At 56.2% G+C, this 57,671-nt stretch carries 58 protein-coding genes and 4 pseudogenes (1 of these 62 running past the window's edge); 43 read left to right on the top strand and 19 right to left on the bottom strand.

The features are described 5' to 3' along the window. Positions 1–264 carry the 3' portion of a tRNA pseudouridine(38-40) synthase TruA gene (truA, locus tag ACYVJT_RS09705; protein WP_343956093.1) on the top strand. Its footprint begins 600 nt before the window's first position, so 264 of the gene's 864 nt are visible here — the last part of the coding sequence; its start codon lies beyond the left edge, outside the window; it ends in the stop codon at positions 262–264. Here the strand turns inward: truA and ACYVJT_RS09700 are convergent. Continuing rightward, positions 242–1,144, bottom strand: coding sequence for a LysR family transcriptional regulator (locus ACYVJT_RS09700; RefSeq protein ID WP_343956092.1), 903 nt, complete (start codon positions 1,142–1,144; stop codon positions 242–244). The two genes, truA and ACYVJT_RS09700, sit on opposite strands and share 23 nt — an antisense overlap. Before the next feature lie 361 nt (positions 1,145–1,505). Between ACYVJT_RS09700 and rplM the strand changes: the two genes are divergently transcribed. From rplM to ACYVJT_RS09645, 11 genes are all read left to right on the top strand, one after another. Further along, complete coding sequence (gene rplM, locus ACYVJT_RS09695; RefSeq protein ID WP_343956091.1) at positions 1,506–1,949, top strand: 50S ribosomal protein L13; 444 nt, start codon at positions 1,506–1,508, stop codon at positions 1,947–1,949. Between the two features lie 27 nt (positions 1,950–1,976). Beyond that, entirely contained in the window at positions 1,977–2,474 is a 498-nt protein-coding gene (gene rpsI / locus ACYVJT_RS09690) for a 30S ribosomal protein S9 (RefSeq protein WP_343956090.1), read from the top strand. A gap of 155 nt (positions 2,475–2,629) precedes the next feature. Next, complete coding sequence (locus tag ACYVJT_RS09685) at positions 2,630–4,651, top strand: hydantoinase/oxoprolinase family protein (RefSeq protein ID WP_343956089.1); 2,022 nt, start codon at positions 2,630–2,632, stop codon at positions 4,649–4,651. An 11-nt stretch (positions 4,652–4,662) separates the two neighbouring features. Beyond that, complete coding sequence (locus ACYVJT_RS09680) at positions 4,663–6,255, top strand: hydantoinase B/oxoprolinase family protein (RefSeq protein WP_343956088.1); 1,593 nt, start codon at positions 4,663–4,665, stop codon at positions 6,253–6,255. 23 nt (positions 6,256–6,278) lie between these two features. Next, the gene (locus ACYVJT_RS09675; RefSeq protein WP_343956087.1) at positions 6,279–6,785 is read left to right on the top strand and encodes a hypothetical protein; all 507 of its coding nucleotides are present in this window, start codon (positions 6,279–6,281) and stop codon (positions 6,783–6,785) included. A gap of 48 nt (positions 6,786–6,833) precedes the next feature. Next, complete coding sequence (locus ACYVJT_RS09670; protein WP_343956086.1) at positions 6,834–6,998, top strand: helix-turn-helix domain-containing protein; 165 nt, start codon at positions 6,834–6,836, stop codon at positions 6,996–6,998. A 139-nt stretch (positions 6,999–7,137) separates the two neighbouring features. After that, positions 7,138–7,386, top strand: a complete 249-nt coding sequence (locus ACYVJT_RS09665) for a hypothetical protein (protein WP_343956085.1) — start codon at positions 7,138–7,140, stop codon at positions 7,384–7,386. 87 nt (positions 7,387–7,473) lie between these two features. After that, positions 7,474–7,827, top strand: a complete 354-nt coding sequence (locus ACYVJT_RS09660) for a hypothetical protein (protein ID WP_343956084.1) — start codon at positions 7,474–7,476, stop codon at positions 7,825–7,827. A 448-nt stretch (positions 7,828–8,275) separates the two neighbouring features. Further along, a complete protein-coding gene (locus ACYVJT_RS09655) occupies positions 8,276–9,718 on the top strand; it encodes an aldehyde dehydrogenase family protein (protein ID WP_343956083.1) in 1,443 nt (480 codons plus the stop codon). Between the two features lie 7 nt (positions 9,719–9,725). Continuing rightward, positions 9,726–10,946, top strand: a complete 1,221-nt coding sequence (locus ACYVJT_RS09650) for an amino acid deaminase/aldolase (RefSeq protein ID WP_343956082.1) — start codon at positions 9,726–9,728, stop codon at positions 10,944–10,946. A gap of 12 nt (positions 10,947–10,958) precedes the next feature. Next, positions 10,959–12,266: a D-arabinono-1,4-lactone oxidase gene (locus tag ACYVJT_RS09645; RefSeq protein WP_343956081.1), complete on the top strand. Its 1,308-nt coding sequence runs from the start codon at positions 10,959–10,961 to the stop codon at positions 12,264–12,266. 55 nt (positions 12,267–12,321) lie between these two features. Here ACYVJT_RS09645 and ACYVJT_RS09640 read toward each other — a convergent pair whose 3' ends face one another. Together ACYVJT_RS09640 and ACYVJT_RS09635 are read right to left on the bottom strand one after the other, a co-directional pair. Next, positions 12,322–13,098, bottom strand: coding sequence for an amino acid ABC transporter ATP-binding protein (locus ACYVJT_RS09640; protein WP_343956080.1), 777 nt, complete (start codon positions 13,096–13,098; stop codon positions 12,322–12,324). After that, on the bottom strand, positions 13,099–14,562 hold the full coding sequence (locus ACYVJT_RS09635) for an ABC transporter substrate-binding protein/permease (protein WP_343956079.1): 1,464 nt from the start codon (positions 14,560–14,562) through the stop codon (positions 13,099–13,101). Between the two features lie 270 nt (positions 14,563–14,832). Between ACYVJT_RS09635 and glmM the strand changes: the two genes are divergently transcribed. Together glmM and ACYVJT_RS09625 are read left to right on the top strand one after the other, a co-directional pair. Further along, entirely contained in the window at positions 14,833–16,176 is a 1,344-nt protein-coding gene (gene glmM, locus ACYVJT_RS09630) for a phosphoglucosamine mutase (RefSeq protein ID WP_343956078.1), read from the top strand. After that, a complete protein-coding gene (locus ACYVJT_RS09625) occupies positions 16,173–16,460 on the top strand; it encodes a hypothetical protein (RefSeq protein ID WP_343956077.1) in 288 nt (95 codons plus the stop codon). Before glmM ends, ACYVJT_RS09625 begins: the two co-directional genes overlap by 4 nt. A gap of 64 nt (positions 16,461–16,524) precedes the next feature. Here the strand turns inward: ACYVJT_RS09625 and mscL are convergent, their stop codons facing one another. From mscL to coaA, 3 genes are read right to left on the bottom strand one after another with little or no spacing between them, the layout of a single operon-like run. Continuing rightward, positions 16,525–16,914, bottom strand: a complete 390-nt coding sequence (mscL, locus tag ACYVJT_RS09620) for a large conductance mechanosensitive channel protein MscL (protein WP_343956076.1) — start codon at positions 16,912–16,914, stop codon at positions 16,525–16,527. 43 nt (positions 16,915–16,957) lie between these two features. Further along, positions 16,958–18,067, bottom strand: coding sequence for a D-alanyl-D-alanine carboxypeptidase family protein (locus ACYVJT_RS09615; protein ID WP_343956075.1), 1,110 nt, complete (start codon positions 18,065–18,067; stop codon positions 16,958–16,960). A 2-nt stretch (positions 18,068–18,069) separates the two neighbouring features. Beyond that, entirely contained in the window at positions 18,070–19,041 is a 972-nt protein-coding gene (gene coaA, locus ACYVJT_RS09610) for a type I pantothenate kinase (RefSeq protein WP_343956114.1), read from the bottom strand. A 796-nt stretch (positions 19,042–19,837) separates the two neighbouring features. Here coaA and ACYVJT_RS09605 point away from each other — a divergent pair. The 10 genes from ACYVJT_RS09605 (at position 19,838) to ACYVJT_RS09560 (ending at position 28,869) form a co-directional block, all read left to right on the top strand. Continuing rightward, complete coding sequence (locus ACYVJT_RS09605; RefSeq protein WP_343956074.1) at positions 19,838–20,614, top strand: ISAs1 family transposase; 777 nt, start codon at positions 19,838–19,840, stop codon at positions 20,612–20,614. Between the two features lie 2 nt (positions 20,615–20,616). Beyond that, a complete protein-coding gene (locus ACYVJT_RS09600; protein WP_343956073.1) occupies positions 20,617–20,916 on the top strand; it encodes a transposase in 300 nt (99 codons plus the stop codon). Positions 20,917–21,033: 117 nt separating this feature from the next. Then, complete coding sequence (locus ACYVJT_RS09595) at positions 21,034–22,098, top strand: Lrp/AsnC family transcriptional regulator (RefSeq protein WP_343956072.1); 1,065 nt, start codon at positions 21,034–21,036, stop codon at positions 22,096–22,098. A gap of 231 nt (positions 22,099–22,329) precedes the next feature. Then, positions 22,330–22,794, top strand: coding sequence for a DUF3830 family protein (locus ACYVJT_RS09590; RefSeq protein ID WP_343956071.1), 465 nt, complete (start codon positions 22,330–22,332; stop codon positions 22,792–22,794). Positions 22,795–22,951: 157 nt separating this feature from the next. After that, positions 22,952–23,902, top strand: a complete 951-nt coding sequence (locus ACYVJT_RS09585; RefSeq protein ID WP_343956070.1) for an extracellular solute-binding protein — start codon at positions 22,952–22,954, stop codon at positions 23,900–23,902. Between the two features lie 50 nt (positions 23,903–23,952). Further along, positions 23,953–24,723, top strand: a complete 771-nt coding sequence (locus tag ACYVJT_RS09580; RefSeq protein ID WP_343956069.1) for an ABC transporter permease — start codon at positions 23,953–23,955, stop codon at positions 24,721–24,723. Further along, a complete protein-coding gene (locus tag ACYVJT_RS09575; protein WP_343956113.1) occupies positions 24,723–25,523 on the top strand; it encodes an ABC transporter permease in 801 nt (266 codons plus the stop codon). The genes ACYVJT_RS09580 and ACYVJT_RS09575 overlap by 1 nt, the downstream gene beginning before the upstream one ends. Next, positions 25,523–26,587: an ABC transporter ATP-binding protein gene (locus ACYVJT_RS09570; RefSeq protein ID WP_343956068.1), complete on the top strand. Its 1,065-nt coding sequence runs from the start codon at positions 25,523–25,525 to the stop codon at positions 26,585–26,587. The genes ACYVJT_RS09575 and ACYVJT_RS09570 overlap by 1 nt, the downstream gene beginning before the upstream one ends. Positions 26,588–26,630: 43 nt before the next feature. Continuing rightward, the gene (locus ACYVJT_RS09565; RefSeq protein WP_343956067.1) at positions 26,631–27,350 is read left to right on the top strand and encodes a gamma-glutamyl-gamma-aminobutyrate hydrolase family protein; all 720 of its coding nucleotides are present in this window, start codon (positions 26,631–26,633) and stop codon (positions 27,348–27,350) included. A gap of 142 nt (positions 27,351–27,492) precedes the next feature. After that, positions 27,493–28,869, top strand: a complete 1,377-nt coding sequence (locus ACYVJT_RS09560; protein WP_343956066.1) for an NAD-dependent succinate-semialdehyde dehydrogenase — start codon at positions 27,493–27,495, stop codon at positions 28,867–28,869. 183 nt (positions 28,870–29,052) lie between these two features. Here ACYVJT_RS09560 and ACYVJT_RS09555 read toward each other — a convergent pair. Beyond that, positions 29,053–29,919, bottom strand: a pseudogene (locus ACYVJT_RS09555) (transposase family protein). Positions 29,920–30,256: 337 nt separating this feature from the next. Here ACYVJT_RS09555 and ACYVJT_RS09550 point away from each other — a divergent pair. The 8 genes from ACYVJT_RS09550 (at position 30,257) to ACYVJT_RS09515 (ending at position 37,586) form a co-directional block, all read left to right on the top strand. Next, on the top strand, positions 30,257–30,607 hold the full coding sequence (locus ACYVJT_RS09550) for a holo-ACP synthase (protein WP_343956065.1): 351 nt from the start codon (positions 30,257–30,259) through the stop codon (positions 30,605–30,607). Then, on the top strand, positions 30,607–32,094 hold the full coding sequence (locus ACYVJT_RS09545; protein WP_343956064.1) for a bifunctional ADP-dependent NAD(P)H-hydrate dehydratase/NAD(P)H-hydrate epimerase: 1,488 nt from the start codon (positions 30,607–30,609) through the stop codon (positions 32,092–32,094). The genes ACYVJT_RS09550 and ACYVJT_RS09545 overlap by 1 nt, the downstream gene beginning before the upstream one ends. 30 nt (positions 32,095–32,124) lie before the next feature. After that, positions 32,125–33,276: an alanine racemase gene (gene alr / locus ACYVJT_RS09540; RefSeq protein ID WP_343956063.1), complete on the top strand. Its 1,152-nt coding sequence runs from the start codon at positions 32,125–32,127 to the stop codon at positions 33,274–33,276. A gap of 2 nt (positions 33,277–33,278) precedes the next feature. Further along, positions 33,279–33,788, top strand: a complete 510-nt coding sequence (gene tsaE, locus ACYVJT_RS09535; RefSeq protein ID WP_343956062.1) for a tRNA (adenosine(37)-N6)-threonylcarbamoyltransferase complex ATPase subunit type 1 TsaE — start codon at positions 33,279–33,281, stop codon at positions 33,786–33,788. Continuing rightward, positions 33,785–34,459 carry a tRNA (adenosine(37)-N6)-threonylcarbamoyltransferase complex dimerization subunit type 1 TsaB gene (gene tsaB / locus ACYVJT_RS09530; RefSeq protein ID WP_343956061.1) on the top strand — a complete coding sequence of 225 codons (675 nt, stop codon included), beginning with the start codon at positions 33,785–33,787 and terminating at the stop codon, positions 34,457–34,459. The genes tsaE and tsaB overlap by 4 nt, the downstream gene beginning before the upstream one ends. After that, positions 34,456–34,986 (top strand): ribosomal protein S18-alanine N-acetyltransferase, encoded by a 531-nt coding sequence (gene rimI, locus ACYVJT_RS09525; RefSeq protein WP_343956060.1) that lies wholly within the window; start codon positions 34,456–34,458, stop codon positions 34,984–34,986. Before tsaB ends, rimI begins: the two co-directional genes overlap by 4 nt. Before the next feature lies 1 nt (position 34,987). Beyond that, complete coding sequence (gene tsaD, locus ACYVJT_RS09520; RefSeq protein WP_343956059.1) at positions 34,988–36,061, top strand: tRNA (adenosine(37)-N6)-threonylcarbamoyltransferase complex transferase subunit TsaD; 1,074 nt, start codon at positions 34,988–34,990, stop codon at positions 36,059–36,061. 100 nt (positions 36,062–36,161) lie between these two features. After that, positions 36,162–37,586 (top strand): sodium/glutamate symporter, encoded by a 1,425-nt coding sequence (locus ACYVJT_RS09515; protein ID WP_343956058.1) that lies wholly within the window; start codon positions 36,162–36,164, stop codon positions 37,584–37,586. A gap of 14 nt (positions 37,587–37,600) precedes the next feature. Here ACYVJT_RS09515 and ACYVJT_RS09510 read toward each other — a convergent pair whose 3' ends face one another. Further along, a complete protein-coding gene (locus ACYVJT_RS09510; RefSeq protein WP_499418340.1) occupies positions 37,601–38,761 on the bottom strand; it encodes a glutamate--cysteine ligase in 1,161 nt (386 codons plus the stop codon). Positions 38,762–39,232: 471 nt separating this feature from the next. On the opposite strand from ACYVJT_RS09510, the gene ACYVJT_RS09505 reads away from it, so the two are divergent. The 4 genes from ACYVJT_RS09505 (at position 39,233) to ACYVJT_RS09490 (ending at position 43,029) form a co-directional block, all read left to right on the top strand. Beyond that, the gene (locus ACYVJT_RS09505; protein WP_343956056.1) at positions 39,233–40,234 is read left to right on the top strand and encodes a siderophore ABC transporter substrate-binding protein; all 1,002 of its coding nucleotides are present in this window, start codon (positions 39,233–39,235) and stop codon (positions 40,232–40,234) included. Positions 40,235–40,338: 104 nt separating this feature from the next. After that, entirely contained in the window at positions 40,339–41,262 is a 924-nt protein-coding gene (locus tag ACYVJT_RS09500; protein WP_343956112.1) for an ABC transporter permease, read from the top strand. Beyond that, a complete protein-coding gene (locus ACYVJT_RS09495) occupies positions 41,255–42,277 on the top strand; it encodes an iron chelate uptake ABC transporter family permease subunit (protein WP_343956055.1) in 1,023 nt (340 codons plus the stop codon). The genes ACYVJT_RS09500 and ACYVJT_RS09495 overlap by 8 nt, the downstream gene beginning before the upstream one ends. Beyond that, positions 42,274–43,029: an iron ABC transporter ATP-binding protein gene (locus ACYVJT_RS09490; protein ID WP_343956054.1), complete on the top strand. Its 756-nt coding sequence runs from the start codon at positions 42,274–42,276 to the stop codon at positions 43,027–43,029. Before ACYVJT_RS09495 ends, ACYVJT_RS09490 begins: the two co-directional genes overlap by 4 nt. Here ACYVJT_RS09490 and ACYVJT_RS09485 read toward each other — a convergent pair. The 5 genes and pseudogenes from ACYVJT_RS09485 to ACYVJT_RS09465 form a co-directional block, all read right to left on the bottom strand. Continuing rightward, on the bottom strand, positions 43,026–43,643 hold the full coding sequence (locus ACYVJT_RS09485) for a hypothetical protein (protein ID WP_343956053.1): 618 nt from the start codon (positions 43,641–43,643) through the stop codon (positions 43,026–43,028). The two genes, ACYVJT_RS09490 and ACYVJT_RS09485, sit on opposite strands and share 4 nt — an antisense overlap. Before the next feature lie 13 nt (positions 43,644–43,656). Beyond that, on the bottom strand, positions 43,657–44,076 hold the full coding sequence (locus tag ACYVJT_RS09480) for a hypothetical protein (RefSeq protein WP_343956052.1): 420 nt from the start codon (positions 44,074–44,076) through the stop codon (positions 43,657–43,659). A 40-nt stretch (positions 44,077–44,116) separates the two neighbouring features. Further along, complete coding sequence (locus ACYVJT_RS09475) at positions 44,117–45,409, bottom strand: THUMP-like domain-containing protein (protein WP_343956051.1); 1,293 nt, start codon at positions 45,407–45,409, stop codon at positions 44,117–44,119. Between the two features lie 19 nt (positions 45,410–45,428). Beyond that, a pseudogene (locus ACYVJT_RS09470) lies at positions 45,429–46,679 on the bottom strand (MFS transporter). A 1-nt stretch (position 46,680) separates the two neighbouring features. Next, entirely contained in the window at positions 46,681–47,073 is a 393-nt protein-coding gene (locus ACYVJT_RS09465) for a MarR family winged helix-turn-helix transcriptional regulator (RefSeq protein WP_343956050.1), read from the bottom strand. A 344-nt stretch (positions 47,074–47,417) separates the two neighbouring features. Between ACYVJT_RS09465 and groES the strand changes: the two genes are divergently transcribed. Both groES and groL read left to right on the top strand, forming a co-directional pair. Next, on the top strand, positions 47,418–47,714 hold the full coding sequence (groES, locus tag ACYVJT_RS09460; protein ID WP_499418338.1) for a co-chaperone GroES: 297 nt from the start codon (positions 47,418–47,420) through the stop codon (positions 47,712–47,714). A 48-nt stretch (positions 47,715–47,762) separates the two neighbouring features. After that, on the top strand, positions 47,763–49,355 hold the full coding sequence (gene groL / locus ACYVJT_RS09455; protein ID WP_343956048.1) for a chaperonin GroEL: 1,593 nt from the start codon (positions 47,763–47,765) through the stop codon (positions 49,353–49,355). Positions 49,356–49,489: 134 nt separating this feature from the next. Here the strand turns inward: groL and ACYVJT_RS09450 are convergent, their stop codons facing one another. Next, positions 49,490–49,855: a VOC family protein gene (locus ACYVJT_RS09450; protein ID WP_343956047.1), complete on the bottom strand. Its 366-nt coding sequence runs from the start codon at positions 49,853–49,855 to the stop codon at positions 49,490–49,492. Positions 49,856–49,958: 103 nt separating this feature from the next. Here ACYVJT_RS09450 and ACYVJT_RS09445 point away from each other — a divergent pair, with 103 nt between their 5' ends. Then, on the top strand, positions 49,959–50,924 hold the full coding sequence (locus ACYVJT_RS09445; RefSeq protein ID WP_343956046.1) for a helix-turn-helix transcriptional regulator: 966 nt from the start codon (positions 49,959–49,961) through the stop codon (positions 50,922–50,924). Between the two features lie 253 nt (positions 50,925–51,177). On the opposite strand, the gene ACYVJT_RS09440 is transcribed toward ACYVJT_RS09445, so the two are convergent. From ACYVJT_RS09440 to arsB, 4 genes and pseudogenes are all read right to left on the bottom strand, one after another. Continuing rightward, positions 51,178–52,587: an FAD-dependent oxidoreductase gene (locus ACYVJT_RS09440; RefSeq protein ID WP_343956045.1), complete on the bottom strand. Its 1,410-nt coding sequence runs from the start codon at positions 52,585–52,587 to the stop codon at positions 51,178–51,180. A 38-nt stretch (positions 52,588–52,625) separates the two neighbouring features. Then, positions 52,626–53,051, bottom strand: coding sequence for an arsenate reductase ArsC (locus ACYVJT_RS09435; RefSeq protein ID WP_343956111.1), 426 nt, complete (start codon positions 53,049–53,051; stop codon positions 52,626–52,628). Positions 53,052–53,084: 33 nt separating this feature from the next. Beyond that, positions 53,085–53,501 (bottom strand): annotated as a pseudogene (locus ACYVJT_RS09430) (arsenate-mycothiol transferase ArsC); the annotation flags it as partial. 4 nt (positions 53,502–53,505) lie between these two features. Then, positions 53,506–54,660 (bottom strand): ACR3 family arsenite efflux transporter, encoded by a 1,155-nt coding sequence (gene arsB, locus ACYVJT_RS09425; RefSeq protein WP_343956044.1) that lies wholly within the window; start codon positions 54,658–54,660, stop codon positions 53,506–53,508. 91 nt (positions 54,661–54,751) lie between these two features. Between arsB and ACYVJT_RS09420 the strand changes: the two genes are divergently transcribed. The 3 genes from ACYVJT_RS09420 (at position 54,752) to ACYVJT_RS09410 (ending at position 56,244) form a co-directional block, all read left to right on the top strand. Continuing rightward, positions 54,752–55,108 carry an ArsR/SmtB family transcription factor gene (locus tag ACYVJT_RS09420; RefSeq protein WP_343956043.1) on the top strand — a complete coding sequence of 119 codons (357 nt, stop codon included), beginning with the start codon at positions 54,752–54,754 and terminating at the stop codon, positions 55,106–55,108. 129 nt (positions 55,109–55,237) lie between these two features. After that, a complete protein-coding gene (locus ACYVJT_RS09415; protein ID WP_343956042.1) occupies positions 55,238–55,690 on the top strand; it encodes a PaaI family thioesterase in 453 nt (150 codons plus the stop codon). A gap of 41 nt (positions 55,691–55,731) precedes the next feature. Then, a complete protein-coding gene (locus tag ACYVJT_RS09410) occupies positions 55,732–56,244 on the top strand; it encodes a PaaI family thioesterase (RefSeq protein WP_343956041.1) in 513 nt (170 codons plus the stop codon). Between the two features lie 21 nt (positions 56,245–56,265). Here the strand turns inward: ACYVJT_RS09410 and ACYVJT_RS09405 are convergent, their stop codons facing one another. Continuing rightward, on the bottom strand, positions 56,266–56,631 hold the full coding sequence (locus ACYVJT_RS09405; RefSeq protein ID WP_343956040.1) for a winged helix-turn-helix transcriptional regulator: 366 nt from the start codon (positions 56,629–56,631) through the stop codon (positions 56,266–56,268). 26 nt (positions 56,632–56,657) lie between these two features. Between ACYVJT_RS09405 and ACYVJT_RS09400 the strand changes: the two are divergent. Continuing rightward, positions 56,658–57,629, top strand: a pseudogene (locus tag ACYVJT_RS09400) (MFS transporter); the annotation flags it as partial. Positions 57,630–57,671 lie beyond the last annotated feature (42 nt).

Below are 57,671 nucleotides of genomic sequence, written 5' to 3'. Positions count from 1 at the left end.
ATCGTGCGTCTCACCGCCGATGCCTTCTGCCATCACATGGTCCGCGCGCTCGTCGGGGCACTGTTGATGGTGGGGGACGGGTCCCGAGCCCCAGGCTGGTTACAAGATCGCTTGGCGCATCCTGTCCGAGATTCACACATGGCCCTTGCCCCAGCACACGGGTTGCTACTGGAAACCGTGCACTATCCCGCTGATACCGAAGTCGGACAAAGGGCAGACGAGACCCGTGCCAGACGAACCACTACGAGCTCGTCTTGCGACTGATCCGCTGCGCAGCATCGGTGATCACCGCAACCACCGCCGCGGTATTGGCTGTCACCTCAAGTTGATCTGTCACCAATTCCAACCGGGTGGTGGGCCCCGAGGTGATGTGCTTCGTGACAACTCCCGGGAATGAGAAGGATGAAAAAGAAGCCGGCAGAATCGAGGCACCAACGCCCGCGGCGACGAGCCCCATCACGTTTTCTTGGTTGACAGCGCGCTGGACGATTCTCGGCGGGTGGCCCAAGTGGTGGAAGATCTCCATAATATTTGTGACATAGCCCGGCATCGATTGATAGGGAAAGAGCACCAGAGGCAGTTGGATAAGATCTTCCGGTGAGACTTCAGCCTTGGACGCTAGCGGATGGTTCATCGGCAACACAGCGACCATGTCTTCGGTCAACAGCGTGGTGAATTCTAGACCGGCTTGTAATGGCGCATCACGCATGATTCCTACGTCCAGGCGGTTTTCTAGTAGCGCCTCGATTTGCTCCCCGGTCGCCAAAGGTTGCAAATCCAGTTGAATCCCGGGATGTTGTGATCGGACGTCACGCACTCCAGCGGGCACAAGTTCATAGCTCGCCGACGAGACGAATCCAACGCGCACCCGGCCGCGCCGGCCAGCCTTGATCTCACGGATATCTTCGACGGCTTCATCGAGGTCTTGCAAGATGGGTCGGACCAAATCCACGAACCGGCTGCCTTCAGGAGTCAATGAAACTCTTCTGGAGGTTCGGTCGAACAGCGATACCCCCAGTTCTTCTTCCAACCGTTTAATATGTACGGTCAGTGGCGGCTGCGAAATATGAAGACGAGCAGCCGCTCGTCCGAAATGGAGTTCTTCGGCCACCGCCATGAAGTACTCGAGTTGACGTAGTTCCACAATTCATCCTTCTGACAGGCACACTGTATGCCAACCGGACCTAATTCTAGCCCAGAAGCATTCTGGCTGGTGGGCAGGCGAATTCGCGAGCACTGATCAGCGTTTTGCGATGCTGCATGTTCCGTAGTATTATGGGTAGCTGTTGTGCGTGTCCTCCCGGACCGCAAGCGCAGCAGGGCCTGACGCAGTTGCATCGTCGAAGGGTCATTGCCGCACCGGGAAGAACGGACCCGGCATCACGCCAGCCCTCACCTGGTGTACCGGATATGCACCGTCAACTTAACAGCGACACCGCGTTGTAGGATCTCACGACCACGCGCTTACTCGCTGCCGAACACCGACATACGAAGGCTAATACATAGTGCGTACGTTTACACCAACGCCAGACGACGTTGATCGTCAATGGCACGTCATTGACGCCACAGATGTGGTGCTGGGACGTCTTGCCAGCCAGGTGGCAACGCTGCTGCGCGGCAAGCACAAGCCCACATTTGCACCTCACATGGACATGGGCGATTACGTGATCATCCTCAATGCAGAAAAAGTTGCATTGACCGGCGCCAAGCTGGAAAAGAAACACGCTTACCGTCACTCAGGTTATCCAGGCGGCCTCACCTCGACCTCATACGCTGAACTGCTGGAGAAAAACCCAGTTCGCGCCGTCGAGAAGGCAATCAAGGGTATGCTGCCATCGAACCGTCTCGCAGACCAGATCTTCAAGAAGGTCAAAGTCTACGAAGGTTCCGATCACCCACATGCTGCACAGCAGCCAAAAGAATTCGTTATCGATCAGGTTGCCCAGTAGGGTCACACTGCAGTTCAAGGAGAACCCATGACTGAAAACGTCAATGAGATCACTGAGGACCAGGAGCTGACCAGCTACACCTCGGAATCTGACAATACACCTACTACTGAAGAAGTTACCGAACGCCCACCGCTGACCCAGTCGGGTCAAGCCGTTGGTCGTCGCAAGCGCGCGATCGCCCGTGTCCGCCTGATCCCAGGTACCGGATCATGGAAGATCAACGGTCGCGACCTTGATACGTATTTCCCGAACAAACTGCACCAGCAAGAAGTCAACGATCCGTTCACTATCCTCGAGCTCGGTGGCGCATACGACGTCATCGCGCTGGTCAACGGTGGTGGACCATCCGGCCAGGCCGGTGCCGTTCGCTTGGGCGTTGCTCGTGCACTGAACGAAATCGATCGCGAGAACAACCGCGGCCCGCTCAAAAAAGCAGGCTTCCTCACTCGCGACGCTCGTGCAGTTGAGCGCAAGAAGGCCGGTCTCAAGAAGGCCCGCAAGGCGCCACAATACTCGAAGCGTTAAGTCGCTTTCTGTTTTCAAAACATCCGTCAGCTTTTGCTGGCGGATGTTTTGTTTAAGGTAACAGGCTGACAACACACCGTGTTGTTGCAATGCAGGCCACGCTACGATCGTGGGTAGCAACATAACGATCCGCGCAGAGGTGTGAGGTGCTACATATGAGTCAGTCTGGCGATCCGCTCCACATGGCAGTCGACACCGGGGGTACCTTCACCGATGTCGCCGTCCGTGGCGCAGGCGGAAAAATGTTCGTCTGGAAACTGCCCTCCACACCGACGGCCCCAGACGAAGCCGTCATCGATGGCGTCAAAGGAGCACTAGCCCGCGTTGAACGATCGCCACAGGAACTGACCCGCTTTGTACACGGCAGTACTGTTGCAACCAACACCGTGATCACCCGTGATGGTGCCCGGGTAGGTATGGTCACCACCGCAGGATTCCGCGATGTGCTGGCCATCGCACATCAGGCCAGACCATCCATCTACGATCAACATAAGCGCCGACCAGAACCACTCATTGCGCGCCAAGCCATTATCGAAGCCACAGAGCGCATCGATGCCGACGGCCAGATACTGACTGCACTCGACGAAACAGCACTCGAAGTTGCTATCCAACAGCTGGCTCCGCTCGAGCTCGACGCCATTGTCGTGTCGCTAATCAACGCCTATGCGAATCCTGCACACGAACATCGAGTCACCGAAATCGTGCAACAATCTGGTGTCGCTGAGCACGTCGTGGCCGCCACCAATATCTCTGCCGAGATGCGCGAATACGAGCGGACCTCGACCGCAGCGATCAATGCCTATGTTGCGCCAAAAATCGCCGGGTACATCGCACAATTGGAACAGGGTCTAACACAAGCGGGCGTGCAGACTGGCATGCGCATTATGCAATCCTCCGGGGGACTCCTCAGCCCCGGGGATGCTGCCGAACATCCAGCGCGCACCGTATTGTCTGGCCTTGCCGGGGGAGTGGTCGGAGCCGCGAATTGGTCTACTCACCTGGACCTGGACCGGGTGGTTTCATTCGATATTGGGGGCACTTCGACAGACATCGCCTTGATCCGTGACGGCATACCGGATGAAACCCTTTCCACGGAAATCGCAGGCCTACCTCTGAAACTCCCGTCGGTGGACGTGCACACCATTGGTGCAGGCGGTGGGTCCATCGCGTGGCTCGATTCCGGCGGCGGATTACGGGTTGGCCCACACTCGGCCGGTGCAGAACCAGGACCAATCAGCTACCAACGTGGGGGCACTGAACCCACAGTCACCGATGCGCATGCGGTCCTGGGGAGACTCGGCGACGAACTGCTCGGCGGCGAATTCAGTTTAGATGTACCGGCCGCACGCGACGCCATGCATGAATGGGGTCAGGAACTTGGACTGTCCGCCGAAGATACCGCCGAAGGCATCCTACGAGTCATCACCGCCACCATGGCGCGTGGAATTCGCAAGGTGTCAGTGGAACGCGGTGTGGACCTGCGCACCTGTGACCTGATGGCCTTTGGTGGTGCAGGGCCTCTCCATGGGGCAGATTTGGCCAAAGAACTCAACATGCGTTCCGCTATTATTCCGCCCAGGCCGGGAATCGCCTCGGCGGTTGGCATGCTCGATGCGCCCATCAGGCACGACTACGCCACCAGCGTCGACGTCTCCACAACCGAAGCCCTCGTCGCACTTGGCGACACCTTCGCAACGATGCGTACACAGGCCGACTCGGATTTGGACAACCCTGAGGCTGAAACTCAGTATGAGCTGCTGGTAGATGCAAGATACATCGGGCAGTCCTACGAACTCACAGTCGCCTGGGATGAGGACTGGGGACGCCAGCGCGAGATTTTTGAAGACGCCCACGAGCAAAACTACGGTTTCGCAGACCCCGATGCCGTCATGGAAATTGTGGTGGCACGGTTGGTCGTGACCCAAGAACTTGAGCACGGGGCGCTGGAATCCGTGGAATCCATCGATGCCGATGTCAGCCCCACGAGTCATCGGGAAGTCTATATTGCAGGCGCCTGGCAAGACCTACCGATCTTTCAACGGACCGACTTCGGAGCCCAGACGAAGGTCGAAGGTCCCGCGATCATCGAGCAATTTGACTCAACGATCTACCTTGGCCCCGACCAGGTGGCACACAACGATACCTACGATTTCCTTCATATCCACCAGGCGACATAACAGGAGTGCTCATGAGCGATGAAGCCCTGAACCCGGTCGAACTAGAAATTGCCCGCAACCGGCTCGAATCGATCTCCGAAGAAGTCGGCACCGCGCTAATCCAAACAAGTTACTCACCAAATATTAAAGACCGCCGCGACTGTTCGGCGGGGATCTATGCACCCGACGGCATGCTGATCTCTCAGGCAGAGCACATTCCACTCCACCTGGGGCTCATGCCCACCATGATCAAAAATGCGCTGGCTTCGTACGGGATTGAGCACCTGGTCGACGGTGACGTCCTCATCACCAATAATCCGTACCTCGGTGGTTCACATCTACCGGACATGTGCGTCATCACCCCGGTCTTTTGGCAGGATGAGATCGTCGCGGTGGTGGCGAATATGGCCCATCACGTCGACGTCGGTGGCATCACGCCGGGATCGATGGCCACCCACGCTACTGAAATTTTTCAAGAAGGCATCCGGGTACCACCCGTGAAACTCTTTTCTGCGGGACAGCTGCGCGACGAGCTTTTGGCTGTCTTGCTGACCAACATTCGAACCGCAGATAAGACACGTGGTGACATCATGGCGCAAGTTGCTGCCAACCGGTTGGGCGAGCGCCGCATTCATGAACTGCTCGAGGAATGGGGCCCGCAGCGGTTTGACGTCTCGGCCAACGCACTGGTGGATTACGCTGGTCGACGCACCCGTGCTGCCATTCAACAGTTGCCAGACGGTTTCGGCAGTTTCACCGACTACTTGGAGCACGATGGCAACACCGAGCATCCAGTGGCCATCGCAGTCACTGTAGAAGTTACTGGTGACCAGCTGACGGTAGATTTTACCGAAACCAATGACCAGGTGGCCGGTGCAGTGAACTGTTCTTGGGCCGTCACCGAAGGCTGCGTAGCCTACGTGATCAAATTGCTTACGGACCCCTCACTACCGTCCAACGCGGGGCTGATGGAACCCATCGATGTCGCAACCCGAAAGGGCTCACTGGTGGCTGCTAGCTTTCCTGCCCCGGTATCCAACGGCAACATCCAAACGTCACAACGTATCGTCGACGCCCTGCTGGGCGCGTTCTACCAGTTCGCCCCGGAACACGTTCCTGCTGCATCATCGGGTTCGATGTCGATCATGACGATCGGTGGTTTCGACGAGGCGACCGGCCAATACTTTTCGTATGTGGAAACCTACGGTGGAGGTCAGGGCGCAATGCCAGATCAGGATGGTGCTTCGGCGATCCACACCCATATGACCAACACTCGCAACACGCCATGCGAGGTCATCGAACGCGAATACCCGCTCCGGGTCGAAGCATATCGGATTGCCGATGACACCGGCGGAGCCGGCCAATACTCTGGCGGTGACGGACTGATTCGCCAGCTGACACTGACCCGTGGCCGTGCCCAAGTGGTGGCTGGCACTGCCAGAGTGACGACTGTGCCCTGGGGGCTCGCTGGGGGATCCGACGGCACGTCGGGCGGGGTGACTCGACATGGAATCGAAGGCGATGAACCGCGAGAATCGATGACCCGTTTCGACGTCGAGGCCGGTGAAGGGATCACCATTCAAACTGCCGGTGGTGGCGGTCACGGTACGGCTTCTCTCGCGTAGGAACACTGGATTAGGCTGACAATATGCGTCAAAACGATACCCCAGCGGCTGGCAGTAACACATCAAATATTCTGACGGCTCCGTTGCCCCAGGCAGTGATCACAGGGGCGTTGACCCTTATCCCAGCCCGGAACTATCCCACCTGGCTGCGCAAAAGCCTCGTATGGGGACCAACCGTGGTTGGCGTTGCTGGTGCCGTCTGTTTCACAGCAAAACCTGATGTTCGCGCAAAACTGACAGAGCGTTTGCCCAGTGCTGAGCGATCAGCCCCAGGTGCTCAAAAGATCGAGGCAAACGCGGCGAGGTCAGTCGTGCCAACTCCGGCCCGCAAAGCCACGACGCTTATTGTGACTGGCGGCGGTGTGGGAGCGATCGTCTCGGTATTAACGGCCGGAGGCTTTTGGGCTGACGAAAAGATCGAGCATGCCCTACGCCGTATAAACGTGCCTTTTCCCCGCGTCGTCATGGGTGCGGTTGCTGGCTTGGCGGCCTGGTATCAGGCGAAACAGGACGATGCACGAAACGCATAAGCCTGCCCGTCCCTTACGGATACGATCGGAGAGACTCAGGTGCGTTAGATGCTGGAGTTGCGGGGCATCAGCCTCGCTGAGCTGTCCCGTCGGGTCGATGTGAGCGTGGTGAACCTTTCAGTGTTGAAGAACAATAGAGGACGTGCCATACGTTTTACAACGCTCACCCGACTATGCGAAGAACTTCAGTGTTCCCCCCGGGGACCTGTTTGAAATCCAGACTTAATAACGTTGTAGCGCTCTATCGCGGGTGAAAGGGATTGACAAGCATCTGTTGGCCGCTTTGCTTCGCTATCGACACATACCTATGGCGCTGTGCTATCAGCGTCTGACCGAATGAGACGGCCACGTCGTGCATGGTTTAGTCGCTATCTGGTTACGAGATGGTTGGAAGCGACAAGATCCCCGTGGCAGTACCAACGGGACGTCTGCCGAGTTTAATCTTGCACGCGAGCAATTAGCCTGGGCTGCAGACGAATCCCTCGGAGAAGTGGACTATCCGTGGCTGTTTGCAGAACCTGCACAGCAGGTGGTCGACGCTTTGCGGCAAGCCCCCGCAGTCTCTAAGGCTGTGCTGCCTCAGGCTCTTTCGGGAAAATAACGTCTCGAGGTAGTTGGATACTTCACAGCTCGGCTGTCTCATCCGGCTATTTCCCAGTCCACGCATGTGAATGGTTTCTGCCACCCCTTGAAAATTGCTCATTTCCTGGGTTTCCTTGGAAACATGGAACTTTTCTATGGAGCTCTTGCATTGGTAATAAGTGCCGTGTTTTGGGTGCTCTTGTTTTGGGAACGACGGAAAGCTGAACCTCACGAGGAAATCCCTCTGGGAGTAGGTCCGAGCCGTAAGCATCCATGGCAGGCGCATGCTTATGTTGTCGTCGCAGCAGGCCTCATGGGCCTTTCCGCCCCGTACTTGTCAGATGCGCTAGGGATTGGCGGCTTTCTTTTGTGCTTCATACCTGTGTTGATTTACGGGGTTCTGCTTGTCTTACACAACCGCAAGGTCAAGCAACATGCAACTGGCCAGGTGACGCAATAACGCGCATCAGGTGTTCGGTCTTGTGAGTGCCATTCACATGACCATCGACGGAGAAGCATTCCGATCGCATACGGCAGTAGGGGCCAACAAGCGGCTAGACGAGCTAGATCCCTTCTGCGGTCTCGTTGAGCGTGCGCAAAAGCCGTCAGGGTTCGGCCTGCTCTACCTGGTTGAGATGAGCGAGCGTCACGAAGCGTTTCGGCGCAAGTAGGTGCGGATCGAGGTCGCGAACACATCTGAACCGCTCCGAAACGTGGTTCATTGGTCCGGCGTTTACGATGAGAAAACCAATTATGCGCCACTATCAGCGTGGCATGGTCCCTTAGGATCAGACGACGTCGTGGCCTGTTTGGTATTGAACCGAGTAGTTCTTTTGCCCATTCCGAGGTCCATTGCACACTACCGGGCGGTAACAGTAGCCTGAGGGATAACCTCTGGAGGGTGATGTATGACAGCCGCAACGACACTAAACCAAGTCAAACATGTGTATTCAACGGGACGAACCCGGAGCGTAGCGTGGCGGTTGAGCCAACTGGCCGGGCTGCAACAACTGCTCGAAGATCACACAGATTACATTGAAGCTGCCCTATACCAGGACCTGGGAAAGAATGGTTTCGAGGCGTGGGTGTCCGAAATTGGTCAGGTGATGGCTGAGATCAAGTGGCTGCGAAAACACACCGCGTCCTGGGCGAAACCGCAGCGTGTGCGGACACCGTTGGCCCTGTGGCCCGCCAAATCGATGATCGAGCACGAACCCCGCGGTACGGTGCTGGTGATCTCCCCGTGGAACTACCCGGTGATGTTGGGCCTTTCCCCATTGGCCGGCGCAGTTGCCGCAGGAAACGCGGTGGTCCTGAAACCTTCTGAAATCGGCACCGCGGTAGAATCCGTCCTTGCCGAGCTCATCCCGCAGTACATGGATCCGCATGCCATCCGGGTCGTCACCGGTGGCCCAGATGTCGTCCACGAGATGATCGAAGCCAAACCCGATTACGTATTCTTCACGGGCTCATCCAAGGTCGGCTCCATCATCGCCACCGCGTGTGCTGAGCGCCTGATCGAATACACGTTGGAGCTGGGTGGGCAGTCTCCAGCGTACGTGCATGATGACGCGGATATCGACACAGCAGCAGCGCGTTTGGTGTGGGGTAAATTCCTCAATGCTGGCCAAACCTGTGTGGCACCAAACCACATCTACGTACACGAAGATATCGCTGACCGTCTCACAGGCGCCATCGTCGATGAGATCCAGAGCCAGTACGGCGCGGATCCCGCGATCAGCCGAGATTACCCGCGCATGATCACCGTTGAACATGCCACAACAGTGGCCGACCAGTTGAACGCGTCCGCAGGCACCATTACCCACGGTGGAACAGTCAACACCGCGCAACACTATATTGCCCCTACCGTAGTAACTGACGTTGCCGATGACGATGCGCTGATGTCCAGCGAAATCTTTGGGCCTATCCTGCCGATCATCCCCGTGACTGGAGCGCAGGACGCGGTGGATCGCATCAGTCGGCTCGAAGATCCCTTGGCCTTCTATCTCTTCACCGAATCTCGCAGCGTGAAGGACTATGTGCTGCCGCGCGTGGTTGCCGGTGGGGTCGGCATTAACGTTCCGCTGATGCAGTTGGCCACACCACATATGCCATTCGGTGGCGTCGGAACCTCCGGCCACGGGAGTTATCACGGCGTCTGGTCGCTGCGAACGTTCAGCCAGGAACGCGCTGTGCTGGACAAGGCGACCACCCCGGATACATTGAGACTCGTGATGCACCCGGCGCCAGCATGGGCAAACTGGGCGGTACGAAAGCTACTGACCGCAGGAAAGAATCCTGCAAAAGACGCTCGCACCGCACAACACTACCGCTCCACACCGCCGAGCTAAGACCGTCATGGACACCTCCTTCAAACTGCTGGAAGCCACCCGGACGATCCCGGAAGCTCAGCACCGCCGTTTGACCACGGCGACCACGGGGCTCGATTCCTCAGTGGCGGTCCTGGATTTGCACGCCCTCTCAGCAAATGCCCACTCGTTGGTCCATCGAGCGAACGGCAAACCAGTGCGCGTGGCCTCGAAATCGGTGCGATCTGCCGCTGTGCTCCAAGCCGTGCTCGCGACCCCGGGGTTTTACGGTGTCCTGGCCTTTTCACTGTCTGAAGCCATCATGCTGGTGGACTCCGGCATTACCGAGGACGTCGTGGTGGGGTATCCAACTACCGCGACCACCGCATTGGACAAGCTGCTTCACTCTCCGAAGTTACTGGGTGCGATCACGCTGATGATCGATCATCCCGACCAGATCCGACTCATCCGCCAGATCGCCACCCTGCGCGCACCGGTGCGCATCTGCCTGGATCTGGACATGTCATGGCACGCCGGAGGGTTCCACCTGGGAACGCATCGGTCACCCATCCATACCGTGCAACAAGCAACCGCGGCAGCACAGTACGTCACCGCAGGCAGGGACTTTCGCCTGGTCGGTGTGATGGGCTACGAAGCACAAATTGCCGGGGTCACGGATGAGCATGCTGCGGTGAAAGCAATGAAACGTGCCTCGGTCACTGAGCTGAGCGCTCGCAGACACCTCATGGTAGAGGCCATCGAACGGGTGCTGGCACAGCGAGGCATGCCGCCGTTGGCGTTCGTCAACGGGGGAGGGACAGGTTCGATGGAAACGACCAGTGCCGATGCATCGGTCACAGAAATCGCCGCGGGGTCTGGACTCTACGGGCCGCATCTGTTTGACCGGTACGACGCATTCTCCCCGCATCCGGCAGCGTTGTTCGGGCTGGATGTTGTACGGAAACCAGCACCGGGCCTAATCACCGTCCACGGTGGTGGTTGGATAGCCTCCGGGGCTCCTGGCAAGGATCGCTTGCCCCAACCGGTCTATCCAACGGGGCTGAGCTACACGACCACCGAAGGCGCAGGCGAAGTCCAGACTCCGTTGAAAACTTCTGCAGATACTCCCGCGATTGGTGAGCGCGTGTGGTTCCGCCACACCAAAGCCGGTGAACTGGCCGAACACGTCAATCACTTCCATATCGTCGCTGACGACCAGATCACCGCCACCGTCAACACCTACCGCGGTGACGGTCTGGCCCTGTTATAAGGCGGCACGAACATGTCCACTACCTGGAAAAACTGGTCGAAATCGGTCACCGCCAGACCACGTAGCGTCGTGAGACCGTGGACGCTGCCCGCGTTGGAACACACAGTCGAGGCTGCGATTGATGACGGACGTCGGATCAAAGCCATCGGTTCCGGACATTCGTTTACCGATATTGCCGTTGCCGATGATGTGCAGCTCGACCTCTCCAAATACTCGGGGATTGTGGCACTCGATCTGGCCCGCCAACAGGTGACGTTGCGTTCCGGGACGAAACTCTGGCAGATTCCCGAACTTTTGGCCGACACCGGTCTTGCCCTACAAAACCTGGGCGACATCACTCAGCAGTCCATTGCTGGGGCGATCGCTACGTCGACGCACGGCACCGGGCTGGCCTTTGGCGGTCTGGCGTCACAAGTTGTCGGTGTAGAGCTTCTGACCGGCACCGGTGAAACCCTGACCGTTTCGACATCGCGCAACCCAGAGCTGTTGGACGCCCTGCGCGTCACGCTAGGCGCCTTCGGCATCATCACTAGCATCACCCTGCAGCTCGTCTGCGAATACGATCTCCACACGGTCGTAAACCGTCAATCGCTGAGTTCGATCATCCAGAATTGGCATGGGCACAATACCCGCAATGATCACTTTGAGTTCTTTTGGTTCGGTCACGACGACCATGTCTTGGCCAAAACATCACAGCGCATCCCGGTACAGAACCAATCTGATGCAGCCCGGACTCCGTTGACCTCGAGACTACTGGATGAGGTCATTACGAACGGAGGGTTGAGCGTTGTCTGCCACCTTGGACGTATGCAGCGCTCGTGGGTCCCATGGTTGAACCGCGTGGCAACGCGAGCGTGGGGCAGTGCTGATCGTCGAGCCCACTGGTCTCATGCATTCAATTCGTCGCGACGCGTGAGGTTCAACGAAATGGAATACGCCCTGCCGTTTGATGACATCCCCGAAATCATTACCGAACTACGGACACTATTCCGTCGTGGTCAGCTTTCCAGCACCTTCCCGCTAGAGGTCAGAGCAGCCGCACCAGACACGGCATGGTTGGCCTCGAATCATGGCCGACGGACCGGCTACATTGCCGTGCATCAACATTTCGCTCAGGACCACCGCGAATATTTTGGCCGAATCGAACCCATATTCAAAGCAGCAGGGGGCCGACCTCACTGGGGCAAGCTCCACACCTTGGACGCAGCCGACTTGGCCGACGTATATCCGCACTGGTCAGGTAGCCTCGCCCTGCGCGACCAACTTGACCCACACGGGATATTTTCCAACCCCTACCTGTCCCGAGTCCTCGGGACATAGCACAACTGAGGGCCCCGAACATTGCGTTCGGGGCCCTCAGCAAAGTGATGAGTCGTTAGAGCACCTTGGAAAGGAAATCCTTGAGACGTTCGCTCTCTGGATTCCCAAAGATCTGCTCAGGTGGACCAGCTTCCTGGATGACGCCACTATCAATAAACGCCACCCGATCTGCGACTTCACGGGCGAAACCCATCTCGTGTGTCACAAGAACCATCGTCATACCGTCATCAGCTAGTGACCGGATGACGCCAAGTACTTCGCCGACCATTTCTGGGTCCAGCGCTGAGGTAGCCTCATCGAACAACATGATTTCGGGGTTCATCGCAAGGGCCCGGGCGATGGCCACGCGCTGTTTCTGACCACCAGACAGGGAGTCTGGTCGAGCATCGGCTTTGTCTTCGAGCCCGACTCGGCGTAGCAGTTCAATGCCTTCGTCACGTGCTCGTTTCTGGCTATATTTCTTCACCTGGATGGGGGCTAGCGTGATGTTCTCCAGTACGGTCATATTGGGAAACAAGTTAAAGTGTTGAAACACCATGCCAACGTGTTTGCGTACTTCATTGAGATCGATATCTTGATCGGCCAGGTTGAAACCGCCCAACCAGATCTCGCCGGAGGTAATGGATTCCAATCCGTTGAGACAACGCAGTAGCGTGGACTTGCCCGAACCGGATGGTCCGATTACACAGACAACCTGGCCGAGTTTGACTTCGGCATTTACTCCGCTGAGCACTTCGTGCTCGCCGAAGGCCTTATGCAGGTTCTCGATACGGATGACATTGGTTTCGTCGTCCGTGACCAATGGAATTGTGGAAGTTTCTGGATTCGACATTTACTTATTCACCCTTCTGTCCACCCTGTTTGCTATCAACGTCAGTACCCAGATTGCGATGAAGTAGATGGCAGCAACAATTAGGAGCACCTCGGTTGTACGGAAGTTCGCCGCGTATATTTGCTGGGCCTGATACAACAGCTCGCCGAACCCAATGGCCAACAGCAACGAGGAGTCTTTGAGCATAATGATCAGCTGGTTGATCAATGATGGTGTCATCATCTTGAATGCTTGTGGCAAGACAACCTTGCGCATCGTCTGGCCTTGGTTCAACGCCAGCGATCTGGCGGCTTCGGACTGGCCTGGATCAACTGATTGGACTGAACCACGCACAATCTCTGCAATATAGGCGCCACCGTTGAGTGAGAGGGTCAGCGCACCGGCCACCCATATCGATATCGGCGTTCCTAACAATTGAGGCAATGCAAAGTAGAAGAAAAATGCCCAGACCAGCACCGGGGTCCCGCGAAAGATCGCGATGAATGTGGTGGCGATACCGCGAGCAATGATGTTGTTGGAAATCTTCATGAACCCGAACATCAGTCCCAGCGCCATCGCGATAGCAAAGGAGATACCGGTAATGAGTAACGTGTTTTTCAGTCCCACGAGCAGCGCGGGCATGGATGTGGTCAAGAGGCCCAAAAACGAGGATGCATCGGGTCCGGAATCTTCGCCGCCAATGTATTCTTCAAGAATCTCATCATATTCGCCCGATTCTTGAAGATTCTCAAGGCCTGTATTAAACATTTCGAGCAGTTCAGCGTTTTGGCCTTGATTGACCATAAAACCGTAGTCACCGGTCGGCTCTGGTTCGGATACCAGTTCCAGCCCCGAACCCTGTTGAATGCCATAGGCAATGATCGGCAGGTCATCCACGAGTGCGAGATCGTGACCGGATTTCACTGACTCGACCATCGTGGTGGTCTGATCCAGCGCATTCAGCTCGAAATCGTATTCTTCTTGCATTTCCTGGGCCCACTCTTCAGACAGCGATCCCGTCTTGACCGCAACGGACTCGCCTTCGAGATCTGCCCAACTTTCAACACCAGAATCTTCAAGTGTGGCAATGGTCGACTCGCCTGTGAAGTAGGGATCTGAGAAGTCATACACTTCTTGCCGTTCGGGGGTAATCCCAGCACCTGCGATAACCCCGTCAACTTGGTTTGCCGTCAACGCTTGCAGGGCTGCGTTGAAACCCATCGACTGAAATTCGACACGGAACCCTTGGTCTTCGGCGATAGCTTTCATCAGATCAATATCGATGCCGACTAGCTCACCGGAGGGATCCCGGAATTCGAACGGTGCGAATGTGGTATCCGTCCCGATGGTATAGACCTCACCGTCTGGAGCACCGCCTTCGGCGTCCGGAGCGGTGTCTGCCAATGCTGCCGGCGCCATGAAGAAGCTAAAAAATGCCACCAACCCGGCGAAGAGCAGCGACAGAAAACTTCTGCCTTGTCTCATCTCATCACTCCAAATCATTCTTGAAATACATCTATAAATTCTGACCTCTCAGCGAACATTAGTACAACCTTGATGTGCGCTGAGTAACCAATGAGAACAAAAATCCCGCTTCAATGCCGTGAAAAAGCTAAAATATGAGAATCTGGCAGCTGTGGCAGGAAGGAGTGCACACATAATGCACGACGCCTGGCGCCTCGTTAGATACATGCACAACGGAACCTGCAGGTGTTTTCATCGTGCGGGTCCGGAAGTCACATAGAATTGATAACCATGTCAAAATTATTTGGTACAGACGGTGTCCGAGGCGTAGCCAACGAAAAAATCACCGTTGAACTCGCAACGAAACTTTCGCAGGCTGCAGCGGTCGTGCTGGGGCACGAGGATTCGGCTGATCGCCGGCCCAAAGCTGTCGTCGCAATGGATCCTCGAATCTCTTCGGAATTCATTAGCGCAGCTGTTGCCGCTGGCCTTGCTTCGTCTGGCGTCGACGTGTTTGATGCTGGCGTGTTGCCGACACCAGCGGCTGCTTTTCTCGTCGACGACATCAATGCCGACTTCGGCGTCATGATCTCCGCCTCTCACAACGCGGCACCGGATAACGGCATCAAATTCTTGGCACGTGGCGGAGAGAAACTTACCGACGCGCAAGAAGACCGAATTCTGGCGCAGATGGAACACGAGCCATACCGACCCATCGGTGCCCAGGTTGGTCGTGTTCGCCGGTTCTCGGATGCAGAGGACCGCTATGTCATTCACTTGTTGAAATCTATGCCAAACCGGCTCGATGGCATGAAAATTGTCATCGATGCTGCCCACGGTGCTGGTGCGGGTGTTGCCCCGCAGGTCTTCGCTGATGCTGGTGCCGAAGTTGCCGTCATTGGTGCAGATCCAGATGGCTTAAACATCAACCAAAACTATGGTTCCACCCATATGGAGAACCTGCAGTCGGCCGTGTTAGAACACGGAGCAGACCTGGGTGTGGCATTGGACGGAGATGCCGATCGGTTTATGGCCGTGGACCACAAGGGCACCATTGTTGATGGGGACCAGATCATGGCCATCATGGCCGTAGCGCTCAAGGACCAGGGCCACCTCCACGATGACACGCTCGTGGTCACGGTCATGAGTAACCTGGGCCTTAAACTCGCGATGAAGGAACACGACGTGAATGTCGTGGAAACCAAAGTCGGCGACCGATACGTCCTCGAAGCGATGCATGCCCACAACTACTCGCTCGGTGGCGAACAATCCGGTCACATTATCTTTCAAAAATGGGCCACCACCGGAGACGGCATTCTCACCGGCTTGCATCTAGCAGCGCGGATGAATGAAACGAAACGACGCCTCAACGATTTGGCAACGGTCATGACACGTCTGCCACAGGTGCTCATCAACGTCCAGAACGTCGACAAGTCCGCGGTCGATGACAATGCGGTTGTCAACGCGGAAGTTGCTGCGGTCGAACAGCGCCTGGGTGAAACCGGACGCGTCCTGTTGCGCCCGTCAGGTACCGAACCGGTAGTGCGTGTCATGGTTGAGGCAGCAGATAAAGAAACCGCACAGCAACAAGCCCAATATCTTGCTGATGTGGTGTCTGAGAACTTGGCACTGTGACACAGCACGATCCACACCGGCCTGAGGGACGTGTTGACGAAACAAGCGGTTATTATCGTCGGGACGTTGATGAGTTCTACCGGGAGCAAAACTTTTTAGATGGGGATGATCCTCACGAAGTGACCTCAGATCCGCCAGATAACCTACGCGCCAGACGGCTGATCGTCTTTCTGACGATCGTCGTCATGGGATTGGTTGCTGCAGGTGTTGCTTTTGGCCTCATGGCGTTGCCCCAGTGCGAGAATCCCCAATACAACTGGATGCCCTGCATCCCAGATTGGTGACGATCCAAAAGATCCGTCCGGCAACATGCCGGACGGATCAGGAGAAATATGGTGATGAGCGGTCCTAGGAGGGTTTGTTTCCCTTGACGAGTTCGTCGCGGATTTCTTCGAGTAGCGCGATATCCTCTGGCACTGGATCGTCTTCGGCATGCTTGCCGCGCATTTCGATGAGCTTATTCATCGGCATCACGATGGCGAAGTAGACTGCTGCGGCAACCAGCAAGAAATTCACGATTGCCGTCAGTAGGACGCCGAAGGCAATCTCATTGCCGTTCAACGTAATTTTGGCGAACTCATCGAAGTTCGGTGACCCCACCAGCGCCGAGATGAGTGGCATCAGTACCGAGTCGGTGAGTGCTGTGACGACTTGGGTAAACGCGGCACCGATAATGACAGCTACAGCAAGGTCCATGACGTTGCCTTGCACGATGAAGTCTTTAAATCCTTTAAACATGACTCATAGTATAAGGTCAAGTTTGTTCACAGGACGTGAGATTCTACTCACGTGGGGTGTCGTCATCGTAGTCAGGCGCGGGTTCGAGCCCAAACTCTTCTTCGGCAACTCCGGAATGCTCTGCGATCTGCGTCGCAAATTGTTCACCGAAATATCGCAGGTGCCATGGCTCGTAGGAGAACCCCGTGATGTCGTCTTGGTCTTGTGGGTAACGAATCACGAAACCATATTCGTGTGCATGGTCCGCCACCCATTGGCCTGCTTCGGTATCACCGAAGCTCGTCGACAACGAGTGCTCACCGCCGGGCGTATCAACGTCGAGGGCAAGCCCAGTTTGGTGTTCGGAATGGCCAGGACGAGCCGACATCTCATTGGTGTGCTCGCTGCCGTATTGGCTCACGTAGTTGTCATAGAGTTCTTGCTGGTACGCATATGACCGGTACGAAGAAATAACGGTAAGGTCAATGCCGTCTTCGGCAGCAGCCGCAAAGAGTGCTTCGGTCGCCTCAGCCGCTTCTTCTCGCAGTCGGTGCGTACCCTCTGCGGCACTGGTCTCGAGCTCGACCAGATCGTCGGGTGCGTAGTCGGAAGGTAACCCCCGAAGCTTGTTGACGATCACCGTGATCGAATCAGGTGAATCCACATCCTCGGGGATCACATCCTCATCAGAGGTATCCTCGGTGGTCTTGGAATCTGGTGTTGGGGAATCGCTCTCATCTGGTGAGGGCTCTGAGCTTGGCGGCAAGGTGACGTCGATTTGTGGCAGCTCTGAGGCGATGCGTTGTGTGGCAGCATCCGTGGGTGCCGTTGCAGGTTCATCATCACTTTCGGCATCGTCGGTGGTGGTCGCGACCTCGATATCCGAGCGCTGCGGCGACATCTCTGTATCGCTGGGACGAGACGTGCTGGTCTCGGCCTTTACCACGTTCCAAGAACCGTCGTTGGTCAGTGTGGATTCATCACGGGAGGTAGCTGCGGTGTCCCCGGCTTCGAGGTTCGATGCACGACGGTCAGTAAAGTCCATTGGAGAGAACGCCTGAACTTCGCGTCCCATGGTCTCGGCAACCACAAGTGGCGAAGCATAGAGTGCTCCGGCAAGGCACGCCAAAGTGACCGCCGAGGCGGTAAAGGTCACTTTCGAGGTGCGAGGCATGACTAGATCTTTCTCATGAGGACGCGTTTGACGTGATGATTTGCGTTCTTGCTCAATACTAGTTTAGCTCTGCCTCGAGTGGGTAGGACATTTTGCACAAGGTTGGGACCGTTGATGCGATCCCAAATACCCGTTGCTGTTTCGACCGCTTCCTCATCCGTGAGTTCAGAGTACTGGTGGAAATATGAATCAGGGTCGGCAAATGCTCCCGAACGCATCTCCATAAACCGGTTGACGTACCAGTTCCGTACTGCTTGGTGGCTGGCATCGACGTAAATTGAGTAGTCGAAGAAATCGGAAACTGACAGGCCAGAGGTGCCATCCGCACGTGCTCGGGGCGGGGCTAACACGTTGAGCCCTTCGACAATGAGTACATCGGGACGGCGCACCACAATCTGCTGATTTGGCACAATGTCGTAGGTCAGGTGTGAGTACATGGGGGCCCGAACTTCAGGCACCCCGGATTTTACGTCTGATACGAAACGCAAAAGACGCCGACGGTCGAAGGACTCTGGGAACCCTTTACGCTGCATGAGTCCACGTCGACGCAGCTCAGCATTGGGGTAGAGGAAACCGTCGGTGGTGACCAGTTCAACCCGCGGTGTATTCGGCCAGCGTCGCAACATTTCCTGCAGGACACGAGCGACGGTCGATTTGCCAACCGCCACCGATCCGGCCACCCCGATCACGAAGGGAGTACGACGTGTCGTTTCACCCAAGAACTTATTCGATGCTTCACGCAGCTTGGCGGAACCATCCACATAAATACTCAACAGCCGCGACAGTGGTACATAAACCTCGGCGACTTCGGTCAGTGACAAGCGATCACCCAGACCACGGAGCCGTTCCACATCGGACTGGTCAAAGGGCTGCTCGAGTTCGTGGGCTAGTCTGGACCACGTGGAGCGATCGAGCTCAATGAACGGTGAATACGTTTGTTGTGGTTCGACCGGCGGTGAACCGACAAAGTTGATGGGCTCAGTGACAGGACTCACCGGGGTATTCGGCGAATCTGAAGACCCTCGCGGAGGGTACGGAGCATCGTTAATGTGGAAATTCACCTATTCATTATCGCTCATGAAGCGGCCAAGCGACCAATTATTGATCGCCAGCTTAGCTACCGGCTAGCACGCTGGCAACATAAGACCGACCGGGAAGATCTTTGGCTCCTGCAGGCCAGCCATTGGAAACACCGCCACGCAACTGCCATCCGAACTAGTGAACGACGAACATACAGTATAGTGCCATCCGTCTTGTTTAGGTTGAAGGTCAACTATGGTAGGGGGACATTGCTCTATACTGGTATGTTGTCTCGTTGTGTGGACGTGTTTGGAATCCACGAGCCACTGGTTGTTGGTTTTCATTCAGTGAGCGCTAATAGCTACGCAAACGCTGTGAGACTTAAACTTCAAACGCACATTGAGGGGTATCCTCTAGGTTTTGACCTGATACCGAGAAGCGGTCAATATTTTGTGCGATGCATCGGGCGGTCGCCTCGAAGTGTGCTCTATGCTCACGTTCGAGTGCAACATACAACTCGGTTGAATTACAAAATCAGTAACGTTACTCTATATCAAAATGAACACTAGCGTTGCGATTTTTCCAGGGTCACTTCAAAATCGTGAGTGACGAATAGGTCGTGAGCTGCGGATTTTGGATGTGCTTGGCTTGCGGCGTGGCTGCTATTAATCGATGGGTGTTAATGGATGAGGACTCCTGTTAATAAGTGATGTTTACCACAACAAATACTGAGACAACAGGAGTTCTCTGGTGACATCATCGCTTAAAACCTTCCATCTTCGCCACCTGGCCGTCATTAATGACTTCCAGGATGCGGAGTTGCCGTGGTCATACCAAGCGCTAGAGGCGATCCCGGATCCGCTGGCAGCCCGTGGAGTGCGATATGGTTTTACGGAATTATTGACTACCATCATTGCAGCGGTGTTATCTGGTTCGAGCTCGTTGACGATGATTGCCGACTGGGCCGCCGATGTCCACCAACGCAACCTGCTGACCGTGTGGAAACGTGCCCCATCGGTGGCCACCTTCCACTGGGTGAAGGCCACCATGGATGCCGTCATTGTTGATGCGGTGCTGTCCGACTGGGTCAAGACTCGCATGCTCACAAAACTCGCTAACAGGCGGGTGCGGCCCAGCTGGAGGCGCTTGCTATTGATGGCAAAGAAGTTTGTGGTGCCAAACACGGTGGCGGCACCAAAAGCGTTTCTCATGGCTGCCCTGAATCATCAATATGGCACCGTGTTGGGCGAAGAATCCGTGGATGCCAAAACCAACGAGATCCCACATTTGCCGCACCTGCTGGATCAGCTCGGCGATTTGAATGGCGCGGTGATTACTATCGATGCGCTGCATACCTTAGCCCAGCAAGCCAACGCCACCGTCGACCGCGGTGGCCACTGCGTGTTCACCGTCAAAACCAACGCCAAATCTCTGCATCAAGCCATCAATGATGTTGGCTGGACTCGCCGAAAACCCCAGTATCGGCACCGTGAGAAAGCCCATGGCCGGATCTGTTCCTGGCTCTGACCGTGGCCCCGGCCTCTGAACGCATCGCCTTCCCACATGCAGCCCAAGTCATGCGCCTGCACCGCACCCGGGATCAACGCGGCTACCTGGGCGAAACCATCGGCGAACTCGTCTACGCCATTACCTCGCTACCAGCGTCACAAGCCACCCCTGGCCAGTTAGCGCACCTACTGCGAGGCCACTGGGGCATTGAAAACAAACTGCATTGGATCCGCGCGGTACCGCCTACAAAGAAGACATCAGTCAGGTCCGTGTCGGCACGGCAGCTCGCGCCAGGGCAGCCTTCAGAAACCTCGCACTAGAACTCACATGGCTTTGAAATGACCCTGCAGTTTCTTCCCAGATCTAAATTACAAATATTCGACACTCTTGGCCTACGCCGCAGCCTGCAGAGATTTTATGACATCTATTATAGGCGTATGACTAACCTTCCCTTCTCCGAGTTGCCATGGCACATTATGGTTCGTGGTGTGCGTTTAGACAGAACAGATCAAGCGATTGCGGCGGCGCTCCAAGTAAATGGTCGCGCGAGCTGGGGGCAAATCGCCAGGGTCTTGGAAGTGCCTGAGAGGACTGTGGTTCGCCGCGGCCAACGCCTCCTCGACGAACATATAGTTAGAGTCTCCGTGAGCCTAAACGCGACTCAGGTAATAGATGCGCGTCCCATGCTTGTCGACGTGACCACGAAACTGGGAAGTCTTTGGTATGTGGCTCGAGAATTAGCCAAACGGGATGATGCGTCCTCTGTATCAGTGCTCGAAGGAAGCAATTCGATAGCAGCGATGCTGGTACCCCGAGACGATAACGACTTAAAAAAGTTATTTTATCAAGAGCTTCCAGGAATAGATGGTATCGCAACGCTCAATCTCACAAGCGTCCTTCGAGTTTTCCGCTCAGGTAATGATTGGGACCCCGGGATTCTTTCGGAACCAGAGAAGCACGCCTTAGATACTAACCAGCAGGCGTTTGCGTCTGAGGGTTCCGCTGCACTTATCTCTGAAGATCACCTAATGCTCAATGAGTTAATGGTTGACGGACGAACTACGTTATCGAGGCTGGCGCGGATCGCGGATATTTCCGTGCCAACCGCCCGAAAGCGTATGGATGAACTCGTGGGTAAAGGCAGAATACAAATCAGGACGGAGGTTGTGCCCGCGGTATACGAATTGGGTGTAGAAGCTCTGGTCTGGTGTCACGCCCCCAACCGGCTTATTGAAAAAATTGGAACACAGTTGCGTTCGCGCAAGGAAGTAAGGTTTTGTGCAGTATCGACCGGGCCGTCACCAATTCTAATGGACATTCTCGTCAGAGATGAAGTGGCTCTCTACGAATTCCTTACGAATGGTCCTTTCGCTGAAATCCCTGAATTGACAGTCGATAACAGCCTGGTGGTTGTCTCCCCGGTCCGGCGTGGTTCATTGCAATTCGACGACGGCCCACCCGTCACCGCTGTGGCCGAAAGTAAAAAAATAGGCGACCAATAAGGCGGAAGGATATTGACAGCGCGAAAAAATGGCGTAAGGTGAGTGAAGTGCGCCACATGGCTGGGCTGCTTCGGGTTACGGTAGTACATGTTGGACCGATCGGTCGGCCTTTTAGTAGAAGAAGTCAGTCAAATGTGGAGAACGTTGGTAGGTCACGAGTTGCTCATTTGTAGGGTACTCAAATGAGCAAATGGTATTTCGTGATGAATAAGTAATGTCGAAAGGTATACATTGAAGCAAGTTTATTTACAGTACGAGAACGGCCCACGGGCAATCGCAACACTTGCAGAGCACGACGCGCCAAAAACGGTCGAGGCAATCTGGGCTGCTTTGGAGAAGCCAGCGACTATGGATACGCTTCACGCAATTTACGCAGGGCCAGAGGTGATGGGTGCACTCCCTGAATCGCATCAGACTTTCGACCCGCTCGCAATTCCTGACGAAAATCAACAAGTTAACTTTGCACCGGGTGATCTAATTTGGTACTACCAAAAGCCTGGTCAGATGGGTGGGCTTGCATTCGAAATGTGGGAGATAGGAATATTCTATGGCCGTGGCGGAAGGGTCTTCGGACCCCTAGGCTTTTTGCCAGTGAATATTTGGGCAACGATTACGGAAGGTTTGGAAGATTTCGCAGCAGAATCCGAGAAGATCCGGTGGGACGGAATGAAGCGACTCGAAATAGGAAGACTGTAAGTACAAGATCACGATTGGGGGCACCATGAATAGGAAGCCGATGGTACTGACGGCGGCTGCTGCGATTACAGCACTAGCTGTGACGTCATGTGGAGACGCTAATAATTCTGAAGGAGGGGGCGACGCAGCAAGACCATATGAAGGTGTTGAGTTGGTTGTGACTTCGTTCGGCGGCGACTGGGAAGACGCGTATGTTGAAGCAGTAGTAGAACCATTTGAGGATGAGACTGGCGCAAGTGTTGAATTGGTGACGCTCTATAGCGCTGATGCAATGACCCAAGTAACAGCTCAGGCTAGTGCTCCGCAATTTGATGTCGTCCATTTCTCAGGTGGGCAGGAAGCTATAGCGGCTGAGGAGGGGCTAATTTCTCCTATAAACAGTGAGGAGCTAACAAACTTCCCTGATCTTGCAGAAGGTGTCGCTGACTCACTAGAAGAGGGGCAGGGCCCGGCAATACAGGTTACGCCGATGGGAATTATTTATCATACCGAGGCGATCGACGAGGCGCCGACCACCTGGAGCGACATACTTAATGATGACTATGCAGGCCACGTAGCTTTCACTGATTTGACAAATGCTTATGGGGTGCAAACTTTGTTGGCAATTAACTCCGAGCTTGGGGGAACGGTCAACGATGTGACACCAGGAATGGAGGCTATCGGTGGAAACGTCTCTAACGGCGACGGCATCGTAGTTGCAACGTCTCCAGACCTCCAAGCGGCTTTTGCGCAACGCAACACATGGATTGCTCCGTACGCGCAGGACTATGCATTCACGCTGATAGAAGCCGGCCTACCGGTCGAATTTACCGTTCCCGAAAGCGGGACCACAGTATCATACGTGACAGCGAACGTAGTTGAAGGCCGAGAGAACGAAGACGCTGCAACAGCTCTGATCGACTACAGCCTTACCCCCGAGGCACAGGAGATTTTCGCAGAAAGCATGCGCTATACGCCTGTTAACACTGAAGTAGCTCTTTCTGATGAAGTCGAAAATAGTGTTCTTGCACCTGAGGAGCTCGATACGGTCGAAAGAGTGGACCCCCATGCCATCGATGAGAATGAGCGCGACTGGCAGGATAATTGGAATAGGCTTATTACTGAGTGATGACTAAGGTACGAGAGCCACGGGCGCTTCTGGTCCCGGCGATACTATTATTGACGATTGCATTCGTGATACCGGTCGCTTGGATGATGTTCGCGAGTATTTTGGATGCCGACGGTGGGTTTACCCTCGATAATTTCAGGCGATTGTTTGCCTCCGATTATGCGATGGCTGCCGCTTGGCGATCACTACGTTTATCCATTCTGCAGACGGTCATTACGATGCTACTCGCTATTCCGCTGGCGTACATAATGACCAGAGTAACCGCGCGGTTACGCATTCTAATGCTGGTTATTGTAATTCTGCCTCTCATGACCAGTATCGTCGTACGAACTTTTGGTTGGGTCGTTCTTATGGGCCCGAACGGCCTATTGGGGCAAATCCCTGGCTTAAAATTCTTAGCTGATTCGAGCCAGGGCATGCTCGGTACTGAGATGGGTATTGTGATTGCCATGGTACAAGTGCTGTTGCCATTTGCCGTTCTTACGACGGTAGGTGTGATTGCGGGGATCGATCCGAAGGTTGAAGAAGCTTCACGTACGTTAGGAGCAAGCTTCCTAACTACCGTGCGACGTGTGATCGTACCCCTCGCTGTGCCCGGGATAGCTGCCGGTGCGACGCTTGTTTTTGCACTCTCTGTATCATCGTTTATCACGCCGAATTTGATTGGCGGTAAGCAGTTGCCCGTGTTAGCGAACACAATCTACGTTGATGCCACTGTAAATCTTGATTGGCCCTATGCGGCAGCACAGGCAGTATTGCTATTTGTCGGGGTGTTCCTTGTGCTGGCAGCTGTTGCGAGACTGGGGAAAGGTAAAGCTTGATGGTCAAAGAATTCCCACCATTTGTCAAGTTGTTGTCAATTGGCTTTGGTGTTGTTATCGCGCTATATATGCTGGTGCCGATACTGGTCGTCGCCGGCGTTTCCATAAACACTAATCGTTTTTTATCCTTTCCACCTGAAGGGCTAACTCTTGAATGGTATTCTGAAGTATTTACTGGTGGTACGTATTTACAGCCTTTTCTAACCAGCGTTATCGTTGCAATATTCGCGACTCTGATTACTGTGACCGTTGGTACCGCAGCAGCCTTGGCAATAACCCGTTTCGACATACCCTACGCTGGAGCAATCCAGGGGTTTCTCCTCTCGCCATTGATCGTCCCAACGATCATCCTTGGGATAGGTACACTGTCTCTCATTTCGGCTCTAGGAGAGGCACCGAGCGTCTGGATTCTAGTATTAGCGCATGCGGTGATAACGATTCCTTATGTCATGCGTACGGTCATGGGCGTCATGGCAAACCACGACAGATTTACGGAAGAAGCCGCCCGAACATTGGGAGCGTCTGGTTGGCACCGTTACCGGTCTGTTGTTCTACCGATGGCCCGGCCTGGCATCGTTGCGGGAGGGTTCTTCGCCTTCAACGTATCGTTCGATGACGCTGTCGTGGCTTTATTTTTAAGAAGTCACAGTGTTGAGACATTACCCGTTGCTATATATGGGCAACTCGAGTTCGATGCAAGCCCGACTGTTGCCGCTGTCTCTACGTTAATGGTCCTCGTAACAGTGGTTGTGATGATTTTTATGGAGCGAACTATCGGATTGGGAAAGGCCTTTATATAATGTCAAATTTGGAAATTAGAGACTTACGAAAAAGCTTCAAAGATACCCATGTTTTACGCGGGATCGACGTGGATATCCATAGCGGAGCGTTTGTGTCGCTCCTCGGGCCATCGGGATGCGGTAAGACGACTCTTCTACGTTGTATTGCCGGACTGGAGTCCCCGAGTGACGGAAAGATCTTCATTGGTGGTGAAGATGTTACAAACTTGTCCCCAGAAAAGCGGAGATTGGGCGTGATGTTTCAGAGTTATGCTCTGTTTCCACACATGACCGTACTTGAAAACGTCCGCTTTGGCCTTCGAATGCTCCAGGATCGTGGTGCGGCTGAGCAGCGAGCAAGCGCTAAGGCAGCTCTGGAGACCGTACGAATGGAGGCTTTCGCGTCACGTATGCCATCTGAGCTATCTGGGGGCCAGCAACAGCGGGTCGCACTAGCGCGCTCTATTGCATTTAACCCACGCGTTTTGCTTCTTGATGAACCATTATCGAATCTGGACGCCAGGTTACGGGAGGATATGCAGATTGAACTGGTAGAGCTTCATCGTGAAATGGGGTTGACAACAGTCTTCGTTACACACGATCAGCACGAAGCTATGGCTATGTCGGACACGGTTATCTTAATGCGTGACGGCGAAATTGAACAGGAGGGTTCGCCCACAGATTTGTATCGCACGCCACAGACACAGTTCTCTGCAGAGTTTATTGGCTCAGCAAACTTGATCCCGGCTCATGCGAAAAATGGGCGGGTAACGTTTGATGGATCGGATATCACTGTACCGTTGCCTAACCCACAAGCCGAAGGTGCCGGTTTCTTAGTACTTCGGCAGGAAGTGTTGAGTTTCGGCTTAGAGAAAGGCGAATCAGCCGATGCCTCAATGCCGGGAACTCTACAAACGAGTATATTTCAAGGCGCTCATTCCGTAGCGCACGTCGAGTCTGCAGGTCACCCGCTAAAAATTATACGTTCTGGCAGCGCGGCTATTCCAGCAGGTGGCGAGGGCGTATTGTCTTGGAACAGTAAAGAATCGACGTGGATCAGTGATCGCGATGGAAGTCGAGGGTAGCTGCCTAAGGTGTAATTCGAACATCATAATAGAGGTGCGTTAAATGACTAAATTAGTGGAATCACTCCCGCGAATTGCTGTACCAGCGATGAGCGCGAACCGGATTCAGGGACTGAGATTCTCAGGGTCGGTAGTGGCGAACGCTGTGCTCGAAGCGATAAGTCGGGCCGGCGGCTTACCATTTATTATCCATCCAAGTGGCGATTTCGATTCGTGGGATCAGGTAGATGCTGTTGTAGTACCAGGTGGTTGGGATATTGCACCAGAACTTTATAATCAGGGACGTCACGAACAGTTACGAGTTTCAGATTATGAAGGACAGGATTGTGCGGATATTCGGGCAATAAATGCGGTGGAACATTATGATTTGCCGGCACTGCTTATATGCCGAGGGATGCAATTATGGAATGTCGTCAGGGGTGGAACCCTGGTTCAGCATTGGCCAACAGAGCCTCAGAACCATTCCGGGACGATACACGACGTAAATGTTGATGACAGCAGCATGCTTTCACGTGTTTTGGGACGCGTTGAGCATCTAAGCGTCTCAAGCGTCCATCACCAGGCCGTTGATCGCGTAGGTGCTGGGCTACATGTCGTGTCTCGAGCTGCGGATGGATGTATTGAGGCGCTAGAAGACTCAGATCGGAATATTGTAGCTGTGCAGTGGCATCCAGAAGATCGAGCTAGTAGTTGCGACACGGATCAAGCACTTTTTGACTGGGTGGTACGAGCAGCCCACTCCCATCGAGGCAATTTCGAATAGATTCTGTGCGAACGGTCAAATTCCTAGTTTTTATGGGTATGGAGTGTTGCTCTTCACCCTGGCTTGATAGGACATCCCGCAGAAGGCTCATAGAATTTCCATGCCAGAACCACTTTAATGTTGCAGTAAAAGGATAAAATGTATGACAAATATCTTCAAGACAGTTGATCCGTCTTCCGGTAAGGTCGTTGCGGAATTTTCGTCTGCAAGTAATAGACAGAATGTGGAGGCTATTGACGCTGCTTATCGTGCGTATCGAGACTGGCAAGAGGAGTCCTTAGGGTATCGCGCCGACCTTCTCCATGGTGTAGCTGAGATATATCGGGAACGTTCTCAGCACCTCGCAGAGCTGATTGCACTAGAAATGGGCAAGCCTGTCAAACAAGCCGCCGGAGAGATTGCCGTCTCTTCAGAGATATTTGACTATTATGCCATGCATGCTCAAGACTTCCTCAAGCCCCAGCTATTGAAGGTGGCCTCCGGTTCGGCTGAGGTGCGTACACAAGCTACTGGCGTTTTGTTGGGTATCATGCCATGGAACTATCCCCATTATCAAGTCGCACGATTTGCTGCGCCGAATCTGGTTTTGGGCAATACGATTTTATTGAAACATGCGACGAATTGCCCCCAGTCTGCATTGGCTATTCAAGAAGTGCTTGAGGACGCGGGTATTCCTCAGGGGGTTTATACAAATATCTTCGCGACCCACACGCAAGTGTCCGACATAATCGCCGATCCCAGAATTCAAGGGATTTCCTTCACTGGGAGTGAGCGCGCGGGTGCAATCGTTGCTGAGCAAGCTGGACGCAACCTGAAAAAAGTCGTGCTTGAGCTCGGGGGTAGTGATCCATTCATTGTTCTAGATTCAGTTAAGTTAAAGGAAACAGCGGAAGCCGCAGTATTCGGTCGTCTCTCCAATGCAGGCCAAGCTTGCACTTCACCTAAGCGGCTAATCGTCGTCGAAGAAGTCTACGACAGTTTTTTAGCGGAGGTGAAACGTCTAGTTGAGAATGCTGTAGTCGGTAGCCCCTTTGACGGTGCGACAGATGTAGGTCCGATTTCTTCTGACTCAGCTCGGGCCGCTCTGACCTCTCAGCTACAGGACGCTTCTGATCATGGGGCCACTGTCCACATCGGGGGGCAGGCCGCGGGGCAAGGATTTTACTTTAGTCCTGCGCTCGTGACGGGGATTACTCCGGCTTGTCGTCTTTGGCATGAGGAAGCCTTCGGGCCGATCGTCATGATCTACAAGGTAAAAGACGAAGATGAAGCAATTAAACTCGCTAACGACTCGCCCTATGGTCTTGGCGCCGCGGTCTATGGCGCGGACACGCAACAAACAGACCGAGTTGCAGACCGTTTGGAATCAGGCATGGTTTTTGTAAACAGCAATACAGATTCCCAAGCTGAATTACCTTTTGGTGGCGTGAAGCGTTCCGGCTTTGGCCGCGAGTTAGGTCCGCTTGGAATTCAGGAGTTTGCAAATAGGAAAATGGTGAAAAAGATTAGTGCCTCTTAGGCCGTCCCGTGATTTACGCACGTACTTCCGTGGGTGCTGTCGGGGAGGGCAGGTTCAGTGCGACGAAGTTAGAACGTATGTAGTGTTCGTATAGTCCAATCTTGAACAGTATGGGAAGGGAGCAGTCTTCGGTGTGTAGGGAGCTCATGTAGCGCTGGATATTTCAGGATAATACTGTGTTCTTTAAAATTCGACGAGCGTAATCGTAAGAACGCATGCCAATAGGTTAAGCTTTCGTTCGGGATGGGCGCCCGAGCGGCGAGTGATCCAGGCTTCGTGGATGAGTCGGCGGATAAAGACGATCGTATTGGCTAATGCAATGAATGCGTCGTTGACGGTAGCGCGGCGTTCTGTGTTGGTCGGCAGCTTTATGAAACCTCGGGTGTGCCAGGCGTTGGTGCGTTATACCACCCTACGGAGCCTCTGCCTGAAACGGTTCGCCATTGGTACTGATCTGACACTCGTAGCGCAAGGTCGTCAACAGAGTCCGGATTTTGCCAGAATCTTGGCCAGCTTACAAGTGCAAAGTGATCTGTTTTGGTAAGGGTCCTCGAACCGCGACAACAGTTCCAAAGTGGGCTGCACTAAGCTCGAATCGTTGCGATTGGCCGGGGCCGGGATCACAACGACTGGAATGCCTTTGCGATCGGGCATCATCGAACGTTTGGTACCCTGTTTACCGCGATTTATCGACGGTTTGTCGGCGACCTGCCCGCCGCAGGGTGCGTTGCTATCCACGCGCAGATCTCCGAGCTCGAGCTCGACGATTCGGTCGTAGTTTTTCCAAGCAAATCTGCTCTAGTGCAGTGAAAATTCCGGCGGTAATCTACGCACCTCTGCGGCGTCTCATCAGGTCATTGGGCGTGTCGTGTCGCTGATTTTCTCGTACGAGGCCCCCAGCACTAACACTTAGATGAGCTTGTCGAATACCACGCGATCTGTGATACGCGGTCGGTGACAGCCCAAAGGATGCTCATCAACCACCTGTGGGACCAGCGCTTCAAATTGGCTCCACAAGGAGTCTGTGATGATTAAAAGAACGTTAGGCATTAGGGGCTCCTGGAAAACGACGAACTCTAGACAAATCCATCTTTAGCATGCCCCTTCGCTGCCCTTCTTTACTGACCATGAATGAAGCACTGACTTGTCCCTATTTGCGCAGACTCTAAGGCTCGAATAGTTCGATTTATTCTGCAGGTTTGTTTCTTGTTTCGAGTCTTAGATGCAGGGCAGAAGCCCTGTCAACGGGCCGTTGGGTCGGGTTCATTCTCGTCTGGGGCGCCGTGCTACTACTCATTGCAGACGTGTTGCGTCAACGACGACAGAACCCGAAGTTACGAATCAAAACATCACAAACTCGCCGCAAAGAAAAGGTAGACTACACAGCATGATCATTGGCATTGGTGTGGACATGGTTGACATTGCACGCTTCGAGCGACAATTGGAACGAACTCCAAAACTGCGCGAACGTTTGTTTACCCCAGCAGAGCGAGAGCTGAGTCTGCAGTCGTTGGCCGCCCGTTTTGCCGCCAAAGAAGCCGTTGCCAAAGCACTTTCTGCACCCGCCGGTATGAACTGGCAGCACTGCCAAATTGGTCGGGAATCTTCCGGTGAACCATATGTGGTGCTGACCGGTACTGTCGCCGATATCTCCGAAGCCAAAGGCGTGCGCCGCTGGCATCTTTCCCTGTCGCATGACGGCGGATGGGCAACCGCTATGGTTGTTGCCGAAGGCTAATGTACCGCGCTTACACAGGAACCCAGGTCCGCGCAGCCGAAAAAGTCTGGCTGGATTCCGGTTGGGGCGCATCGCTGATGCGCCGCGCCGCCTGGGGACTGGCACAACATACCCTTGTGTTTCTGCACACGCGAGGTCGCGTCTACGGGTCTCGTGTGCTTGGGCTGGTAGGTAAAGGCAATAACGGCGGCGATACGTTGTGGGCCCTGAGTTTTCTCGCCAGCCGAGGAGTTGCGGTGGCTGCCGTGGCCATCAACACAGAGGCTGAACATCTCCACGCCGACGGCTTCGCGGCGTTCAAACGGGCCGGTGGACGCGTCGTGAATCGCATCAACCCCGACACCGCGGTGGTGCTCGATGGGGTCTTTGGTACGGGATTTCATGGCAGCTTTGACCTACCCGGCTATCTTGCCGACCACGAACTGCACATCCCTGTGGGGGCCGGGGTGGTTGCCTGCGACATCCCCTCTGGCATCGATGCCGATACCGGCCAGATTACTGGCACGGCTCTTGCCGCCCATCTCACCGTGACCTTCGGCGCCAACAAGGTGGGCTTACTGGCCGGAGCAGGTGGGCAACACAGCGGTGACATTCATGTTGTCGACATCGGAATCCAGACAACCTTGGATGCCGTCGAGGATCCGTGGTTCGTGCCGATGGCAGCAGATATTTTGAGTGTTTATCAGACCCCGGTATGGGACGTCCATAAATACTCGCGCGGAGCGTTGAGCGTCTGTGCCGGTTCCGAACAGTATCCTGGCGCCGCGGTACTGGTGGTGAACGCTGCAGAGGCCACCGGCGTGGGCTACGTCAGCCTCGTGGCGGATCCCCTCAATGACACCAGTGTTTCGGATAAAGTGCTGACCGCGAATCCACAGGCCGTCGTTGAAAATCAGGTCACCGATAAGGCCACTGCGCTGGTCATTGGTCCGGGACTGGGCGATACTGCCGGCGACAAGGACTCGGCCAGCAGCGCCCTCGAAACAGCCTTGCGACGCAACATCCCCCTGCTGATCGATGCCTCGGGCTTGGACATGCTCGACGAGTCCACCCTGGCACAAGACCTCTCGGCCACGGTGCTGACCCCACATGTTGGTGAGCTGAGTCGTTTGATCGACCGACTGGCACCAGATCTCACCGAGACCACCCCGGTGGAACAGGCACACAGCTTCGCACAACGGTTCGGGGTGTGGATGGTATTAAAATCCGCCGATACCTACGTGTTTTCACCCGCGGGACGCCGAGCCGTGCATCCGGCTAAAACATCCGAACTGGCCACCGCCGGAACAGGCGACACACTGGCCGGTATCTTAGGTGCCGGCATGTCGACATTGGACCCAAATCACCAGGATTTTAGCGATCAGTTGTTTGCGGTGTTGGCCGCCGGGGTGCGGTTGCACTCGCGAGCAGGCGAACTCGCCGCGGCCGACGGTGGGGTAGTGGTCAGTACGCTGGCCGACTACATTCGCACCGCAAAACAGCGTTAGTCGCCCGGGTCTGGAAGAATAGGCGCCATCATGGTTAAAAGTTGGACTGCAGCACCGGAACGCTGGGTGACGATCGATCACTCAGCACTCGCGCACAATATTGGCACGATCGCTCAATCGGTCAAACCCGCTCAAGTCATGGCAGTGGTCAAAGCAGATGGATACGGGCACGGCGCCGTCGAAGTCGCACAAACCGCCGTCGCGGCAGGAGCGACGTGGTTGGGAACCGCCCACGTTCGTGAAGCACTTGAACTGCGCGAAGCCGGCATCGCCGCCCCGCTGTTGGCATGGTTGCACACGATCAACACGCCCTTTGAAGCCGCAGTGGCACACAACATCGACCTTGGCGTCTCAGGCCCAGAAATTGAAGCAGTCGCCGACGCGGCCCGCGCGACAAACTTACCCGCACGCGTCCACCTAAAAATTGACACCGGATTATCTCGCAACGGTGCGGTCCCGGAAGCCTGGGACGCACTGTGTCGTCGTGCGGCGGAACTCCAACAGTCTGGACTGGTCCGCGTCGTCGGGGTATTCACCCACTTTGCGGTAGCCGATGACCCCGTGGGCGAACCGGCCGTCGATGAACAACTACGCGTCTATCACGAAGCCGTCGACACCGCCCGCAAACACGGGTTGACCGTCGACGTGCGACACGTGGCAAACTCACCGGCACTGCTCTCACGTCCCGATACCCATTTGGATATGGTCCGTGCCGGGGTCGCGATCTACGGCCTGAGCCCATTTGCTGACCGCACCGCAACAGACCTTGGCCTGCGCCCCGTCATGAGTTTCGGCACCACGGTAGCCCACAATAAACCCGCCGATGAGGGCACCGGAGTGTCCTACGGGTACGCATACCGCTGCGAAACACCCACCAGGCTGGCGCTGATCCCATGTGGGTACGGCGACGGGGTACCGCGCATCGCAGCCGGGGCCCCCGTATGGATCGGCGGCAAGTACTACCGGGTGGCCGGACGCATCGCTATGGACCAATTTGTGGTGGACCTCAATACGGACCGCGATGATGAGACCACCGCCCCCGTCGGTGCCGAAGTCGAACTCTTTGGTGCCCAGTCCGGTATCCCCTCGGATGCCTGGGCCCAAGCCGCCGACACCATCAACTACGAACTGGTCACGCGCATTGGCACTCGCGTACCGCGCGTGCACAAGCAGTGGGTATAACAATGCAGCAAACACTTCACCTGGCTGATTTGGCGGCAACCCAACGATTTGCCATGGCCGTGGCCCGTGCCCTGCGTGCCGGGGACGTCATCCTTCTGACCGGCGACCTCGGAGCAGGCAAAACCACCTTCACCCAGGGCCTGGCCAAGGCTATGGGGATCAGTGCGGCAATTACCTCACCGACTTTTGTCGTGGCGCGTCACCACGAGCATCCCGGCAACGGGCTGCATCTGGTTCACGTGGATGCCTACCGACTGACCGACGAGGACGAACTGGCCAGTCTTGACTTGGAAACTTCACTGGATGACTCGGTCGTCGTGGTCGAATGGGGACGCGGAACAGCCGAAGCCCTCAGCGACAATTATTTGGATATTGAGCTGCAACGCCCCGGCGCAACACCCACCGCGACCGATGAGCTCGTGACCGATTTTTCCGATGCCGACGATGAGGAACCGCGCACCGCCATCGTCACCGGTTACGGAGCCCGCTGGGAAGGAACCACGATCGCATGAGCCACACGTTTTTAGCCGTGGACACTTCCGCCACCGCATCGGCGGCCATCACCCGCGACCACGAGGTGATCGCCCACCGTGCGACTGAATCTCAACGCACCCACTCTGAAGTGCTCGCCGGATTTATTACCGAGGTCATGACCGAAGCCGCCATTGATCCGCGCACGCCCGGGGCATTGGACGGCATCTTTGTGGGCGTGGGCCCCGGCCCATTCACCGGCCTACGAGCAGGCATCATCACCGCCCAAACCCTGGCCCACACCTGGAACATCCCGGTCTATGGTGTGCTCAGCCTCGACGGGTTGGCGCATCGGGTGGCTGTCGACGCCTTCCGCATGGGTGCCGAAGAATTCGTGGTGGCAACCGATGCCCGGCGCACAGAAGTCTATTGGGCACACTATGACAATGTTGCCGGCCAACCCCAAAGGATCCACGGTCCGTTTGTCACCGCTGCGACCGAAGTCACTGAACTGCCCGTCTACGGGGCAGGCGCCGGGCTCTACCCGGATGCACTCTATGGGATGACCGGTTTCACCGATGCCGTGCCGGATGCCACCGATATCGCCGCCCACGGCAGTCTGGCGCTACGACGCGGCAGAGGACTTGAGCCCGTGGCACCGCAATACCTTCGCGGCCACGACGCCACAATCCCCAAACAGTTGCGCCGATGAACCTGCCAGAACCCATTGCCCTACCCGACGGCTACACCCAGCGTGATTGGACCGCCGACGACATCGCCGTTGTCGCCGCACTCGATGCCCTGGTGTTTGGTCCCGATGCCTGGTCGGCGCCGATCTTCGACTCCGAATACCACGCATCCACGGCAGCGCACCCGCACAGCTATTACCAGGTGATCACCCACCACGATGTGGTCGTCGGGTTTGCCGGACTCATGTATGGGCCCCCATTCGCCGATATCACCACCATCGGTGTGCACCCCGAACACAAAGGCAAGAAACTTGGCGTGGCCCTGCTCATCTGGCTCATGGATACTGCTCGCGAGCTCGGCGCCGAAGATCTCCTGCTCGAAGTCCGAGCCGATAACACCGTGGCCCAACGGCTCTACGCCAACAACGGATTCGAGCACATTCACACCCGACCCAGGTATTATCCTGGCGGTATAGACGCCTGGGTCATGCGCAAACGCCTGCGCGCCCCAGGCCCATCGAGCGCAGTAGCGCTGACCAACAAGGAGTGACGTGACAGCCCCCGTAGTTGTAGGTATCGAAACCTCGTGCGACGAAACCGGCATCGGCATCGTCTCCGGCACCACACTCCTAGCCCACCAGGTCGCATCGTCGATGGACGAACACGTCGCCTTCGGCGGTGTCATTCCTGAAATCGCCGCACGCGCCCACGTCACCGAATTCTTACCCGTCCTCGACACGGCCCTTGACGAAGCCGAGCTCACCATCGATGATGTGGACGCCATCGCCGTGACCGCCGGCCCCGGGCTGGCCGGTGCACTCATGGTCGGGGTTGCCGGGGCCAAAGCGCTCGCCGTCGCGACCGGCAAACCGCTCTATGGCATCAACCACCTCATCGCCCACATTGGTGTGGGCTATCTGGATGCGGCCGGAGCAGACTTGCACAACGTCAACCAGCTGGGCGCGCTATTGGTGTCGGGTGGGCACACCGAAATGTTGAAAATCAACTCGCTGACTTCCGATGTCGAACTGTTGGGTAGCACCATCGATGACGCCGCGGGGGAGGCCTACGACAAAGTTGCTCGGCTCATTGGGGCCGGGTACCCCGGCGGCCCGGTCATCGACAAGATGGCACGGCAGGGCGACCCGAGCGCTTTCACCTTCCCGCGCGGATTGAGTGCGCCAAAAAATATGGGCACGGAGAAGACCCCTGGAAAGGACCGATACAGCTGGTCATTTTCCGGACTGAAAACCGCTGTATCTCGAGCGGTCGAACAATTCGAGCTCCGTGATATGCCGGTCCCAGCGAACGATATCGCTGCTGCGTTTCAAGAAGCCGTTGCGGACGTCATCACGAAAAAAGCCGTACTTGCCGCGACCGAACAAGGCATCGACCACATCCTGCTGGGCGGGGGCGTGGCCGCGAACTCTCGATTGCGCGAGCTACTAACCGAACGTACCACCGCCGCTGGCATCGGGTTGACCATCCCACCGATCAACTTGTGCACCGATAACGGGGCCATGGTAGCGGCTTTGGGCGCGCAATTGGTTTCCGACGGCGTGACCCCCTCGGATCTGAACTTTTCGGCAGACCCAACCCAACACGTCAGCCTGATATCGGTCTGATCTCTGGATCTCAATAATTGCGCAGGTCACCTTTGACCTGATAGACATCTTAGAGATAGCTCATCGAAGTCTGAGATACGCCTCGACGAAAGGTGTTCGTATGTCGCCGTCAACCATCGGGCTGGCCATTCTACTGCTGGGAATTCTTGCCATCGTAGGCACCATGATCCGGGTTCGCAGTCGGACGGCTCAGAAACTGTTTCTTCCGGTATCGATTATTGCCGGTTTCATCGCCTTGATTTTGGGCCCGCAAGTCCTGGGACGCCTGGGCGAATGGCTTGGCTGGGATGCCCTCGTGGAGGGTGGTATTTTCGGCGGCGGCGTCCAAGAAGTCTGGGGAGAGCTCCCGGGATTACTCATTAGTGTGGTCTTCGCCGCACTCTTTCTGGGGACCACCTTGCCGTCACCAAAACGAGCCGTGAAATTGCTCGGACCGCAACTGTCGTTGGGCGTGACCTTTGCTTCTGGTCAATATGTCATCGGTATCCTGTTGGCCGTTGCAATCCTCGTCCCGCTGTTTAACGTCAGTCCAATGTTCGGTGCACTCATCGAAATAGGGTTCGAAGGTGGCCACGGCACTGCGGCCGGCATGGCCCCGGTGATGCAAGAACTGGGCTTTGAAGATGGCGGCGATCTCGCCTTAGCGATGGCCACCGTTGGGATTCTCTCCGGTGTCATTATCGGTGTGATTGGCGTGAACTGGGCAGCACGACGTGGCCATTCCAAAACCCTCGATGTTTCAGCCAACCGTGACCCGGAGATCGCTCGTGGCCTGTACGACTCTGAACAGCCTTCGGGTGGTTCATTGACCGTGCGGACCGAATCCGTCGACTCGCTGACGTTACACATCGGTATCATCGCGTTGGCCGTGTTGATCGGACAAGGATTGCTGTCTGGTCTCCAAGCTATTGAGCAATGGCTATGGGCTGATACCATCGAGATCTTCGAGTTCGTCCCACTGTTCCCACTGGCCATGCTGGGTGGCGTGATCATCCAGCTCATCGGAGATAAAACCGGTCTGGCACGACTCATCGACCGCGGCACGATGGAACGTATTCAGGGTCTGGCACTCGATACGCTGATCATTGCCGCATTGGCCACCCTGTCGTTGGACGCCATCGTGGACAACCTGTGGCCATTCATTATTCTGGCAGTTGCCGGGATCCTGTGGAACGTGTTCGTACTGTTCTTTTTGGCACCGCGCTTCATTCAAAACTTCTGGTTCGAACGTGCCATCGCGGACTTCGGTCAGTCACAAGGTGTGACGGCCACGGGGCTGCTACTGCTACGCATGGCAGATCCTCACCAAAAGAGTCCCGCCTATGAAGCCTTCGGCTACAAACAGTTAGTCTTCGAGCCCTTCTTTGGTGGTGGCCTGGTGACAGCCGCCTCCATCCCATTGATCGTTCAATTGGGCCCGTACCCACTCTTGATCATCATGGCGGTGCTCTTGGTCTTTGCTATCGCTAGTGGACTCTTCTACTTCGGCAAACGCGCCAGCTTCGATTTGGAACGCCAACAGTGAGCCCCAAGACAGCCTTATTTCCAGGATCGGATTGATTCCGATGTCTCGCTAGCCGAATGAAGTACCAAATCGGCTAATGTGTCATGATCTACTTTGGTTCCGAAGGTAGAACCGACCTTGTCTCGCTGCCGGGTCGCTGCGGTGCCCATCTTGATCATATCTGCCACCCAGCTCAGCTCACGAGCGCACCCGAGCTCTGCCGCAACGGGTTCAAGGCGGTTCAGCACGCGGTGCAGATGATCCGTCACCAACAGTTCTGTGCCAGCAGAATCGATGATGACAATTGCTTCGAGCCCATACCGAGCCGCGCGCCACTTGTTTTCCTGGACGTACCACGGTGGCAAATTATCGACATTAGTCACGGCATCAGCGTCAGACCCGACCGCTTCGTGTACCAAGCACTGGGTCAGTGCCGTAATAGCCCCAACCTGTTGCAGGGTCGAGACTCCGTCGCATACGCGCTGTTCAACGGTGCCGAACCGCGGGACCGGGCGAATATCCCAGCGCACTTCCGAGACATCATCGACAACACCTACGTGTAAGAGATCCGCCACGACTGCTTCATAATCCGCCCAGTTATGAAATTGAAATGGCAGCCCTGAGGTCGGCAGCTGCTGGAACACCAAGGTGCGTTGTGATACGTAGCCGGTATCGTAGCCGCCCCAAAACGGGCTGGAAGCGCTCAGCGCCAAGAGGTGTGGGTAGTACTGGATCAACTGATTTACAGCCGGCATAGCTTTTGCCACATGATCCAACCCCACATGGGTATGGAGACCATAGATGAGCATCTGTTGACCCCAATACTGGGTCCGGTCAAGCATCTTCTGATAGCGGGAGGCTGACGAAATACGTTCATCCAGTGCAATCGCAAAAGGGTGCGTGCCCTGGGAGAATATCGAGAGCTCTTTGTCCACCAACACGTCGAGGAGCTGGTTGCCTGCACCGGCCAGTTGGTCGAGCCCTTCTTCGACGGAACCACATACGCCGGTGACCAGTTCTAAGGTATTGAGCATGAATTCTCCAACGACCTGAAACGGTTCGTCGGAGGGTTCATCGAGTTTGGCGAGTATATCGTCGCCAACATTGCGCAACTGCCCGGTAGCGGCATCAACGAGTCCAAGCTCCCACTCGATGCCGACAGTGGACTGAGCAGATTCTGCAATACCTAGGCGCACGACCTTGCCTTCCTTGTAGAGTCAACGCAATATTACCGGCATGCTGTCACCAGGCATTTTGTCGACTCCCGTTTGGGGCGAGTGTGACGACGTTTTCCGGTAGTTCATCAATAACACGCTTCGTTGTCAGCGAGGATGAAGCCAGAATTTACCCGGTAGTCTCCGACGTGAGGTGATCGGATCATGGAAAATAGTGGAAAAATTCCCCTAGTTTCGGAATGTGACACACAAGTCACCCCGCAATTCATGAGGGTTCGAAGCAGAGTGTCAACTCGAAATGCTAGAAAACAAGGAACATGAGCCCCGGTTGCGCCGGAGTCTATGCACTGAGTCGAAATGTGACTTGAATAACCGCATAATATCTTGTGCTAATTGGAGCAGGCTTACTATGCTGGAGTTCATTAGCTTAGGCTCGCCTAAGTAGATAAGAATGTTATTCTATTATTTTAGTCTGTCATTTGGAGACGAAACGTGAAAAAACTCGGACTCACTCGCACCAACTTGGCTGCACTCATTGCAGTTGGCGCCCTCGGCTTGAATGCATGCGGATCAGCTGATGCTGAAAATGCTGACGCAGAAAGCGGCAATGGCGACACCGTAGAGGTGACCGATAAGGCTGGCGACACCCACGCCGTTCCGCAAGAGCCGACATCGGTTGTTGCCACCGATAACCGGATCTTCCGCACACTCGCCGAGTGGGATGTCGATCTTTCGGCCGCACCCGTGGACTTGATGGCTGACGATCTGGAGGCAACGCAGAAATACACACAGAGCGAAGACATTTTGAATATCGGCAATCACCGTGAACCGGATATGGAAATGGTGACCGCAGCTCAGCCAGACCTCGTGTTGAATGGCCAGCGATTCACTCAGCACGCTGAAGATATCGCGGGTGCTATCGATGACGGTGTGCCCATCGTCGATACAAACGTCGAGACTGAAACTGGCGAGATCGACCAGGAGTTCCGTGACCAGATCACCCTGCTCGGAGAAGTTTTCGGAAACCAAGATGAAGCAGAAGAACTCATCGGTGACTTCGATGAAGCCCTAGAGCGTGCACAAGAAGCATACGACTCTGACGTCACAGTGACCGGTCTGGTCACGTCCGGTGGCGACATCAACTATGCTGCCCCCACGACAGGTCGTGCCATTGGTCCGCTGTATGACATCATTGATATGACTCCTGCCCTCGACGATGACGGCTCGTCCGATCACACCGGTGACGACATTTCAGTGGAAGCTATTGCCTCAGCAAACCCAGATTATTTGATTGTGCTGGACCGTGACGCAGCGGCAGGCGATGGCACATCGGCCAGTGCACAAGAGCTCATTGAAGAATCTGAAGCACTCCAGGATGTACCTGCCGTCGCAAACGATAATATCTACTACATGCCGGGTGACTTCTACGTCACCGAAGATATCCAGAACTACACAACAATCCTCAACGACCTCGCTGACGAATGGTCGGAGTAATCTAAAGGCCCTGCGTGACGAAACTCCCCTTAACCCGCCCCGGTGGGCCCACGACATCCACCGGTGCATCGAATAAACCTGGGCTCTGGTCACGTACCTGGCCGCTGTTGATCGGGCTGATGGTCACCATCAGCCTGGTCACAGCGTCGCTTTTTATCGGAGTGTATGACCTAAACTCCGAAGGCGGGACCGAGATGTTTTTCGTCACTCGTGTTCCGCGAACCATCGCGCTCATCTTATCCGGCGCCTCTATGGCCGTGGTTGGGCTCATTATGCAGCTGATGACGCAAAACCGGTTCGTCGAGCCATCGACCACCGGAACCGTTGAATGGGCCGGGCTCGGGCTGATCCTGACCTACATCTTCATTCCCCAACCTTCCCTAACGTTGCGCATGGTCGTGGCGATTGCCTTCGCGCTGATCGGTACTTTCATCTTTTTTGCGTTTCTGCAACGTGTGGCCTTGAAATCCTCGCTGGTAGTGCCCATTGTTGGTCTCATGCTCGGTGCCGTTGTGGGCGCGGTGTCAACGTTCGTTGCCCTGCAGACCGACATGCTGCAAAACCTCGGCATCTGGTTTGCCGGTTCCTTCACCGGGATCACCCGTGGGCGCTACGAACTGCTGTGGATCGTGGCTGCGATGACCATCATCGTGTACTTCATTGCTGACCGATTCACGGTAGCCGGACTCGGCAAAGAGATCGCCACCTCGGTGGGACTGAATTATCGAGCCGTGCTGCTGACCGGCATCCTCATCGTCGCGGTCACCACAGGCGTCGTCTCTGTCGTCGTCGGGTCCCTGCCATTTTTGGGGCTGGTGGTGCCCAACATTGTTTCCATGTTTCGCGGCGATAACCTAAGATCGAATCTGCCCTGGGTCGTGATGGTCGGCATCATCGTCGTGACGCTGACCGATATTATCGGCCGGACGATCATCATGCCGTTCGAAATCCCGGTATCGATGATTCTCGGTGTCCTCGGGGCAACCGTATTCGTCTATCTCATTGTGAAAAGGGGCCGTCGTGGCTAACACCACCGTGGACACGGTCTCTACATCCACCTTCATTAACCAGGCCCATCGACGTCGTTGGCTCGTGGGTCTGATCAGTTTGAGCCTGGCTGGCATCGCACTGACCATTGCCACCATTACCTACGATAACCCGATGCCGTTTGGCACCGAAGGGTTCTGGAAGATCGCAGAGGGTCGCGTCACTTCCGTACTGGTCATAGCCGTCGTGTCGGCAGCGCACGCCTTTGCCACGGTCGCGTTTCATACGGTCACATCGAACCGTATTGTCACCCCGTCGATCTTGGGATTCGAGGCCCTCTACGGGCTGATCAACACTGCGGCGGTGTTCATCTTCGGTATTGCCGGAGCCGCCATGACGCGGGGTATTGTCTCGTATTTCTTCCAGGTTGTGGTGATGGTAGTTTTTGCTACGTTGCTATATTCCTGGCTACTCGGTTCAAAATTCACCAATATTCACACCATGCTACTCGTCGGTGTGGTGATGGGCGCCGGACTGGCCTCGTTGACCACCTTCATGCAACGTATGCTGGACCCCAACGAATTCGATGTGCTGACAGCTCGCCTGATGGGCAACATTTCTAACGCCAGCACCGAATATTTACCCTACGCGATCCCCATCGTGGCAGTGGTGGCGTTCTGGATATGGCACCATGCTCGGCGACTCGACACCCTGTCACTTGGATCAGCGGTTTCCACCAGCCTGGGGCTCAACCACCGCCGCGAGACCATCAAAGTCCTGATTGCGGTCTCGATCTTGATGGCGATGACCACCTCGCTGGTTGGCCCCATGACGTTTTTGGGGTTCCTGGTGGCCACCATGGCCTATTCGATCGCTGATACCTATAGCCACCGGGCGATCCTACCGATCGCCTTTCTGCTCGGCTTCGTGCTGCTGACCGGCGCATATTTTGTCTTGCGGCATATTTTTTACGCTCAGGGTGCGGTTACCATCATCGTCGAGCTCATCGGTGGGCTAGTATTTCTCATTGTCATCATGCGGAAGGGACGGTTATGATTACCCTCGAAAACGTGCAGAAAACCTATTCGGGCGAAACCACCATCGGTCCCATCGATCTTCAAATCCCATCCGGCGGTATTACGTCACTAGTGGGCCCCAACGGTGCCGGCAAGTCGACGGTCTTGACGATGATGGGACGCCTGCTCAACCCGGACACTGGCAACATCACCGTGGGCGGTCTGGACGTGGCGAAAGCCAAGTCCAACGATGTCGCCAAAACCCTGGCCATCTTGCGCCAGGAAAACCACTTCGTGACCCGGCTGACCGTCCGTCAGCTCGTCGGTTTTGGCCGCTACCCGCACTCGCATGGTCGACTGACGGCCGAAGACGAGGAACATATCAACAAGTCCTTGGAATTTTTGAACCTCACAGCACTCCAAGACCGGTACCTCGACGAGCTTTCGGGGGGTCAGCGACAGCGCGCGTACGTGGCAATGGTGCTCGCCCAAGACACCGAATACGTGTTCCTTGATGAGCCCCTAAACAACCTGGATATGAGCCACTCGGTGCAAATGATGCGTCAGTTGCGTGCCGCGGCCGATGACCTGGGCCGCACCGTCATCTTGGTGATGCACGACATTAACTTCGCGTCGCGGTACTCGGACAATATTTTGGCAATGAATGACGGTCAGGTCACCCACTTCGATGCCTGTTCTGAGACCATGAAGTCTTCGGTACTGTCCGAAATTTTCGGCACCTCGGTGCGCATTATTGATGACGTCGACGGACCACTGGCGGTCTACTTCTAAACGTCAGGGAAAGACAGTCCAGCTGCGCGCGTCATCTGCCCATAGCGTTGAGCCATGTATGCCGCGTAGCAACCCGTGGTGATCGTTCCGCCGGTGCCTGCCACCGCAAAAACTGTGCTCCATGATGCAGCTGGATCTGCTGCGAGGAACCCGCTGATGACCGCAAACGCTATCATCAGCAGTCCCAGCGGATAGTCAATCCACCGGCCCAGGATTCGTGCCATCGGCAAGAAATGTGCTCCAATCACGAATACGATGACGGGCATGATCCACTGTTCTTGTCCGATGATGAGCAGCACCATCATGCCTACCAACCAGATTGGGTGCGTCACGCTGTTGAGGATGCCCATCGCGCGAGTGATGCGCGTATTGTCGGGCGACTCCACCGCCTCAAACTGTTGTGCGTGTCGAATGTGTCGGATTCCCCGGATAATAAAGGCAGCGGCCAGCACTACCACCAGCCCGAAAGCGATGAGACCTGGCGATCCCCACGCGACGGCCCACCAGACGGAATAGACGATCATGTAGATGCCCATCAACACTGGGAAGAACGCGTTGGCACGGGCGGCCGCCCCGAACCATTCGGGCGCTTGGACTGTTTCGGAGACCTGCAAGCGAATACCTTTCTTACCGGGTGCGCCGCCGTCGGGTGTATTTGATGATGAGCACGATCAACCCCGGTCCAAAAAATGCCAGACCGAGGCCGCCGGCGATCGCCATACCGACTGGCCCTCGATGCCCGAAACTTGCCGGTGCAACGACTGACGTAATGATCATGAGCACACTGAAGACGGTAAACAACAGACACGTGAGGATCGCAACCATTGTGGAACCGTGGGAACCATCTGCCTGGCTCCACACGAGCACTCCGCCGAGTATGTTGGCGAGACCAAACATCATGCCCGTCAGTGCTATCCATACAGCACCTGTGAACAACAGGAACACACCGACCGCGGCGAATAGCGCACCTATGATGCCCATGATGATGGCGTTTCGACGCTCTTTGCGTTTGTACCTGTGTGCGTAGCGCACCCAATCCGGTGTCATAAGATGACCTGTATATCTCTCGACGGCTCTGGTTCTAAGATTAGATGGGCTCTACAACGATGGCGTAGCGAGCATCGCCGATCCTGGTCAGCACCAGGGTAAGGTGTGCCCCGGCGTTTGGTTTGTTTGTCTTGTGCCCCTGCATGAGTGTACGGCGCAATTCTTCTGGTGACACGTCGACGCCGCGTTTTTTGATATCCAAGCGCGTGACATGGTGGTTCTTGATATAGCTGCGTAACGTTTTGATCTTATAGGGCAGCACCTCAACGATGCGGTATCCCGTCGCAAATGGGGTTTCGACGTATGTATCCGAGCAGAAATAGGCGATATGCTCATCCAGTTGACGACCTGCCGCAGCGTCGGTGGCATCGCCATCCATGAAGTGTTCGACCATCAGATCAGTGATGAGCCCAGCACGAATGACCGCTCCGTCGGGCTCATAGAGGTAGCCGGTCGCACCCTCAATCCCGGTGACAGGCACTTCCGGTGAGCCACCAAAATCCGTGGAGGCTGTTAGCTCGGCGGCACCACCTGCGTTGATCACCAGGGCCGCGCGACGAACATCGGATCGCTGGGTCATGTTGAACCACAGGACGGCCTCGACCACACTGCCGTGTAGCGAGATCCACTGTGCCTCGGCGGTCTCTGGAATGACGTCGTGTGCTAGCGCTGGACCGAGCTTGACCCCGAGCGCATGACCGGCGTCAGCGAGATCTTCTACGAAGGATAGCGGTGGTGAGAATGCTTCAGGCTCAAAGATACGCACGGTGCCGTGGGAGAGTGTCTTGCGACGCGCCGGATCGAGCCAAAAGCCCCGCACGATCTCGGCGTCGGCCGGGTTATCTTCAACCCACTGTGTGGCGTCAGCGACCTGGACTCGCGCGTGTGGGAACGGCATCAAGTTGATGGTGGTGGCAGCCGCGGTGGTCTCATCAATTTCGACGGCAATGACGGGAATGTCGATCCCAGCGATGGCGAGCGCATCAGCACCAAGCCCCGAACCGAGATCGACCACCTCGTCGACGCCTGCGCGAGCAAAACGCCGAGCATGGTGGGCGGCCACTTGCAGGGAGGTGGCCTGTTGCAGACCGGCGTCAGTAAAAATCATTTGATCCACAAATGGGCCGAACTTCGCCTCGGCCTGGGTCCTGAGCTTCAATTGGGTCAACACGGCATTCACCACGGATGCCTCATAGCCGTCGGCCCGCAAGGATTCGGCGAGTTTCAGCGTCTTAACAGACTGGTATTCACCGTCCCGCCACAATGTATTGAGTAGTTTGAAGCCCTCGGGTGTGAGCACGCCGGCAAGTTCAGAAGCAGTTGTATCAGACACAAGTCCCAGCGTACCCGGTTCATGCACCAGGGGAGTGCGTATGGGCCGGCGCGCTGGAGGCCACCCGGGTAAAGATGCGCCCGCGCTGTAGCGGTGAGTTTGGCAATACTCGGAAGCCAGTGGCCACGATGACCAGTGCTGCGGTCAGGACGATGAGGCTGCCCCAAAACGGTCCGGGCGCGCCCCACAGGGTAATCAGCGGTGCTGAGACGAGCGGGAACATTGCGCCACCGAAGAATCGAAAGCCCGAAAATGCGGATGAGGCTATATTGCGCGGTACATCGGTCGCATTGAGCGCTGCTTCGGTAAACATCGTGTTGGACATGCCCTGCAAACCACCCAAGATGATGATGCCGGTCATGACCATGACCATACTGTGAGTGTTCAGCGCCAACACCGTCATCATGGCGGCCATCAGTGCCAGTGCAATAAGGATGGCCGGCACTAGACCGAAGTATCTGATCATCGGCCCCGGCAGTGCCAGCGAGCAGACGGCAAGCGCTGTACCCCAACCGAAAAAGACGAGCCCTAAGGTCAGCGAAGTGTAGTCCGCACCGGATGCGGCGGCCGCACCGGTCAGTGCGTGCGGTGCATATGCCAACATACAGATGATCGTGAAGTTATATAACAGTGAAGCCGACGACCATAACAACAGTGGACGGTGACGCAGGGCAGCGAAGCCCGCTGTGAGCGGCACGGGTTTCGGTTTTGGTAAGGGTTTGACGAACAGTGCCACCGTGGTGGCGGCTATCGCCATCATGATCGCTGTGCCGAGAAAAGGTGTCCGCCACGAGATTGTCCCGAGTGTGCCACCCACCAGTGGGCCCAGTGCCATACCCAAGCCCAGTGCAGCCTCATACAGGACGATGGCATGTGTCGAACGGCCGTGCGCGGCTCCGACAATGACGGCCAATGCCATGGTCACAAACAGTGCGTTGCCAAAACCCCAGCCTGCACGCAGGCCAATCGTGTCCTAAAGCCCGGCCAGGCTCGCGAAGAGCACGATGATCACGAGCCCGGTGACCAGTGTGGCTTTAATACCGATGCGCGTCGAAATGACCCCGGCGAAGAACATCATGCACGCTATGACGAAGAGATACGAGCTAAACAACAGCATGGATTCAAATGCTGAGGCATCTAATTCGGTGGCGATCGTCGGCAGGATGGGAGAAACCAGCCCGATGCCGACGAACGAAGCGGCGGTGGCAAAGGTAATAGCCCACACGCTGGCGGGCTGTTTGAAGAATTGTCCGGTGGCAGCACTGGACATATCAGATCAACTTCTTTCGAACGTTAGGCAATCCTGTCAGATCATTGGTTAGGGTTTCGAAAATTGCGACCGCGCGCTCCACGGTTGCATAGTCATCCGCAGCTAAAGCATCCAGTCGGGGCTGGAGTACCTCAGCCATGTGGCCACGGTACTCGGCAAGCATGTCGTGTCCGCGGTCGGTGAGATCTACCAGTTGAGCGCGTGCATCCAGCGGATCTGGCCTGCGTATCACGAGTTCATCGTCTGCCAAGCGGTTGACGGCCGATGTCATAGCGGGCTGAGAGATGGACTCAACTGATGCCATCAAGGAAATGCGTTGTGGTCCATTGCGGTCGATATAGCCCAGTACACGCATCGACAGCGGAGAAATGGGAATGCCCGACACTTGGGTCACAGCGCGGGCAAATCTGGAGGAGGAAGCAACGATTTGATTGGCTAATGGTCGTTCATCGAACGCGTGGGGATTGTTTGCGCTCGCGGTATCTGAGACGTCGTGTGGGGGGTGTTGGAGTCTCGGGAGTCATAACTAAAGTATATAAATTGTTTATGTAAATAATTAAGGCTCGAGAATTTAGCACTCTATTTGACCAAGTGCTAACGGGGTAATACAGTTGGGATTAGCACACGCACCGCGTGAGTGCTAAAGCCTTTAGGTTCCAGCCATCCGGCACCCGCGACGACGGGTGGCTTACCCGGCAAATGAAGAATATATACCTTTTACTGTAGTAGGAGAGATTCATGGCTGTCTCCATCAAGCCTCTTGAGGACCGCATCGTAGTAGAACCACTGGCCGCCGAGCAGACCACTGCTTCCGGTCTGGTCATCCCTGATACCGCTCAGGAAAAACCACAAGAAGGAAAAGTCGTAGCTGTCGGCCCGGGCCGCGTGGCAGACAACGGCGAACGCGTCGCCGTTGACGTTTCCGAAGGCGACGTCGTGCTGTTCTCCAAATACGGCGGCACCGAAGTCAAATACGCCGGTGAGGAATACCTCGTGCTGTCCGCTCGTGACGTGCTTGCCGTCATCGAAAAATAAGTCTGAGTTTTCAGAAACATTTTTCGAAACGATCACTAAGGAGCACAGTTGGCTAAACAGCTAATTTTCAACGACGAAGCCCGTCGCGCGCTACAAGCCGGTGTCGACAAGTTGGCCGATACCGTCAAGGTAACCCTTGGCCCGAAAGGCCGTAACGTCGTTCTCGATAAAGCATGGGGCGCCCCCACCATTACCAACGACGGCGTGACCATTGCTCGCGACGTCGAGCTGGAAGACCCATACGAAAACATGGGCGCACAGCTGGCAAAAGAAGTTGCCACCAAAACTCAGGATATCGCCGGTGACGGTACAACCACCGCAACCATTCTTGCCCAGGCCCTGGTCAACGAAGGTATGCGTTTGGTTGCAGCCGGTGCAGCCCCGGGCGAAGTTCGCAAGGGCGTTGAGGCTGCGGTAGAAGTACTGCAGCAGCGCCTGTTGGAAAACGCCGTTGAGGTATCTGGTGACAACGTATCCCACGTTGCTGCCATTTCCTCGGGCGAAGATGAGATCGGTGAACTGCTGGCCAAGGCATTCGACACAGTGGGCGTCAATGGCGTCATCACGGTGGAAGAATCCTCGACCACCGATACCGAACTGGAAATCACCGAAGGTATGGAATTCGACAAGGGCTACCTGTCGCCATACATGGTGACTGACGCCGAGCGTCAAGAAGCCGTATTGGACGATCCATACATTCTGCTGACCCAGTCCAAGATCTCCAATGTGCAGGACTTCTTGCCGCTGCTGGAAACCGTCTTGCAGGAAAAGAAACCACTGTTCATCATCGCTGAAGATGTTGAGGGTGAAGCCCTGTCCACCCTGGTCGTGAACAAACTGCGTGGCACGCTCAATGCTGTTGCTGTCAAAGCCCCGGGCTTCGGTGACCGCCGCAAGGCTATGTTGCAAGATATTGCGACGTTGACCGGTGCGCAGGTTGTTTCTGAAGACCTCGGTATGAAACTGGATCAGGTTGGCACCGAAGTTCTCGGTTCGGCACGTCGTGTGACGGTCACCAAGGAAGTCACAACTATCGTTGATGGTGCCGGTGAAGCCCAGGATGTTGCTGATCGCGTCTCGCAGATCAAATCCGAAATCGAATCAACCGACTCGGATTGGGATCGTGAAAAACTGCAGGAACGCCTGGCCAAACTGGCCGGTGGCGTGTCCGTTATCAAGGTTGGTGCCGCAACTGAGGTTGAGCTCAAAGAGCGCAAGGGCCGCATTGAAGATGCCGTCGCTTCTACCCGTGCAGCACTCGAAGAGGGCATCGTTGCCGGTGGCGGTACCGCGCTGATCAACGCTGCTGCTGCCCTTGAAGACGCCGCGGAACTGAAGGATCTGCCATCCGATCAGGTAGCCGGCGTCGACGTCGTGCGTCGCGCCATTGTCCAGCCAACTCGCTGGATCGCCCTGAACGCTGGCGAAGATGGCTCTGTCGTCGTCTCTCGTGTTGCCGAACTGAAACCGAATGAAGGCTACAATGCCGCAACTGGTGAATACGGCAACCTCGTTGACGCAGGCATCATCGACCCGGTAAAGGTCACCCGTTCCGCGCTGGCTAACGCTTCATCGATCGCCGGTATGGTATTGACCACCGAAACCCTGGTTGCCGAAAAAGTTGAAGAAGACGAAAGCTAAACCTTCTCGCTTCTAAAACCTCCCAACAGGACCTCCGCCCGAACTCCGGGTGGAGGTCCTGTGGGTTAAACGAAGAAGGTGTGGAAGAGACACCAAAGTTGTATCAAATACGGACGATGACGCAACACTGAAAATCAATCCACTGGAGCGACCCGAATCAGGTTGCCGTCAGGATCAGCGACCACGAACGTACGACCGAAGACGTCATCATAGGGTGCTTCGATCACTGTGACATTCTTCTTGACCCAGCGTTCATAAAGATTGTCGATAGCAGCAGCCGTCCCAGGAATCATCAAGCCAACTTCACTCACCCGCGGAGTAGTGGAGACAGCATGCTCATTACGACCAGTCCACAAGGCAAACAGCACACCCGGAGCAACCTCAAACGCGACATAGCGTGGACTCGTGAAAACGGGCTCGATGTCGAACAGATCGCTGTAGAAAGCTGTAGCAGCTTCCGCATCCTGGACGTAGATTAAAAATAGATTAGGTGCAGTCATGACGACTCCTTACTCATGGATTCGTGGCCGGACTTGATGGCCACAATCGACCTAACCAGAAAAACATGACAGAACCTGTCACCTTTTATGCGAGACTTGTGACATGAAGTCCGCCAGACTCCTGTCGATGTTGCTGCTCCTACAGGCACGCCCACAGATGACCACCCGCGATCTCGCCGAGCGCTTGGAAGTCTCGCGTCGAACTGTCCTTCGGGATGTCGAGGCCCTATCAGCGGCGGGAGTCCCGGTCTATGCGGAAAGGGGACGCAATGGAGGGATTGTCCTTCTCACGGGCGCACGTCTGAATGTTTCCCACCTCGATCCCGGTGAATTGGAAACACTCGCCATCGGAGGGTTAGATAGCACCCAGCTCGAACAGTTGAATCTGTCTGCCGCTGCCCAACAGGCCTTCAGAAAAATCGCCGCTCACCAGCATCGGTCATCCGCGCGCGCCAACCCAGTACCCCTCCGTGATCTCATCCTGATAGAAAATACGTCGTGGATGAGCCGCCCAGATCATGTGGTGGATATCGCTGACCTGGCAGTGGATCTGCAACAGGGAAAGAGACTGCGGATTACATACCGGCATAGCAATGCCGATCACCCTGTCCAGTACCTTGTCGACCCTTACGGGGTCGTTGCGAAGTCGACCCGCTGGTATTTAATCGCTGACCATGGTGGACAGCCGTGTATGTATGCCCTCGGTAGGCTTTTGAGTTATGAAGTAACGAAAGATCCTGTGGTAACGCGTCCGGGCAATACTCTGCGTACGGTGTGGTCGTCGTTAAAAGAGTCGGTCGAAGCTCCTGGCGAGATTACGATCACCGCGCGCCTACGGACCAGCCGGCTCGATCTTGCTCATCGAATTCTTGGCACCCGGCTGCAAGAGTCGATACCGGTGGACCAAGAATGGAGCCAGGTGGCTATCCAGTACAAGGAGATCGAAGCCGTTCGCCAGCTGCTGCAGTTTGCTGACCACATTGAAGTGCTTGCGCCCGCAGCTGCGCGACAACGTCTCCACGAACTGGCTGAAGATCTCGTGAAACGTCATGCGCAGAGCAGAGCTTAGATGGGCTCTGACCGGGTGCGCCGCTATCTGGGAAGTCCAATTCCTGAAAAACGTTTGCGGGCCAGGATGAAGAAAAGTCGCCAAACGAAGCTACTAAAGACCGCCATTCCTGGCTAACAGTCACATTCCTGACGATTCGAAAGGCATAGTTCAGTGACAGCTGGCCTCCCTGCCTCCCGACCTGAAGAAGCGCTGCGTAGCCAACGCTTGGGTCTGTCTATGAGCGAACTGGTCAAGAATTCAGGCCGGTGATTTAGCAGCAGGTGGAGGTGCGGGCAGGAATTAGTACCGGCTCCGCTGCGGCGGGTGTGCAGCATCCGTGGTCGTCATCGTCCATTTGGGTCAGGGGTGAGAGCGGGGTATCGCAGGTGCCGCCCAGGTCGGTGGTGCACACGCCGGTTTCTGGAAGATCGAGTTGGACGTGGTCGGCTGCTTGTTGGTCGCCGGCCAGGGCTGCGGCGATGGAGCGGACTTGTTCGTGGCCGGTGGCCATCAAGAAGGTTGGGGCTCGACCGTAGCTTTTCATTCCTACGATGTAGAAACCGGGTTCGGGGTGGGCCAGTATTCGCTCACCGTGCGGTTGAACGGAGCCACATGAGTGGAATTCGGGATCGATCAATGGCCCCAACTGCCGGGGTGCTTCCATCGCGGGATCCATTTCCAATCGGAGTTCGGAGAGGATGCCCAGTTCGGGTCGGAAACCGGTGGCTGGGATCAGTATGTCAACGGTCAGATCCCGCTTCTTGGACGAAGTGGCCGCCTGCACGGTCAATTTCTGGCCGGCGGTGTGGAATCCCGTAATGACGAAGGACGTGTGGACCTCAATGATCCCTGACTCGACCAGTTGGCGTAGGCGGGTGCCCAGGGCTCCGCGGGCGGCTAATTCATCGCTATCTTCGCCGCCATAGACCGACGAGACGTCAGCACCGCGGATCGCCCAGCTGATCCGGGTGTCCGGGGCGTGTTCGGCCAGTTCAGCCAGATCTAGTAGCGTATTGGCCGCTGAGTGCCCGGCACCGATAACCAACACGTGTCGTCCGGCGAATCGATCCCGGTCGGTTCCGTTCACGTCGGGCAGCGGGTCAGTAATGCGGCCATTGGTCTTCGCTGCGATCTCACCACGGGCGGGCAGCCCGGACTGGCCTAGCGGGTTGGGCTGGGACCACGTGCCCGAAGCATCGATGACGCTACGGGCGAGCAGGTCGCGAACCGATCCATCCGTGTGGCTGACCCGGACTAGCAGCGGGGTGTCTTCTCGGTGAGCGCTGCGAGTTTTATCGATGCCAGATCGGGAGACCGCGACCACGCGCGTCTCGGTGCGCACAATATCGCCCAGTGCTGCTGCCAGGGGCGTCAGGTAGTCCTGGATGAGTTCGTGACCGGTGGGCAAATGATCCGGACCCGGCGCATTCCAACTGGTGGTTTCTAGCAGCCGGCGGGCGGCCTCATCGATGTTGTATTGCCACGGGGAGAACAATCTGGTGTGACCCCATTGGGCGATGGCTGCTCCCGCAGAGGACCCGGCTTCAACCACCAGCGGGTTCAGCCCACGCTCGCGTAGGTGGGCGGCGGCTGCTAAGCCGATGGGGCCGGCGCCGATAACAATCACCGGCAGCTCATCGGCGTGCTGGGTGGTCTGAGTCTGAATCATATCGTGTGGCATGAGTATTCTCCTCGGGCCTGTGGGCGCGGTGGCGTAGTCTAGCGTTGCTGTTGAGCGTCAGTGGTGGGCATGAGCTCTGAGACCAGCTGCTCAATCCGAGCCTTGATGTCGTCCCGGATGTCCCGGACCGTCTCGATGCCTTGACCTGCCGGATCATCGAGTTCCCAATCTTCGTAGCGTTTGCCCGGATAGATCGGGCAGGCATCCCCGCAACCCATAGTAATGACCACATCAGATGCTTGCACTGCCTCGGGCGTGAGAATATTCGGAGCAGCTGCGGTGATATCAATGCCCTCTTCGGCCATGGCTTCTACGGCCACCGGATTGAGCTGATCAGCTGGTTCAGATCCGGCGGACCGGACCTCGATCCGATCCTGACCCAACTCCCGAAGAAAGCCTGCCGCCATCTGCGAACGTCCCGCGTTGTGCACGCACACGAACAGCACCGAGGGCCGCTCCACCATCGAAGAATCATCGGCGGTGGCGGTGAGTTCGGTCAGCAAACTGCGGACACGGGCATCAATGTCATTGCGGACTAAACGCATCCGGTCGATTCCCTCAATGCCGCGCTTGGACGGTTCATCGGTGGACCAGGTTTCAATGGTGCCGGTCATGTTTTCGATCGGTTCGACGGAGGCTTCGTCGCCCAGCACCACCACCCGATCTACGCTAGCCAGCAGATCCGGGTTTATGACCTGCGGGGTCTCGCCGGACATATCAGCACCGACCTCCGCTGTGACCTCTGCGGAGAGCTGGTTAATGGCGGTTCCAGGTTTCGTGCCGGCAGAGTGTACCTCCACCGGGGCACCGGCTTGTTTGGCGTGGTGGCGCATCAACGCTGCAGCCATTTGAGATTTGCCGCCGTTTTTGACGCAGACGAACAGCACGCTGGGAATAGTCTCTGGGGTAGGCATAATTTCAAACTTCTGTGGTGGTCGCGGCAGTGTCTACGGCGTCGGTGTCTTGTGCCTTGCGAATGGTGGGGACGGTAGGGTCCTGGGGAAAGAGACGGCGCCCCAGCCATAGGGCGACATAGACCAGTCCGACCAGAACGGGGACCTCGATGAGCGGCCCGACCACTCCGGCCAGCGCTTGGCCGGAGGTGACCCCGAAGGTCCCAATCGCCACAGCGATGGCCAATTCGAAGTTATTGCCCGAGGCCGTAAACGCCACCGACGTGGTCTTGGCATAGTTCAGCCCCACCATCTTGGAGACGAAGAAGCTGACCAAAAACATCAACACAAAGTACAGCAGCAGCGGCACGGCCATCCGGGCCACATCCAACGGCTGTGATGTGATGGCCTCACCTTGAAACGAGAACAGCAGCACGATGGTGAACAGCAGTCCGTACAGCGACCAGGGCCCGATCTTGGGCAGGAACGTCTCCTCGTACCAATGGCGTCCCTTAGCTTTCTCGCCGAGGGTCCGTGTCAGGAAGCCGGCCAGCAACGGGATGCCCAAAAACACCAGCACTGATACCACGATGGCTGTGATCGAGAACTCGGCCGAAGTGGTTTCTAACCCCAGCCAGGAGGGCAGCGCCTGAAGATAAAACCAGCCCAGCGCGCCATAGGCCACCACTTGGAACACCGAGTTGATCGCCACGAGCACCGCCGCGGCTTCGCGGTCACCGCAGGCCATGTCATTCCAGATAAACACCATGGCAATACACCGAGCGAGCCCGACAATAATCAGACCGGTGCGGAATTCGGGGAGATCCGGTAAAAACACCCAGGCCAGTACGAACATGAACAGCGGCCCGAGCACCCAGTTCAATACCAGGGACAGGATGAGCAGCTTGCGGTCACCGGTGACCCGTTGGGTCTCGTTATATCGAACCTTGGCCAGTACCGGATACATCATCACTAGCAGTCCGACGGCTATTGGGATCGAGATCCCGCCGATAGTCATGGAGTCCAAGATCGTATTCAGCCCCGGCACAAAGCGGCCCAGCAGCAGCCCTGCACCCATCGCCAACAGGATCCAGACCGCTAACCAACGGTCCAAGAAGGACATCTCCTTCATCACCGGCGACCCCGTAGCCGCAGCGGTATCGTTCACAGTAGTGCTCATGTTTTTGCGAATCCCTCATATTGACGCTCATCAATTCATCAGGCATGACGCTACCCTGACACTTAGATGAACGTCAATGTATCATGGTGTCATGAGCACCACCACTGACGAGACGAACCTAGCTACACCATCCAGTACAGAATGCTGCTCCCTAACTGAGGGGCCGATGAGTGCAACCCAGGCCGAACAGGTCGCCGGGATGCTCAAAGCCTTGGCGGACCCAACCCGCCTGCGGCTGCTCTCCCATATCACCGCGCAAGGTTGTCAAGAAGTCTGCGCTTGCAACCTCACTGACGAACTGGGCATTACCCAGCCCACCGTGAGCCATCACATGAAAAAACTCGTCGATGCCGGACTGGTGACTCGCGAACAGCGCGGCAAGTGGGCTCACTACAGCATCATCCCAGCAGCCTTCGATCAACTGCGCACGCTGCTGGACCTCAGCTAGCGTACTTTGGATCGCGCAGATGTTGATGTCGATATCGAACCAGTGCATGCACCACCGGACTCCTCGCTCCCACAGTGTGTGATTGACGACATCGGCGGTGTACTGTGGCTTCAGAATTAGCAGCGAGAAATGAGGAAGCCTGAAATGACTGCCAAACCCGCAAGCGTCCCCGATGTCTCTTTGGAAGCGGCGAGCCGCTTCGTCGCCGCATCGGGATTCGTTATTGACGAGATCTCGGATGCCCGATTGACCGGCCATGTCGACCTTGGCGAGGATCACTTCACCCCCTGGGGAGTAGTCCACGGCGGCCTCTACACCACCATTGTCGAATCGGCAGGCAGCGTCGCGGCTAGCCAGGCGGTCGCGGAGCGTGGACAGTATGCCGTCGGCGTGCATAATGCCACCGATTTCCTGCGGCCTTCTAGCGGCGGACGTGCCTCGGTCGAGGCCGAAGCTCTCCAACAGGGACGTACCCAGCAGCTGTGGCAGGTCGTCATCACCGACGACGCGACCTCCAAGGTGCTGGCGCGCGGACAGCTGCGACTGCAAAACGTGCCCCTGCCGGACTCCGACCAGAGCTGACCGGCATCCGAAGTCACTATGAACAGATTGGAACTTGCTACATGAGCGCGCACACGTCAGAAAGAGCTACTCTCGTCCGTTGGGAAGACCCGCAGGTGGGCCTGGCCCAGTTGCCGACACTGGACGGCATCGACTTCATGAAGAAAATGACCGCCGGGGAGCTCCCGAACGCACCGATCGCGAATCACATCAACATGGAGCTAACCGAAGTCGCGCACGGTTTGGTTGCCTTCCAGGGCATGCCGGACGAATCCCACTACAACCCGATCGGAATGGTGCACGGCGGCTTCGTGTGCACGCTGCTCGACTCGGCGCTCGGCTGTGCTGTCCACACGACGCTGCCGGAAGGCACCGGGTACACATCCATTGAAATCAAGACCAACTTCCTGCGACCGGTCAGTGCTGATAGCGGCCCCTTGACCTGCACAGGTCGCGTCGTCAAACCCGGGCGTCGAGTTGCGTTTGCTGAGGGGGAGATCGTCGACGTGAACGGTAAGACTGTCGCGAGCGCCACGGGCTCGCTACTGATCTTCCCATTGGAGTCCGCCGGGTGATGCGGCGGCATTTGCCCTGACTCAGGCGCCGATATGCTGCTCTCGGAGTTCCGCCATCCTCGCGTCCAGGGTGGAAGCATCTGTTGAGCGCGCCAAATCCGGCTGGTGCTCGGCTGTTGTAGAGTCGATGAGGATGCCGACTCGAGCCAGTTGCACCATCAGCGGAATCGTCTGCAGCCCCAGTTCGGTCAGCGAGTATCTGCCTTGTTTCCCAAGCAGCGCATCAGCCTTGGTCAAAAACCCGGCTTCCGTCAGATCGGTGAGCCGCCTCGATAGTACGGGGGCACTGATCCCCTCGGCGTTAGCCGTGAGTAGTTCTCGGAAACTGCGCCGGTCGTGAAGTGCGACGTCCCTGAGGATCACCAGACTCCACTGATCTCCAAGCATCTCAAAGGCCCGGTTACCAGCTATCGTTACTCGTCGTCCTCCCGCTTTTCGGCAACCTGTCCGATCAGTTCGGCCGCAGGCTCGTGATGATCTGGGGTATGGGGCTGGTGACCGTCTCGGCGCTCGTCTTCGCTGTCGCGCCGAATGTGGCGTTCCTCTTCGTGGGACGTGTGCTGCAAGGGGCTGGTTCCGGTCTGGCGATGAGTGCAGCGACGGCCTCGCTGGTCGAGAACAACACCGCGGCCAATCCAAGATTCGCTAGCTCACTAGCGACCGTGGCATCGGCCACCGGCCTCACGCTCGCTCTGGTACTCAGCGGAGTGTTCGCTCAATTCGTGCCCATGCCTCTGGTCTGGAGCTACATCATTCTGCTTGCGTTGGCTCTCGCAGCAGCGGTCGCCCTCGCCTTGGCGCCTGACGACCGGCCTGCCGACTCCCGACGGTGGCGGCCCCAGGTTTTGCGACTCCTTCCAGAACTACGGCTGACCTTCTCGGTCGCGACGTTATCCGTAGCACTTGCCTATTGCGTCGGGGCGATCTTCCTCTCACTCGGTGCACACATGCTCGATCAGTTCGTCCAGACTCCCGGCGCCGCCATGGTCGGTATGCTGTTGGCTTGCTCATCCGGAGCCATCGGTGTCACAGCACTGCTGCTGTCACGAGTACCGGCACACATCTCAGTGCGACTCGGGGCGATTCTGACCATACTCAGCCTCGCACTGATGACCGCTGCTGTAGTGTTCGGGTCCATTGTGCTGTTTCTGGTCTGGTGCATCGTCGGCGGAGTCGCCTACTCCTTCGCGTTCTCCGGCGGGCTCGGCATCATCAACCACACAGCTCCCGTCGAGCACCGTGGTGCGACGCTGTCCCTGCTCTACTTAGTTGCCTACGCACTCCAGGCAGCCACTGCAATCGGTATTGGTGCACTGGCCACGGCCACTACTACTACAGTCGCTTTTATTTTTGGTGGTGTCGGCGGTTTAATCGGACAGTGCTGAAATGTCGTGTTAATTCTGTCGTATGAGTGAGAATATTGGTGT

Source organism: Yaniella soli, assembly GCF_054782375.1.
Note: the sequence above shows the minus strand (reverse complement) of the source record. Positions and strands in the feature narration are given on the sequence as shown.

Excerpts from the sequence above, each read along its gene's own strand:
- ACYVJT_RS09450 (WP_343956047.1), bottom strand. The coding sequence starts at position 49,855 with ATGACTGCACCTAATCTATTTTTAATCTACGTCCAGGATGCGGAAGCT.
- tsaE (WP_343956062.1), top strand. The coding sequence starts at position 33,279 with ATGCAGCAAACACTTCACCTGGCTGATTTGGCGGCAACCCAACGATTT.
- ACYVJT_RS09575 (WP_343956113.1), top strand. The coding sequence starts at position 24,723 with ATGGTCAAAGAATTCCCACCATTTGTCAAGTTGTTGTCAATTGGCTTT.
- mscL (WP_343956076.1), bottom strand. The coding sequence starts at position 16,914 with ATGTTTAAAGGATTTAAAGACTTCATCGTGCAAGGCAACGTCATGGAC.
- rpsI (WP_343956090.1), top strand. The coding sequence starts at position 1,977 with ATGACTGAAAACGTCAATGAGATCACTGAGGACCAGGAGCTGACCAGC.
- ACYVJT_RS09685 (WP_343956089.1), top strand. The coding sequence starts at position 2,630 with ATGAGTCAGTCTGGCGATCCGCTCCACATGGCAGTCGACACCGGGGGT.
- ACYVJT_RS09680 (WP_343956088.1), top strand. The coding sequence starts at position 4,663 with ATGAGCGATGAAGCCCTGAACCCGGTCGAACTAGAAATTGCCCGCAAC.
- ACYVJT_RS09595 (WP_343956072.1), top strand. The coding sequence starts at position 21,034 with ATGACTAACCTTCCCTTCTCCGAGTTGCCATGGCACATTATGGTTCGT.
- ACYVJT_RS09435 (WP_343956111.1), bottom strand. The coding sequence starts at position 53,051 with ATGGTGGAGCGGCCCTCGGTGCTGTTCGTGTGCGTGCACAACGCGGGA.
- rimI (WP_343956060.1), top strand. The coding sequence starts at position 34,456 with ATGAACCTGCCAGAACCCATTGCCCTACCCGACGGCTACACCCAGCGT.
- ACYVJT_RS09405 (WP_343956040.1), bottom strand. The coding sequence starts at position 56,631 with ATGCTTGGAGATCAGTGGAGTCTGGTGATCCTCAGGGACGTCGCACTT.
- ACYVJT_RS09440 (WP_343956045.1), bottom strand. The coding sequence starts at position 52,587 with ATGCCACACGATATGATTCAGACTCAGACCACCCAGCACGCCGATGAG.
- ACYVJT_RS09410 (WP_343956041.1), top strand. The coding sequence starts at position 55,732 with ATGAGCGCGCACACGTCAGAAAGAGCTACTCTCGTCCGTTGGGAAGAC.
- ACYVJT_RS09480 (WP_343956052.1), bottom strand. The coding sequence starts at position 44,076 with ATGACACCGGATTGGGTGCGCTACGCACACAGGTACAAACGCAAAGAG.
- ACYVJT_RS09490 (WP_343956054.1), top strand. The coding sequence starts at position 42,274 with ATGATTACCCTCGAAAACGTGCAGAAAACCTATTCGGGCGAAACCACC.
- ACYVJT_RS09565 (WP_343956067.1), top strand. The coding sequence starts at position 26,631 with ATGACTAAATTAGTGGAATCACTCCCGCGAATTGCTGTACCAGCGATG.
- alr (WP_343956063.1), top strand. The coding sequence starts at position 32,125 with ATGGTTAAAAGTTGGACTGCAGCACCGGAACGCTGGGTGACGATCGAT.
- ACYVJT_RS09650 (WP_343956082.1), top strand. The coding sequence starts at position 9,726 with ATGGACACCTCCTTCAAACTGCTGGAAGCCACCCGGACGATCCCGGAA.
- groES (WP_499418338.1), top strand. The coding sequence starts at position 47,418 with ATGGCTGTCTCCATCAAGCCTCTTGAGGACCGCATCGTAGTAGAACCA.
- ACYVJT_RS09445 (WP_343956046.1), top strand. The coding sequence starts at position 49,959 with ATGAAGTCCGCCAGACTCCTGTCGATGTTGCTGCTCCTACAGGCACGC.
- glmM (WP_343956078.1), top strand. The coding sequence starts at position 14,833 with ATGTCAAAATTATTTGGTACAGACGGTGTCCGAGGCGTAGCCAACGAA.
- ACYVJT_RS09560 (WP_343956066.1), top strand. The coding sequence starts at position 27,493 with ATGACAAATATCTTCAAGACAGTTGATCCGTCTTCCGGTAAGGTCGTT.
- ACYVJT_RS09635 (WP_343956079.1), bottom strand. The coding sequence starts at position 14,562 with ATGAGACAAGGCAGAAGTTTTCTGTCGCTGCTCTTCGCCGGGTTGGTG.
- ACYVJT_RS09570 (WP_343956068.1), top strand. The coding sequence starts at position 25,523 with ATGTCAAATTTGGAAATTAGAGACTTACGAAAAAGCTTCAAAGATACC.
- ACYVJT_RS09550 (WP_343956065.1), top strand. The coding sequence starts at position 30,257 with ATGATCATTGGCATTGGTGTGGACATGGTTGACATTGCACGCTTCGAG.
- ACYVJT_RS09655 (WP_343956083.1), top strand. The coding sequence starts at position 8,276 with ATGACAGCCGCAACGACACTAAACCAAGTCAAACATGTGTATTCAACG.
- ACYVJT_RS09545 (WP_343956064.1), top strand. The coding sequence starts at position 30,607 with ATGTACCGCGCTTACACAGGAACCCAGGTCCGCGCAGCCGAAAAAGTC.
- ACYVJT_RS09640 (WP_343956080.1), bottom strand. The coding sequence starts at position 13,098 with ATGTCGAATCCAGAAACTTCCACAATTCCATTGGTCACGGACGACGAA.
- ACYVJT_RS09615 (WP_343956075.1), bottom strand. The coding sequence starts at position 18,067 with ATGCCTCGCACCTCGAAAGTGACCTTTACCGCCTCGGCGGTCACTTTG.
- ACYVJT_RS09670 (WP_343956086.1), top strand. The coding sequence starts at position 6,834 with ATGCTGGAGTTGCGGGGCATCAGCCTCGCTGAGCTGTCCCGTCGGGTC.
- tsaB (WP_343956061.1), top strand. The coding sequence starts at position 33,785 with ATGAGCCACACGTTTTTAGCCGTGGACACTTCCGCCACCGCATCGGCG.
- ACYVJT_RS09420 (WP_343956043.1), top strand. The coding sequence starts at position 54,752 with ATGAGCACCACCACTGACGAGACGAACCTAGCTACACCATCCAGTACA.
- ACYVJT_RS09645 (WP_343956081.1), top strand. The coding sequence starts at position 10,959 with ATGTCCACTACCTGGAAAAACTGGTCGAAATCGGTCACCGCCAGACCA.
- arsB (WP_343956044.1), bottom strand. The coding sequence starts at position 54,660 with ATGAGCACTACTGTGAACGATACCGCTGCGGCTACGGGGTCGCCGGTG.
- ACYVJT_RS09415 (WP_343956042.1), top strand. The coding sequence starts at position 55,238 with ATGAGGAAGCCTGAAATGACTGCCAAACCCGCAAGCGTCCCCGATGTC.
- ACYVJT_RS09675 (WP_343956087.1), top strand. The coding sequence starts at position 6,279 with ATGCGTCAAAACGATACCCCAGCGGCTGGCAGTAACACATCAAATATT.
- ACYVJT_RS09515 (WP_343956058.1), top strand. The coding sequence starts at position 36,162 with ATGTCGCCGTCAACCATCGGGCTGGCCATTCTACTGCTGGGAATTCTT.